The 57,671-nt window shown below is 45.2% G+C and carries 40 protein-coding genes and 1 tRNA gene (1 of these 41 running past the window's edge); 15 read left to right on the forward strand and 26 right to left on the reverse strand.

The annotated features are described in order from the left end of the window. Positions 1 to 493, forward strand: the 3' end of a protein-coding gene (locus KXD93_RS10820; RefSeq protein ID WP_258137110.1) for a winged helix-turn-helix domain-containing protein. The gene continues 701 nt to the left of window position 1, outside the view; 493 of the gene's 1,194 nt are visible here — the last part of the coding sequence; the start codon falls outside the window, past its left edge; it ends in the stop codon at positions 491 to 493. 84 nt (positions 494 to 577) lie between these two features. Here the strand turns inward: KXD93_RS10820 and queD are convergent, their stop codons facing one another. From queD to KXD93_RS10835, 3 genes are all read right to left on the reverse strand, one after another. Next, positions 578 to 934 carry a 6-carboxytetrahydropterin synthase QueD gene (gene queD, locus KXD93_RS10825; RefSeq protein WP_258137111.1) on the reverse strand — a complete coding sequence of 119 codons (357 nt, stop codon included), beginning with the start codon at positions 932 to 934 and terminating at the stop codon, positions 578 to 580. Positions 935 to 1,184: 250 nt separating this feature from the next. Continuing rightward, positions 1,185 to 1,634: an SRPBCC family protein gene (locus tag KXD93_RS10830; RefSeq protein WP_258137112.1), complete on the reverse strand. Its 450-nt coding sequence runs from the start codon at positions 1,632 to 1,634 to the stop codon at positions 1,185 to 1,187. Positions 1,635 to 1,702: 68 nt separating this feature from the next. After that, positions 1,703 to 2,533 carry a helix-turn-helix domain-containing protein gene (locus KXD93_RS10835; protein WP_258137113.1) on the reverse strand — a complete coding sequence of 277 codons (831 nt, stop codon included), beginning with the start codon at positions 2,531 to 2,533 and terminating at the stop codon, positions 1,703 to 1,705. A 334-nt stretch (positions 2,534 to 2,867) separates the two neighbouring features. Here KXD93_RS10835 and KXD93_RS10840 point away from each other — a divergent pair, with 334 nt between their 5' ends. Beyond that, positions 2,868 to 3,536, forward strand: a complete 669-nt coding sequence (locus tag KXD93_RS10840) for an FISUMP domain-containing protein (protein ID WP_258137114.1) — start codon at positions 2,868 to 2,870, stop codon at positions 3,534 to 3,536. 315 nt (positions 3,537 to 3,851) lie between these two features. Further along, positions 3,852 to 4,595, forward strand: a complete 744-nt coding sequence (locus tag KXD93_RS10845; RefSeq protein ID WP_258137115.1) for a hypothetical protein — start codon at positions 3,852 to 3,854, stop codon at positions 4,593 to 4,595. Between the two features lie 390 nt (positions 4,596 to 4,985). Here the strand turns inward: KXD93_RS10845 and KXD93_RS10850 are convergent, their stop codons facing one another. Together KXD93_RS10850 and KXD93_RS10855 are read right to left on the reverse strand one after the other, a co-directional pair. Beyond that, complete coding sequence (locus KXD93_RS10850) at positions 4,986 to 5,519, reverse strand: hypothetical protein (RefSeq protein WP_258137116.1); 534 nt, start codon at positions 5,517 to 5,519, stop codon at positions 4,986 to 4,988. An 11-nt stretch (positions 5,520 to 5,530) separates the two neighbouring features. Further along, positions 5,531 to 9,946, reverse strand: a complete 4,416-nt coding sequence (locus tag KXD93_RS10855) for an FG-GAP-like repeat-containing protein (protein ID WP_258137117.1) — start codon at positions 9,944 to 9,946, stop codon at positions 5,531 to 5,533. A 183-nt stretch (positions 9,947 to 10,129) separates the two neighbouring features. Between KXD93_RS10855 and KXD93_RS10860 the strand changes: the two genes are divergently transcribed. Then, the gene (locus KXD93_RS10860; RefSeq protein WP_258137118.1) at positions 10,130 to 12,400 is read left to right on the forward strand and encodes a glycoside hydrolase family 3 N-terminal domain-containing protein; all 2,271 of its coding nucleotides are present in this window, start codon (positions 10,130 to 10,132) and stop codon (positions 12,398 to 12,400) included. A gap of 429 nt (positions 12,401 to 12,829) precedes the next feature. Here KXD93_RS10860 and KXD93_RS10865 read toward each other — a convergent pair whose 3' ends face one another. The 7 genes from KXD93_RS10865 to KXD93_RS10895 form a co-directional block, all read right to left on the reverse strand. Next, complete coding sequence (locus KXD93_RS10865; protein WP_258137119.1) at positions 12,830 to 13,225, reverse strand: hypothetical protein; 396 nt, start codon at positions 13,223 to 13,225, stop codon at positions 12,830 to 12,832. 111 nt (positions 13,226 to 13,336) lie between these two features. Then, complete coding sequence (locus tag KXD93_RS10870; protein WP_258137120.1) at positions 13,337 to 21,898, reverse strand: RHS repeat domain-containing protein; 8,562 nt, start codon at positions 21,896 to 21,898, stop codon at positions 13,337 to 13,339. A gap of 4 nt (positions 21,899 to 21,902) precedes the next feature. Continuing rightward, positions 21,903 to 22,679, reverse strand: coding sequence for a hypothetical protein (locus tag KXD93_RS10875; protein ID WP_258137121.1), 777 nt, complete (start codon positions 22,677 to 22,679; stop codon positions 21,903 to 21,905). Between the two features lie 7 nt (positions 22,680 to 22,686). Further along, positions 22,687 to 29,481, reverse strand: a complete 6,795-nt coding sequence (locus KXD93_RS10880) for a hypothetical protein (RefSeq protein ID WP_258137122.1) — start codon at positions 29,479 to 29,481, stop codon at positions 22,687 to 22,689. Between the two features lie 14 nt (positions 29,482 to 29,495). Beyond that, positions 29,496 to 29,900: a hypothetical protein gene (locus KXD93_RS10885; RefSeq protein WP_258137123.1), complete on the reverse strand. Its 405-nt coding sequence runs from the start codon at positions 29,898 to 29,900 to the stop codon at positions 29,496 to 29,498. After that, complete coding sequence (locus KXD93_RS10890) at positions 29,881 to 30,966, reverse strand: DUF928 domain-containing protein (RefSeq protein ID WP_258137124.1); 1,086 nt, start codon at positions 30,964 to 30,966, stop codon at positions 29,881 to 29,883. Before KXD93_RS10890 ends, KXD93_RS10885 begins: the two co-directional genes overlap by 20 nt. A gap of 1 nt (position 30,967) precedes the next feature. Then, positions 30,968 to 33,883 (reverse strand): hypothetical protein, encoded by a 2,916-nt coding sequence (locus KXD93_RS10895; RefSeq protein WP_258137125.1) that lies wholly within the window; start codon positions 33,881 to 33,883, stop codon positions 30,968 to 30,970. A 378-nt stretch (positions 33,884 to 34,261) separates the two neighbouring features. On the opposite strand from KXD93_RS10895, the gene KXD93_RS10900 reads away from it, so the two are divergent. After that, the gene (locus tag KXD93_RS10900; RefSeq protein WP_258137126.1) at positions 34,262 to 37,837 is read left to right on the forward strand and encodes a PKD domain-containing protein; all 3,576 of its coding nucleotides are present in this window, start codon (positions 34,262 to 34,264) and stop codon (positions 37,835 to 37,837) included. Between the two features lie 69 nt (positions 37,838 to 37,906). On the opposite strand, the gene KXD93_RS10905 is transcribed toward KXD93_RS10900, so the two are convergent. Both KXD93_RS10905 and KXD93_RS10910 read right to left on the reverse strand, forming a co-directional pair. Further along, entirely contained in the window at positions 37,907 to 38,968 is a 1,062-nt protein-coding gene (locus KXD93_RS10905; protein WP_258137127.1) for a site-specific integrase, read from the reverse strand. 295 nt (positions 38,969 to 39,263) lie between these two features. Then, positions 39,264 to 39,336: transfer RNA gene (locus KXD93_RS10910), tRNA-Phe, on the reverse strand. Positions 39,337 to 39,647: 311 nt separating this feature from the next. Here KXD93_RS10910 and KXD93_RS10915 point away from each other — a divergent pair. The 3 genes from KXD93_RS10915 to KXD93_RS10925 are packed head-to-tail and all read left to right on the forward strand — an operon-like array spanning position 39,648 to position 42,222. Further along, a complete protein-coding gene (locus tag KXD93_RS10915; protein ID WP_258137128.1) occupies positions 39,648 to 40,958 on the forward strand; it encodes a 4Fe-4S dicluster domain-containing protein in 1,311 nt (436 codons plus the stop codon). A gap of 12 nt (positions 40,959 to 40,970) precedes the next feature. Further along, positions 40,971 to 41,411, forward strand: coding sequence for a DUF2750 domain-containing protein (locus KXD93_RS10920; RefSeq protein WP_258137129.1), 441 nt, complete (start codon positions 40,971 to 40,973; stop codon positions 41,409 to 41,411). Positions 41,412 to 41,433: 22 nt separating this feature from the next. Then, positions 41,434 to 42,222 carry a (Fe-S)-binding protein gene (locus KXD93_RS10925; protein ID WP_258137130.1) on the forward strand — a complete coding sequence of 263 codons (789 nt, stop codon included), beginning with the start codon at positions 41,434 to 41,436 and terminating at the stop codon, positions 42,220 to 42,222. A 143-nt stretch (positions 42,223 to 42,365) separates the two neighbouring features. Here KXD93_RS10925 and KXD93_RS10930 read toward each other — a convergent pair whose 3' ends face one another. Further along, positions 42,366 to 42,848: a hypothetical protein gene (locus KXD93_RS10930; protein ID WP_258137131.1), complete on the reverse strand. Its 483-nt coding sequence runs from the start codon at positions 42,846 to 42,848 to the stop codon at positions 42,366 to 42,368. A gap of 46 nt (positions 42,849 to 42,894) precedes the next feature. On the opposite strand from KXD93_RS10930, the gene KXD93_RS10935 reads away from it, so the two are divergent. Next, positions 42,895 to 43,377: an ABC transporter ATPase gene (locus KXD93_RS10935; protein WP_258137132.1), complete on the forward strand. Its 483-nt coding sequence runs from the start codon at positions 42,895 to 42,897 to the stop codon at positions 43,375 to 43,377. Between the two features lie 29 nt (positions 43,378 to 43,406). Here the strand turns inward: KXD93_RS10935 and KXD93_RS10940 are convergent, their stop codons facing one another. From KXD93_RS10940 to KXD93_RS10955, 4 genes are read right to left on the reverse strand one after another with little or no spacing between them, the layout of a single operon-like run. After that, positions 43,407 to 44,159, reverse strand: coding sequence for a LytR/AlgR family response regulator transcription factor (locus KXD93_RS10940; RefSeq protein WP_258137133.1), 753 nt, complete (start codon positions 44,157 to 44,159; stop codon positions 43,407 to 43,409). Next, a complete protein-coding gene (locus tag KXD93_RS10945; RefSeq protein WP_258137134.1) occupies positions 44,149 to 45,219 on the reverse strand; it encodes a sensor histidine kinase in 1,071 nt (356 codons plus the stop codon). Before KXD93_RS10945 ends, KXD93_RS10940 begins: the two co-directional genes overlap by 11 nt. Before the next feature lie 55 nt (positions 45,220 to 45,274). Next, a complete protein-coding gene (locus KXD93_RS10950; protein ID WP_258137135.1) occupies positions 45,275 to 45,916 on the reverse strand; it encodes a tetratricopeptide repeat protein in 642 nt (213 codons plus the stop codon). Positions 45,917 to 45,943: 27 nt separating this feature from the next. Further along, a complete protein-coding gene (locus KXD93_RS10955; protein WP_258137136.1) occupies positions 45,944 to 48,088 on the reverse strand; it encodes a TonB-dependent receptor in 2,145 nt (714 codons plus the stop codon). A 246-nt stretch (positions 48,089 to 48,334) separates the two neighbouring features. On the opposite strand from KXD93_RS10955, the gene KXD93_RS10960 reads away from it, so the two are divergent. Further along, positions 48,335 to 48,622, forward strand: a complete 288-nt coding sequence (locus KXD93_RS10960; protein WP_258137137.1) for a YciI family protein — start codon at positions 48,335 to 48,337, stop codon at positions 48,620 to 48,622. An 84-nt stretch (positions 48,623 to 48,706) separates the two neighbouring features. Here the strand turns inward: KXD93_RS10960 and KXD93_RS10965 are convergent, their stop codons facing one another. Next, positions 48,707 to 49,795, reverse strand: coding sequence for an alpha/beta hydrolase (locus tag KXD93_RS10965; protein WP_258137138.1), 1,089 nt, complete (start codon positions 49,793 to 49,795; stop codon positions 48,707 to 48,709). A gap of 129 nt (positions 49,796 to 49,924) precedes the next feature. On the opposite strand from KXD93_RS10965, the gene KXD93_RS10970 reads away from it, so the two are divergent. After that, on the forward strand, positions 49,925 to 50,536 hold the full coding sequence (locus KXD93_RS10970) for a YdeI/OmpD-associated family protein (protein ID WP_258137139.1): 612 nt from the start codon (positions 49,925 to 49,927) through the stop codon (positions 50,534 to 50,536). 108 nt (positions 50,537 to 50,644) lie between these two features. Beyond that, a complete protein-coding gene (locus KXD93_RS10975; protein WP_258137140.1) occupies positions 50,645 to 51,070 on the forward strand; it encodes a hypothetical protein in 426 nt (141 codons plus the stop codon). Between the two features lie 334 nt (positions 51,071 to 51,404). Here the strand turns inward: KXD93_RS10975 and mtgA are convergent, their stop codons facing one another. The 4 genes from mtgA to rpsF all read right to left on the reverse strand — a co-directional run bounded on the left by mtgA (position 51,405) and on the right by rpsF (position 53,575). Further along, positions 51,405 to 52,166, reverse strand: a complete 762-nt coding sequence (mtgA, locus tag KXD93_RS10980; RefSeq protein ID WP_258137141.1) for a monofunctional biosynthetic peptidoglycan transglycosylase — start codon at positions 52,164 to 52,166, stop codon at positions 51,405 to 51,407. 323 nt (positions 52,167 to 52,489) lie between these two features. Beyond that, the gene (gene rplI, locus KXD93_RS10985) at positions 52,490 to 52,933 is read right to left on the reverse strand and encodes a 50S ribosomal protein L9 (protein ID WP_073402088.1); all 444 of its coding nucleotides are present in this window, start codon (positions 52,931 to 52,933) and stop codon (positions 52,490 to 52,492) included. A gap of 16 nt (positions 52,934 to 52,949) precedes the next feature. Then, on the reverse strand, positions 52,950 to 53,213 hold the full coding sequence (rpsR, locus tag KXD93_RS10990; protein ID WP_252788076.1) for a 30S ribosomal protein S18: 264 nt from the start codon (positions 53,211 to 53,213) through the stop codon (positions 52,950 to 52,952). Next, positions 53,213 to 53,575: a 30S ribosomal protein S6 gene (gene rpsF / locus KXD93_RS10995; protein WP_258137142.1), complete on the reverse strand. Its 363-nt coding sequence runs from the start codon at positions 53,573 to 53,575 to the stop codon at positions 53,213 to 53,215. The genes rpsR and rpsF overlap by 1 nt, the downstream gene beginning before the upstream one ends. A gap of 178 nt (positions 53,576 to 53,753) precedes the next feature. Between rpsF and KXD93_RS11000 the strand changes: the two genes are divergently transcribed. Together KXD93_RS11000 and KXD93_RS11005 are read left to right on the forward strand one after the other, a co-directional pair. Then, complete coding sequence (locus KXD93_RS11000; RefSeq protein WP_258137143.1) at positions 53,754 to 53,981, forward strand: hypothetical protein; 228 nt, start codon at positions 53,754 to 53,756, stop codon at positions 53,979 to 53,981. A 161-nt stretch (positions 53,982 to 54,142) separates the two neighbouring features. Next, on the forward strand, positions 54,143 to 54,427 hold the full coding sequence (locus KXD93_RS11005; RefSeq protein ID WP_258137144.1) for a helix-turn-helix domain-containing protein: 285 nt from the start codon (positions 54,143 to 54,145) through the stop codon (positions 54,425 to 54,427). Here the strand turns inward: KXD93_RS11005 and KXD93_RS11010 are convergent. After that, complete coding sequence (locus KXD93_RS11010; RefSeq protein WP_258137145.1) at positions 54,422 to 55,258, reverse strand: aminotransferase class IV; 837 nt, start codon at positions 55,256 to 55,258, stop codon at positions 54,422 to 54,424. The genes KXD93_RS11005 and KXD93_RS11010 overlap by 6 nt on opposite strands. 183 nt (positions 55,259 to 55,441) lie before the next feature. After that, positions 55,442 to 56,473, reverse strand: a complete 1,032-nt coding sequence (locus KXD93_RS11015; RefSeq protein ID WP_258137146.1) for an RluA family pseudouridine synthase — start codon at positions 56,471 to 56,473, stop codon at positions 55,442 to 55,444. Between the two features lie 77 nt (positions 56,474 to 56,550). Between KXD93_RS11015 and KXD93_RS11020 the strand changes: the two genes are divergently transcribed. Then, entirely contained in the window at positions 56,551 to 57,618 is a 1,068-nt protein-coding gene (locus KXD93_RS11020; RefSeq protein ID WP_258137147.1) for a DUF6588 family protein, read from the forward strand. The last annotated feature ends 53 nt before the right edge of the window (positions 57,619 to 57,671 follow it).

The following is a 57,671-nucleotide window of genomic DNA, read 5'->3' on the forward strand; positions in this document are numbered from 1 at the left end:
AGTAAAAAGGGAGCTTGAAAAAATGGTAACGGCCGGCGAAGTGCTGACGGCTGTAATAGATGGCGTAAAAGCTTCACCGTTTTATATGCTGCATGATCAAAAAACAGACATCGAATTGTCTGGAGAGGCGTTTATTCTTTCTCCGTTTGATATCCTGAACGTCTTCCGGCACCGGTTACGGGATTTTTTCGATTTCGACTACCAGGTGGAATGTTTTGTACCTGCGGCTAAACGGAAATATGGTTATTTTTCGCTGCCTGTATTGGTAGGTGACACATTCGTTGCCCGGATGGACGCCAAGGCTGATAGGAAGCAAAAGCTGCTGATTGTCCATAACCTGCATTTTGAAGCCATAGAACTTACTGAAACGACGATAGAAAAGATAGTAGACGCGTTAAAGGCCTTTATCCAATTTAACCAATGCCGGGATATTATATTTAAGCGATCGAACCATGAGGCTTATCTGAATGCCATTACGACTGAATTTCAATAAAATCCTTTTTTGTTGACAATAGACGTTACCTCCGAAATGTCGTTTTTAAAGCACTTTATAAAAATTCGGCACCTTTGCTTATAGTCAATCACCTTCATAGATCACCCCGGAGGTCGGTGTTTCCTTCAACTCTATTTTTTTAAGGCCGGGCATTGCGTGCTTAAAATGCAGCCATAGCCAGCGTGCCACGTTTTCCGCCGTCGGGTTTTCTAATCCGGGAATATCGTTTAGCAGCGAATGATCAAGCCTATCCAGCACCGGCTTACATATTGCCTTCACATCGCCAAAGTCTATTACCCAACCCGCTTCTTCTAAAACCGGACCCGAAATAAATACGGTAAGATAATAGGTATGACCATGCATTGCCCGGCACTTGTGCCCCTCTGGTACGTTTGGTAAAAAATGCGCGGCGTCGAAGGTAAACTGCTTGTAAATATCCATTTTATTGCGTTATGCTAAATTCATGTAAAGTCATGAATGTCGGCAAAAATGCATTAACCGGTTTATTCAAAAAATGTCCTTGCTCACCTGTGTGCATTATTTTTAATAAACTTCGCTTTTAATCGATATTGAAGAGTAGGGGCAAATATTATTAAACTATAGAAAACGCCCATTTTCTTTCAAGAACAGGCGTATTGACTTCCTGGTGCTAATACACAAATGTCTAACCACTTTATCGCTGATGTGATTGTTAAATAGTCGGCTTACGGAAAACGCCTTGTCCTGTAGTAAAATACGAAAATAAGCTTGTTTTGATCCAATGGGTCCAACCGGGAGCACAGTCCTTGTAACACTCAACTTCAGGCGTAAGCCCTTCATGTGTAAAATTCAGATCTGTTATCCCATTGTTCTCGGTGAGATCAAAAATTAATTTGGTGTTAGCCCATTCCTTTTTGTCCGAATACCAGGGCATATTGCAATCGGTAATTAACCAAACAACTCTTTTACCGGGAATTAATTCCGCTACGGTAAAGTCAAAGAAAGAGTCTCCTCCCATCTTTACTATAAATTGATCATTTTGCTTTTCGGAGCTACCGCTAAAGGCTATCCCCCACCACCCGGGCACATTGCTGATCCTTTTGATCGCCTCGGCGGCGCTGATTTCCGCAGAAATACAGCTGGTGAAATTTTCCTTTTCCATTTTTGATTGATTTAATTTCTAAACAAAGGTCGGGCGACAGTGGGATTAAGTATTGTACAAATCGGAAGTCAAAACGTATAATGCTTGGTAGCAAGTTCGTTCGTGCTGTTTTGAAGATCAGTCGGGGTAGAACCGGTGAACCTTTTGAATGCCCTGATGAAATGGGATTGATCGTGGTAATAATGGTAAATGTGTTCCTTTAGGCTTTGATTGTTGATGCCGGCAGCGTATGCCTGGTAAAACTGTTTGAACCGGACTATCTCGGAAAGATTTTTGGGTCCGGTACCCATGTGTTCCAAAAATTTCACATGAAGCCATCGCGAACTGTAGCCGGTTTCCTTTTCAAGCTGTGCCACGCTTATGAGACCCCGGGAGGCAGATATGCGATTGATGCAATAATCGTATATTAGATCGGGCGCAGCTTTTTTCAGCCTTTTGATGAGAAAATTCTGCAGGAGCTGCAATTTCAACATCACGGAGTTTACTTCAGCAAGTTGCGATTGAAGTTCTTCTGCATAGTTGCCGATCAGGTCGGTAAGCTCTATAATTTGATTTTTGACCTCAGCGAACGATAAATGGAAAAACCGATACGCTCCGAGTGGGTTGAATTCAACGATTATCGTACCCGTCTGCACGTCTTCATACGAATCAAGGACGACAGGCGAATCGATCAGGCCCGTTAAACTTAGTTTATTTTCAGCTTGAATAAAGGTCTTGTCCCCAATGCCGGCCACTATCCCGTTGCGATAGGTAAGCGTTAATTTAAAATTTGCATTTGGGACGATCAGTTTTCTATCCGCGGCCGGAAGACGGCCCCCGCTTTCGAACACACACATTTTCTCGATGTACGGGCGTAGCAAAGGATGCGGCGTAACCGGAATGAATCGAAAATCTGTCATTTTGTTTCTCCCAACCAGGTATTAACGTTGTTTAAAGATATGGGTTAGAAATATCTTTTCCCAATTTTTATTGCTAGGCGGGTTATGACATTGGGCCTATTGGGAAATCGAGATTTCTGTGGTATCAGCTGGGATCCAACCAGCGACACAAGGATTTTCAGACGCTTAGCCTATGTTTATATGAGGCTTATATTCAAGTACTTATAAGTATATTTTATTTCACTTTAAAACATTTGTAAAACAACCTAATTAGTTGGCTCTTTTATAACTTACGCTTGCTTATTCTTAGATTACTCCATATCTTGTGCCACAATCACCTAACCCTGATTAATCAATGAGAAAACTATTTTACTTATCTGCTATTCTTTTCATTACGCTTGTTTCATGCTCAAAGAAGAATGAAACAAAACCCCAGCCGGCTCTAGTTACCATTAATGGAAAAGTTTACAGCACCGTAGTTATAGGTAATCAAACCTGGACCGCGGAAAACTATGACGGGCCAGGCGGAACAGCAAGCCCAAGAAATGACGAAGCAACTATCGGTAAATTTTATTTGTTAGCAGAATTAAAGTCAATTACTTTGCCTGCGGGATGGCGCATACCTACGCAAGCCGATTTTGTCGCTTTAATTAAATCACAGGGAATTATCACGGTGCATAATAATGGTGTAACTGGATTAGATACGCTGGGAACTCGTCATTTGAGGTCACAAAATAGCTGGGGAATCCCAGGCGATAATAAGTCAGGCTTTAACGCCCAGCCAGCCGGTTATTATAATGCTACTTATGCAAATGAATTTCCTTTCCTTAACGAATTTGCCTACTTTTGGAGCTCTACACCAGGAACGAACACAGTAGAGCCACCCAGCCAGTGTGTTTTTTATTTAATCGGCCTTCATACTTCAGCAGCGGCAGGTTTTACTCCTGTAGAAAGCGCTAATGTTGATCCAACCTATAGCGTGTTAAATATGGGTTACAGTCTCCGCTTTGTAAAAGATAATTAAGCTTCATAAGCTACGCAAACCTTACCCTCGTTCGGTTGCTTAAGTCGGGTTAAGGCTAGCTCTGCTTATGCCTGGCGCTAGCACAGGACCTTTCACACACGGGAAATTAGGCGTTCGTGACTTCTAAGTGCCAACATAACATCACACCAGGCTTCGTTCGGTTATAGTCAGCTTGCAGCAAACTAAACACTCACTGCTTATTTGCCTGCCTTTTTAAAAGGGAGCATTTTTAATTGACTTAAATTGAAAATGGTTCAAAGAAAGATGAAAGGTTTTAATTGATTTATATTCGTACTATATCAGCTAAACCAATTTATGAAAATTATCCCGTCGATTCTGTTTATAGTAATCTTTCAATTACGGTGCTTAGGCCAAACACCTAAGTTATTTGAGGTAAAGGAGATTATTGCAACTGATACACTTAACAAAAAAAACGCTAGTAATTTCCGCCGAGAAAATCTGAATTTTTTTGAAGATGATAAATATATTGTAAGAAAAACCTGTAGCGGGGAATGGGGCGGAACAGTATGGTTTAAAAATAAAAAGACAGGTGTTGAACGTTCTTGCGTTGCGAGTTGCCCGGTTATAATAAATAAGTTAGATGGCAAATATTTTGTTACAACCACACTTAACCATATGGTTGGATTTTCACAAGTCCTTGAAATAAATGATCCTGAATTATTAACTGTTTTTAAACTTCCTAAACCTCGTGCAGTAATTGGGAAAAGGATAATCAGGGCTGTTGGCGACGATGAGGCCCAATCGGCCAAAGGATCTAAAGTACTTTTAGATACAATGAAAGTATCTATGTTGTTAAGTTTTCCTTTAAACGGACAATTATATCATCTGTTTACGGATTACAAGAAAACCTACCTTGGTAAACTACAAGGTACAAAACTGGTAACAATTGATACTGTGTCGCAAGATAGCCTTTGGAGTTATGATACCGATGTAATTAAAACCGGCGACGGCCATTTTATTACCTTTTTTAAAAACGAAAAGGTGGAAGGATACTTGGATGTATTTGGCAATAGTGTGAACGTAATAAGATATCGATAAGCAAATAGCGGTAAACAAAAAGCTCTCAGAACTTAGTCCGAGAGCTTTTTAAAAGCTTTTTTTGAAAAAGTTGACCCATGTGGTCCTTTTGTGGTATCAGCTGTACCAGAACCTTGCTTATTGCAACCTGATTTACTGTATATTATCTAAAGTCTGTCCAAAAGGTATCCTTTTTGGTATAACATTTAATATATACAATTATATGTCATTTTAATATCGCAAACCTGCATTACAAATATATGAATTATCATTTAAATCGATATCTATAAGTGGTAATTTTGAGTCTTTATCTCAACAAGTCAGCATTTTCTTTAAATTTGGATAGGTAAGAATTATATCTTCTATTTATTTGAAATGACGTCGTGTTATTAATCGGTAATTTACTCCATGCTAATTTTTGACCAGAGCGGCCGATCGCCGGAATTTAAGTGAGCGCTCATCCGACACCTCAAGATCGAAAGTGCCGCCGTTCACATGGATACTAATCAACCCAATGTCCCCTGAGAGCAGCGCGTTAAATTTATCTTCGGGCAAGAAATAGGTTAAAGTGATCGAGTTTCCATTTGCGAACCTACCGGGCCTGGATTCAACATTCTGCATCGTTTTCAATGCGACATAGGTGCTGTCTTTAAACACCAGCTGTAAGGAATCCTGTGGCGTTACGGTAAATGGTGTTACTTTGTCGGTTTGAAAATAAAGGGTTAGAACGTGGTGTTTCCGCAGTCTTGAAAAGGTGTAAAAAAGCTGCAAGTTTCCGGAGCCAGAGAGACTTGGCTTGCCAAACAGTTGTTCGGAGGCAGTGGTCACAGCCGTGTCTTTCGCAGCGGAATCAATCACGGTTACTTCGATTTTCTGTGCAAAGAGCAGCGCAGGAGCGGTAACCAGCAATAACAAGGGCAACAAAAAAAATTGATATAATTTCATTTAAATCTGGTTTATGGATAAGTAAAAGGCACGGAAGACGGATAAGTTAATTTAACGGGAACCTTCGAATTGAGCTGATACAAATTCAGGGCAGATGAACTCATAAACAAAATCACTTGTGTTACGCTGCCCAGTGCAGGATTGATATGACCAAGGTTTACCGGTCCGCTGGAAAGGGATCCCGGATTGACGTCAACCAAACCGCCGTTGAAATAATTTGACCCACCGGTTTGAAACACGCCGGCACCGACAAACATAAAGACCGTAGCATTATAATAATCATGCACATGACCGTTTACCATGATGTTACCGCTGGAAATATCCAGTGTCGGCTGCCAGTTTTCTGTCAGTAATGGCGGACTTCCGGTACCCACTCTTATCGTGTCAGCCAATGCCGCCGTGAAGTTCCAGTGGTCCTTTACAGAAACATTGAAAGTATACACGCCTGTCGCCGTCGGGGTTCCATGAATATTTCCTAAAGTATCCAGCGTTAGTCCGGTAGGCAATGTCCCGGATGCCAGCGTGACCTTGTATTTTGCATAACCATTCGCACCATTGACGGTAAAGTTGTACGCGGAATCTTTTTTTGCGTTAATCGTTCTTAAAGGTGCAACAATTATCGGCGGGGCGGGCTTGACAAGCAGATTATAAACACGCGTGACATTTGCGCCGGCGGCGTCGGCCACTTTCACCGTTATCGGGTAAGTACTTGCAGTTGTTGCTGTACCGGTGATCACGCCATCAGGATTGAGGGTTAAGCCCGGCATAATGCCTGAGACCAGCGAAAAAACATAAGGTGGTGTACCGCTCTGGGCCGTGATGATCGAGATTCCGGGTACGCCCTTAATAAATGGCCGTATGGTATAATTCACCTGGTCCCGGTTAAAAAAACTTAAAGGAGAGGTCGCCTGAACGCCTCCAAGCAAGGTACTCCGCTGCTTAATACCCAATGCGTAAATTGTATTGCCCTGGTCTGTCGGGTGTATGCCGTCTGATACGGTAGCTGCATCCTTTCCGCTGAACAAAGTTTCAAAATCAACGTATTCAGTGTAATTGTGACTGGTACCCAACGCCCGCTGCACGTCCCGAAAATCACCTGCTGTAGGGCCGGTGCCGGAAAGCAGGTCATCCGTATACGTCTCTGTATTGGCCCCTTCAAAAAACTCAGGTCCGGTCGACTGTATATAAAACTTTCCTCCGGTGCGCAGCACTTTCAGACGCTCGATCAAAGTTTTGTATTCGGTGTAAAAATTCGTCAGCGGCGTATTGAAGCCATAGTCATTGACCCCGATCTGAAACCAGTATTTATCAGTTTTGAAAGCAGCGAGCTTTTGCGCAAAAGCTTCCAGTAAAGTAGGCGTCTGCGTATCCGTGTGCAGGATCCGGCCGGCATAGCCTTCAGAATAAATATCACCGGTAAAGCCAAAAGTCGAGTCCCGCAGCGTCTTCATCATCCAGACATTATTTTGTGCATTACTGCTAATATTAAATCCAGATAAGATGGAATCGTGGATATAAGTAATGCTGTTTGGTGCGACCGTTGTTGAAGGTACAATCGTTGTGGAAGATGCTGGAAAATACACCGCACGTAAAAAGGTCCCTCCGCGCCTGGTTGCGGGCGGCGTAGGGAGGTATGTTCCCTGTCCGGGCATCATGATCTCAACGGTCTTCATACCAGCTGGCAATACGTCGCTAACGAACTGGATTACCTTTGCGATATCCGACCCTTCCACCTGATAATAGTTATAAAGTTTGCCATTGATAAATATGGCAGGGCCGGATATGTGTGACGGGGTATGCCCGCCATAGGCAATGAATTGTGCAGAAGGGATAATCCCATCGTATGGCGTAGAAGAGCCTATTGCGCCTTCCTGCACCATCGTATTTGCGTAAGCCAGGTAGGTATCATTCAATGGCGAAAGTAGGTTATTGGCGTCTGTGATCCTCTGGACCAACAACGCAAGGTTGGTGGCAGAGGCAGGAGCTGTCACCGTATACACCCCAGGTTTACCCGGAATGACCGTCAGTAGCTTGGCGGTATCCAGCGGCGTACCGTTATTATAAAAAACATAGGATGGGCTTGTGGTCAAAAGACCGGAAATCGTGTAAGTTTTACCTGGGATAACACGTACTGCGCTGTCGATGCTATTATTACCGGATTGTATTCCGAATCCATGGGGCACCCAATCTGAATTGTTTAAAGATTGATAGGCCGGGAAAAGGTTCACAACGCGTTTGTCATAAAAATCCCGGACATACTCGATCAGGATTTGTGTGGCATCAGTCTGGAAGCGCATCCGGGCATAGGCGGAATGCTGCAAATACTTCTTTCGGGCTGCATTATAAGCATCACTAAAACCATACCAGCCGGTTTCCGTATTACCGATCAGCGAGGTTGCGTCCGCACGGTAACGGTTGAAATAACCTGTCATACCTCCTTGTTGTAAGGTAAGGCACATATTTTTCTTGAATTGCGCGCTCCCGCTGGCGGTAGACACGCCACCTGTACCACCGTTAAATATGACGGCGAAAACATATTCGGTCTGACCAGTCAAAGCTGGAATATTCCAGCCGTAATCGGTAAAAGCCGCCGTCATAGTAAACATCTTTCTGGCTTGGATCGACATGTTGGAGGTAGCAATCAACAGCACCTCGATGGTTCCAGTCCCCTGCGCGGAAAAGGTTAAAGTACCCCTAACAGGCACTGAAGGGATCTGGGACCCCATCGTTCCGAAATAAACGAAACGGCCGGCATTAACCGTCGTTGCGGAGATCGTCGTGCCATTATCACCAGCCAGCGTATATGTCAGGCCGGGAACGACAGGAGGCTCCTGCTTCCATTCATTATCCATGATATCGGCACTGATAAAGCTGCCGGTACTGATGGCTGCGGTCGATGCGGGATAAGCCGGCCCCGGTACGGCAGTTGCGTTATAGTTGTGCAGCACAGATACCGTATTGTCGATGTCATTGGCCGTTACCAAATCTGGCTTGCCATCCATATCGACGTCTCCTATGGTCAGTGAATAAGGGGTATTCCCCGTCTGGAAATCAATTTTCGGGGCAAGCGTTGAACTGGTGATACCCGTAATAGTTGCCGTATTCCTAAAAACAGAAATGGTCTTACCGTTATAATCAGCCGCAACCAGGTCGGGGACTCCATCCCCATCTATATCTCCTGCTGCAAGAGACACTGGCTGGCTGCCCGTGGAAATATTGACTCCGGCAGCAAAGGAGCCGGCAACGATGCTGCCAGGTGCCGTCATTAAATTCCTTTTAAGTGTGATGTAGTTGGCACCGGAAACAGGATCGAAATTCGCAATTACCAAGTCCGGATAGGCGTCGATGTCTACGTTGACCGAGAACACCGCAGTTGGCTCATAGGTAACCGGGATATCTATTTTTGCTGCCAGGGAAGTACTGATAAACGCTCCCGGCGTAGAACTGTTTTTAAAAATGGAGATCGTTTTGCTGCCAAAATTTGATACTAGGATATCCGACTTGCCGTCCTGATCGATGTCGGCAACGCTGATAGAATTCGGCGCGGTACCAACCATGAAGTCAACGTTTGCTGCGAAATTCGTCGTCCCGCCACTGGTGATATTCCGCAGTACGGATAGGCTGCCTGCCGCAAAATTGGCAGTGAGCACATCTGGCAAACCGTCCTTATCGACGTCCGCAATAGCGACGAAACGGGATGTACCGCCGATTGCGTAGTCTGTTTTACTGGAGAAAGAAGGAGTTTTTGCAACCGTATTGGTATTCAGCAGAATAGATACTACGTTTTGCCCCTGGTAGACGACCGCAAGATCGGGCTTGCCATCCCCGTTAAAATCCCCGACTGCTAATGCCGTGGGATTGCTATTGGTTGCAAAATCAGTCTTCACAAAGGATGAGGAGGTTATACTGCTGCCGGTCGCACGATTGGAAAGCACCGACAGCGAACTTCCGGTGGCATTGATCACGATCACATCCGGCGCATTATCGTCATCGACGTCAGCAATGACGGCCGATGTAGGATTTTTCCCGGCTCCAAAATCCAGGTTGGGGTCGATATCACTTGATCCAATACTTTGGTGCGAAGTAAATGTGGTAACAAAAGGGATGCTCGAAGCGCCCGTAAGATGGTTGGCCAGATTGGTGACGGTTACCGGCTGGTATCCTGAACCCGCGGGTACGGTTACCGTTAGCTGAGTGGTCCCGGTAATGGCTGATACAGTCGCCTTGACTGGTCCAAATCTTACCAGGTTATTCGCCAGCGTAGCATTAAAACTGGAACCGGTAATCGTAATACTTGTTCCAACCGGTCCTTTATTCAGGGACAAAGCGCTGATGACAGGTATTTGGGCAAACAGCTTTGTGGTAGTTATAAAAACAAGCAATAGGGCAAAGAATAAAAATTGCCGGTAAAATCTTTCAAACTGCATTTTTAGGATGGCCTATTAGTTCGTGATAAGTTTAGTTGCTTAAATTTCGGAAATTTAAGTTCTATAAATATAGAAAATGAAAATTTAAATATTGGTATAGTTATAATTTTTTTCTTTTGAAAAGAAATCAGATATTGCATAACCGGACAACCCATCACACCTGATCGTAAAAGCGCTGCAGCAATGAGATTTTTCCTTAAACTTTTATTCTTCTTCTTTTTGTATTATCCATCCAGAAATGTGTTTGCACAAATCCAGAACCAATCGGCGGAAGCTTCACGTCTATTAAAAGGCCTGTCCCTGGAAGAAAAATTACAATTAGTGATTGGCATTGGGGGGCAGGCAATTCCCGTAAAAACACCGGGCGCTGCAGGAGCGACTGCAGCTATCCCGCGGTTAGGCATTGAATCGATGGTCTTAGCCGACGGCTCCTCTGGTCTAAGGATCAACCCGATGAGGAATAATGACAGTACACACACCCATTACACTACGCAATTTCCTACCGGTACGCTTATGGCGTCCTCATGGGATACGGAGCTGCTGCACCAGGTCGGTGAAGCGCTGGGCGATGAGGCGAAAAAAAACGGCGTGGATATCTTACTTGCGCCTTCCATAAATATTCAGCGCAATCCGCTGGGCGGCAGGAATTATGAATATTACAGCGAGGACCCTTTGCTTACTGGCATGCTTGCAGCAGCTATGATTCGCGGCATTCAATCCAATGGGGTGGGTGCATCTCTCAAACATTTTGCAGCCAACAACCAGGAAACCAACCGCCATACCATCAATGAACTGATCTCGGAACGCGCCCTCCGGGAAATTTATCTTAAAGATTTCGAACTAGCTGTTAAAGAATCCTCCCCATGGACCGTTATGTCGTCTTATAACAAGATCAACAATACCTATGCGCCGGAAAGCTTTGATTTGCTGACCCGGATTTTGCGCCAGGAATGGGGATTTAAAGGGATGGTCCTGACAGACTGGAACGGGGGCAACGACATCATCGCACAGCAAAACGCGGGCAACGACTTGCTGATGCCCGGTAAACGCGGCCAATTTGAAACATTGTTAAACGCAGTAAAGTCCGGCAAGCTAAGTCTAAAGCAACTGGATGAAAACGTATTACATATTTTAACAGTTTATCTAAAGACACCGTCGGGCCAAAGATTCAAGGCAACGGTGCCACCGGATTTGGACCGGCACGCCGCACTGGCTCGGACAACAGCAGGTGACGGTATGGTACTTTTGAAAAATAACGACCACGTATTGCCTTTACGGACAAGGCAGACAATCGCGTTATTTGGCCGCTCGGCTTACCGTGCAACAACGGATTTTACCACTAAGGCTTTTGCATATCAAAAATACGAGAGCAACCTGTTACAGGGTTTGATTGACGACGGGTTTAGCTGCGATCCGGCGATGGTGGAAATTTACCATGCTTATTTAAAAAGCGAAGAGAAAGATGCGGAACGTCCAGGGGTGGATATGCATCAGGCCAACGCGATAAAAGAACCAAATATCGGTGATATCGACATCGAGTCAGCGGCCGACCGTGCGGATGTAGCCATCATTTCTATCGGCCGGACCTCGAATAAGGGCACAGATCGTAAACTGGACAATGACTTTAACTTATCAGCCGGCGAAACAACTTTAATAGCAAACATCAGCAAAGCTTTTCACCGTCGGAACAAAAAAGTGGTCGTCGTCCTGAATATTTGCGGAGTGATCGAAACAGCCAGCTGGCGCGATCAGGCCGATGCCATATTATTGGCCTGGCAGCCGGGTCTAGAAGGAGGCAATGCAACGGCAGATCTGCTATTAGCAAAAATAAATCCATCCGGCAAACTGACGGTCACCTTTCCCCTATCTTATGCCGATGTACCTTCCGCAGCAAACTTCCCGGGCGCAAACTTGTCAGACGCCCTAACAGTCAGGTACCAGGAAGGAATATATGTGGGATACCGTTATTATACCAGCTTTAATATACCGGTAGCTTATCCATTTGGTTATGGTTTATCTTATACTCAATTCAACTATACCGGCCTTTCCGTCCAAACATTATCTACAGGAGACATCAAAATAAGTGTGTCCGTAAAGAATACCGGCAGCCTTCCAGGCAGGGAAGTGGTTGAATTATACACCAGATCGCCAGACAAAAGCATGGATAAACCGGCCCGTGAACTTAAAGGTTTTTTAAAGACTAAACTTTTAGTCCCTGGCGCATCGGTGAAATGTATGTTTACGCTTTCACCGTTAGAACTCGCGTCTTTTGATACGGCATCGGAAGGCTGGTTAACAGAGCCCGGAATTTATTCCATTATGATTGGTGATGCAGCTTCGGCCAAAATAAACGGACAGTTCAGCATCAATAAAGCATATCGGTCAGGAAAAAAAGGCAATTTGCTCGCACCTGCTCAGTCACCGACAGATATAAAACCGCCCGCCCGAAATTGAACGCCAACGTCGACACCTGCCGTAGCTATTCATTATGGATCAGCGAACCAGGCTTAAAGTTGTTAAGCCTGGCAAAAGGGAATTCCAAAATCCCTGTACCTGCAAAAACTTGACTTTTTGCAGAATAAAATAATTTCAAAGGTTACACCTCTGTTTGCAATCACTACTGGTAGCTATAAATTTTATTTTTATTGTAGAGGATTTCTGGCTAAGTCGATTCAATTAATCATTTGCAGTTGCAGTCCTTTTTAAATAATCTTTGCCCCTTGATTCCAGAAATAATAATTATAATAATTCAATTTCCTTCTTCTATATTTATAGATTGATTTCATCTGTTGCCCATTTTATACTTGCTGTAATTGGGAAATAGGGCTTTCATCAACACTAATGAACTTGATCGCTATCGCATTTTGACGGTTAAAATAAAATTCAATAAAGTTTAGGGTTTTGATAAATAATTGAATCTGCGAAGTGATGCATCTTTCCATATAACTCGGCAGGTTTCAACACTTCTTTAAAAAATCTAGTTTTGATACGTTGAATTTCGTGCTCCCCTAAAAGCACCCCGTCATTAATTAAAGTGTCTGAAAGGTTCTTGTTGTATATCGTTTCGATCAAACACGGATCATTTGTAAAATTAATCATAAACCATTCATCGGGTTTATTTTTTAAGTGAATGATACGTTCTTGATCTTTTAGTTTTTCGCCAGATAAAAATATATAGTTTACAGAATCCGGAATTACCAAATCTTTATTAATTACACTATCCACGTAAATCGTCAAAATACGGCTACTTAAGCGGCTTTCTTTAAAGTCAATAAACAAGTAACTATAGTTATTTACCTGGTAACAACTTACTAACACAAATAAACAAATCAGTCTGGCAATTTTCTTTATGATTATCATACCTTAAAATAAAAAAGGTTGGTAAGTGAATTAATTATTAAATTCTTGAATGGGTAGACGTACGCTTTTGGGAGTATAATTATGATCTGAATCGCTGGTCCACATTCCGGCCTTTCTAATGTAATCTCCATCCTTATCTTTATCCAAATATAACTTTAAAAATAAATTATAATTAAATAATACATCGCCATTGGAACCACCTGTTTTCGTTCCATCGTAATTGGTAATCATAAAGTCCGAAATGCTTTTTATTTTATTCATGACGATCATTGCGAATAACACTGCTCCATTCCCAGCCGCTTCAACTTCCGCTTTGGTTACTTTAGCAGTACCTAATGGGTCTCGATCACCTACTTTATATTTTCTTAAAAAACTTATCCATGTGCTTAATGCTCTTTGATCAACTGGCGTAGTACCCCAATCGTTCATCAAAGAGCTTTTACCAACAGCCAATAACTTATCATAGCCCATATCATGTATTTTTCCGCCTTGATCGACCGCATCTATTGCTGGAATATGTAAATTATTGTTAGGATTTCTCAAATCTGTTTCAATAGAACCGTATTTGTCAACCTTTAAAACAGGAGATGACCCATAAAAGTTCCCATAGTCCGTTGTAAATAAACCCATTAAAGTGACATTTCTTGACACGAAGTGCCCATATGTATACGTTCCATCCGTGCCATTTGAATTTTTAAAATGCACAGTTATATCATACATTACCCCTGGTCCTCTTGGTCCGGCAACATTGCTTTGCGTTGGGTCATATTGAGTATAATTATAGGTTGTAGCAGAATTACCCTTAGCAGGAAAAGTATTGATATGTACTGTGCCATATTCTTTTCCATCAATATCAATACCATCGATTGGTCTATTACTTGCAAACTGATAGGGCGTAAGCATCGGATAAGAAGAAGCAATCGGGTCCGTTGATAAGAATCTGCCTACCCTTGGATCGTATATCCTCTTGCCATAGTCTTGTTCATTGCCCGTCCCTTTTACCTCATTGTCGTTTTCTTTACCATTAAAACCATACTTATAAATACTTCCGGCAGCAGTAAATTGTCTAACGGGTTGCAGCATTCCGAAAGGATAATAATCCTGAGCGGTGGTGACATCTGGCAGTAAGATCGGTGCGGTATTAGTTGCGGGTTGAAGCCTTTTATCGCTGACGGTTGTAAGTACATTTCCTAAATGATTGTTCAATTCATAATACTTCCTTCCGGCGTTTCCATATTCAGCATTCGGATCGGAGGTGTTACCGGTGCCTACGTTGAGGTTAGGCGTCCACATGCCCAAGCGGCTGCTTCCATAAAGATCCTGTTCTTTCCAAGTTATGGTGCTTCCACTGTTATCATAAACAGCAATTGGGTTTCCTTGTGCATCTCGCACATACCAGGTCGTACTGGCGCCAAGTGTTTTACTAACTCGGTGACCTGCGGCATCATACGTATAAGTGAGGTTTCCAGACGACTTATAGATTGTTTGGATTTTTCCGTAAACGTTCCAGTCAATATTAGTAATCCCGGCAGTAACATCATTGGTTAGGTTGCCAATCTTATCATAGCCGTAATTATTAGGAGATTGCGAAACCAGGTCATTCGCGTAGTTACTGGTGGTTACTGTGTCTTTTATGAACTGCAATTGGTTATTGATCAACCAGCCATTGCCGTTCCGGTTATACTGATAAGCAAGCCTGTCCATTTGCAATGAGCTGCCCGTTCCTTTTCGGATATAACTCAAAATATTTCCGTTGCCATCATAAACCGCATTTTCACCGTAATCTGTGATCATGCTCGTTTTATCCCAGGAAGTTCCGCTAACCGGCGTATGCTGGCGCATCACTTTTAAACGGCTTAACTGGTCGTAGTGATAGGTGTAACCCACCGGGCTGCCTGCGTTAAACTGTGCTATAGAAACCACACTATTGCTTATATTTCCGTTGTACAAACTCTGCCCGGTGATATCGCCGGCAGAAGCTGTGTAGTTGAGACTGAAAGCTGTCGACCCAGTTGGAACGATCGGCAGATAATCGCCGGTATAATAGCCCAGTGAATAAGCGAATGCATCTTTGGCGATGGTGCTATTTGTGCCGCTGAACCCATCCTGACCAACATCAGTTGTCAGTCCGGTACTTTGGTTGTTGACACCTTTAAGCCAGCCTTGCAAGGTATAGACATAATCCAGACCCTGCACTTTCCCGTTAACGTCTCCCAATTCCATTCGTTTTAGAGGACCGTGCAGGTAATAATCGTAGTGGGCGTCCATGCGCCGGTTTTCGGGAAGCAGGTCGCTTGCATTGTAGGCCCGGATAAGCGCCATCGTGCCGCTCCAGGCCTCTGTCAGCCGGTTGTCAGCGTCATATACATATTTGTAAAAGAACTGATCGGTTTTACCTGTTTGATAACGTACAAAATTGACTTTGCCACCAATTAGGTCGTACTCATAATCCAGCTGTTTGATACCCAATCCGTTGATCTGCTGCCACAGCGTTGCCACGTTCCCATCCAAGTCATAACTGTAATAACTGGCCTGCTGTATTGGCCCGGCCTGTGTATCACTGTAAGTACTGGCCACGACTCTTTTTCGGAGATTGTTTTGCAACAAGGCTTGTTGTAAACCTGCGATCCCTGAAGTATTAATCGTGTCGTAATAGGTATGTGTGATCTGGCTGTTAGTACCAGAACTGTAGAAGCCTTGCACCAAAGAGTCGTAAAGATAATCAGGGATACTCAAGCCAGAGTTAGCGGTATTTTTCTGCCCCACTTCTTTGATCCGACCCAATAGATCATAAGACGTATAGCTGAAATTAGCAGCTGCCAATTGTTTGTCATTCTGTGAAACGACCAACCTGCTCAATAAATCATACCAATAGTTATTAGTTCCGCCATCCGGCGTATTCTGCTGGCTGATCTGGTTGGTAGCGTTATAGGTATAACTTGTAGCGAGCGTATGGTTAGGATAAATGCCACTGAGGTTTGTTTCTTTACTGCTGTTTACGCCCACGGTGGTCTCACTACCCGCCGAAGGAATATTAAAACGATACCAATTTGTACCGTAATCGGTATTGAATGGCATAAAGCAACTGTTGCTGGCGTTAATGGCGATTTCATTTGGATTAAGCAGGCGATTGTATAACCGCAAATGCTTGATGGTGCTGGTGTTGGGAGGGTAAATTGCTGGCGGCCCGTTGGTAATTACCGGCACTTTATTACCGTTAACGTATACGCTCAGTTCGCCGGTCAGAAAATTTGTCGTCTGCACAACAACATGAGTCCAGCTCTGTAGCGGTGGTATTTGAGATAGCCCGACCGTTACCCGGTTTTGGTTCACAAAGCTTCCGAATGAAGGCGAGCTGTAGATGTCTACGCTAAGCGCAGTACCATTAATGCCCAATTGAACACGGTATTGCCCGTCGGGGGTCACCTGTGCGAACTGGTTACCCGAATTTGTGGTATTATAAAACCAGAATTCCATAGCCCCATTGGCACCGGTACTCAAAAGCGTACCTATAGCGGTGAAGGCCGTGGTGGCTTGGCTCGTTATGGGGCCGGTGTAAGCGGTGCCGCAGGAACCTGCGTCTGCGCCGTCACGGATCTGTTGCACCAGGGCAATCTGCGCATCACTCAACAGATGCACACCTTCAGGGGGAATGGTGCGCACCAGGTTGTCGGCCTGGTCATAATAATATAGAGTGTAATGGTAATTTTGAACCTGTGCTGTATTATTTACATTGGCCTGAGCTGCTGCACAGGTACTGATATAATTGGTTCTAAAAAGTTCTTTTTGCGCTGCGATATAAGCTGCGTAATCTCTTTTGCCATTGGCTGCCTGTACACCGATCTGATCTTCGATCGGGCCAAAAGGATCGGTGGTCAGCGGTTGATATGGAACTACATTGCAGAGCAGTCCTGTCGGAGTAGCATCATATTTAAGCCATGCGGAATAGCTTAACGCGAATCCAAACTGCTGGTTCATAAAATTGGTCAGGATGACACTGTAATGTGGGGAGCTGCTCGTCAGTGTAGGAAAGGCAGTTGTCAATGCTGATTTTGCGGTCGAATAATCGCTGGCCGATATGCAACCTTTGGCACCGGTTTGCATAAATACCGGAAGCGTAACATCCTGTGTAAGTATATAGTTACAGGCTGCGGAAGCATTTTGAAGTGCGGTGAGGTCGCTTTGACTTAGTGTCATTGCACTGCCGAAAGTAGCAACCAGGTACTGGTAAAAAGTGCCTGAGTAATGAGAGGCCACATAGCGGTTATTCAATGCTGTTACCGTATCGGATATAGCTTTGGTGCTGTTAGAAATGCTTTGTGGTGCTACCTGAGCAGGCGCGGAATAAGCGGGCGGTCCATCCAGTAGCCAGGGATTTAATTGGTCGGTGAAAGCAGAAATCAATAAACTACTTTTAATCACATCACCAAAATTGAGTGCTGGTGAATCTTGATTTGCCTGGCCTGGTTTGAGCGTGCTGGCACCGTACGGATGACTGAGATCGCCATTATGCTCACAAAATTTAATCAGGTTTGCTTTTAGTGCAACAATTTTGTCGGGGGTGATGGTGGGGGTGTACGCGGCAATTCCGGGTACGAGCAGGGCCATCCAGCGATCGGCATTCCCTTCACAACTGTTAACAATCCCATTCATCGCCAGGGTACGACTCTGTTGATTAATTGCAGTAGAGTCCGATCCGTATGTATTAGTAGTGGTAACGGCATCAAAACGGGAAGTTTTGTAATTATAAGCCTCGGCGCAGCCATTATTAGCCAGCAGCGGTAATTTACAGGCGGATACAGTGCCGTAAACATCCATTAATGCCTTATTATTTTGCAGGTTGATGAAGGCCGTTCCGGTATAGCTGTTGGAATCTATATTCATCACGAAGCTGCTTGGACCATCAATACGCAACTGAATTTGTGCGCTCATGGTCTTCCGTCGGCACACAATAACGTTCGGTTTAACCTTTACGGTAACGAGTAAGCCGGTATTTCCGCTTACAGCATCGAAATAATTATTGTTAACTGCGCTGATGTAAAAATCGGTTGGCCCGTAATTACAGTTGAAACTGGTCAAAGACAAGCGTTGTATGCTCGTGACTGGGGTGGTTGGTGTAACCGGCACGTACACTGCAGGCGCCGATCCGGAACAATTTACTGCCTTGATCTGGATATCTGTCAACGGCAGGCTTTTCGGAATACACAAAAACATTTTGCTAATGCCCGAAGCAAATGTCACACTGGCTGGCAAGCCGGCCGGAGCATCGGCAGGATAATAAAAATAAACGTAGGTGGCTAGCCCTATTTTACCGGCGTTACTTACAGTCACAGACTGCTTCGTCGTGTCACTGGTACAAGTCCCAGCCAGCGCCAGGTCACTTTCAGTTGTCGCACTGATGGAAAAATCATTAATAGTGGCACAAGTAGCGGCTGGTGCGGCAGCAGTATAAGCCGTACCGATCGTACAATTATTGGCGCAGGTGGTGGCGTTCCTCAGTTGGGTATAATAGTTTTCTTTCAGTTGCAGGTAGTAATTTTTATAAGCTGTCCAGTCTCTGTCAGCAACCCGGCAGGAAACAGCCGAACAGTTATCCCAGCAATTATTGGTCGGCGTATCTGAACTTTTGCAGTTCCCCGCACAATAGAGTGAAAAATCTATGTATTGTGTCAAGCTTTTTACGGATTGCGCTGAGCCCAAGATCCGGCTGCTGTAACTGTTCAGGTCTGCCAACATGTTAGCTCTGTTGGGTACGCCGGCGCCTGTACCGTTGAAAAATGGGTCGGCAGCCAGCAGCCAAGCGCCGTTGCTGTAGTCATAATGTAGGCCGACGGGCGCACCCGGTAGTGCTGGAATATCTGTCGCTTTCAATGCGATCTGCCGCACGTGCTCATCCCAATCCTTATAACTGCTATTTTGAATGCAAAATTGCAGCTTGCAGTATTCCGGGTGAAATTGCAGGAAATAAGTCGCCCAGGATGGCGACCAGTACTTAACCACATCGATCAAAGTTGCACCAGCATCATTCGGATAGAATGTGGAACCGTCGCTCCGGGTAATGCCGTTCTGCAGATAAACAGCGTCAGTAGCCGGAAGCACCGGGAACGCCACCCGCCAGTTGTTAGCAATCACATTGATATTTCCTTCAATGGTAGCGTCGTTGCTGTCGAAAAGCGCATATTGTCCGCCAGGGGAAACATCCTGCTGCATCAGCGTCTGGATGTCATTGCAGGGGGATAAATTACAGGTCGCATGCGCCACGGTCGACAGGCTGTCGTACTTGGCGCTCACCCAGGCATTATAATTTACCGAATCCGTATGGCTGAGTTTGCTCAGGTCGACGTCGAGCGCACCGAGCTTCGTGCTGAACATTTGGGTAAATGCCGTCTTCGTTCCCAATGTTTGTACTGCAGTGGTACAGTCCGAAAGCACGCCACCAAAGTCAATCCGATTGAGGTAAGGAAACACAAAATTCCATTCTTTTGAGATCAGCCCATAGCCCTGTCCCTGCGTGATGAACTGGTCGAGGTAATTTTCCATTACCGTTTTGCTCAGGGTAAACTCGCAAACGATGTAATATTCACCGACGCTGGTGAAATTCATCGGGATGGACTTCGCGAATGTGGTGTTCAGGTTACAATTGGCAATAGTAGACCCAACTGCAAAAGTGGTGTTGCCGGTATTCACCGGCACCGTTGGCGCGCAGGAGTTGAATACCTTAAAGTTCAGGTCATAATAACAGTTGCTGCAGATCTTCGTTGACCCTGTTGAATACGTATAGATTAGCTGCTGTATATCCAGTTTAAGCGTGTCAGGTCCCGTTGAGGTTACCGGGTAAGTCGTTGTTGCGGCCAGCTTTAGACCGCTGTTGTCAAAAACAAATTGGTTGGGTTTCAGCAGGTGGGTCGTCCTGAACTTTTTCGGTACGACCGATGCCAGTGAATCCATCGTTGCCGGCGCTACGCCGGTCAGGGCGGTCGCAATGGTTTTCCCGCTGGCGTTGAGGTAACTGACACTCATTTGGTTATTCGGGTCAATCACGATGTTTTTCATATAATGTTCGGCGTAGCCGACATCATTCCCAAAGAGCTGATCCAGCTCCCACTGCTCGGGTTTGCCATAGATGTACTTAGTGGTATAGCTTGGCGCATTCAGTCCTGGCTGAAAGGCCTGGCCTACCCCACCCTGCAACTGGATCCTTCCCGTATTATCCGCCATGTATTGGGTAACCGATAAGGGATACCGCTGGGCATCGGGAATGTATTTATTGGTACTCTTTGCAAAATTATTGTCGGTGATAAAGTCATTCTGCGCGGAGTAATATTTACTGGTGCCGGAGCTGGTATTTAGCACTGCCGGCGTGGGTTCGCATCCTGAAGTCACAATATCCGTATAAGAATAGGGCAAGGATGAGCTATTGAGGTTCAGGTTACTGAAATAATGCAGGTAAGGCACATTGACGCCGCCTACCTTTACCGGTGCAGGTAGAATGCTGGCGACCGGCCGGCCGAAAAGATCGAAAACGTTCTCCTGTACTACCGGAACCCGGTCAGAATTATTTACCGTAACGGTTTGCCTGCTGCGGAGCGTCCCGTCGAAATACGAGATCACTTCTTTTTTCTTCCCCTCCTCTGCATAGGCAGCGGAATACTGCCAGTTGAAGTTGCTGACATGCCAATTGCTGCTGATGTTCCAGGCGGAAAATGCGGTAGAAAGGTTATAGAACCAGTCTCCAAGCAGTCGTATACCGGTGGGCGGGTCGTAATGTATCCGCCGGATCCGGGCGATGAGGTAATCATCATTAAAGGTGAGGGCAATGGTATCCGCGTGAGCGTGCGTCGTAATTCGGGAGGCGTTATTTTTGAAAAGCAACGCAGCCTGTGAAGTCAGGGCGGTATTGGTTGAATTGGTGGCCAATGCACTGGCGATCGCTTCATTGGGATCGCCGATACTGATGGTTGTCCACTCTACGTCATATTCTTCATCGCCTGGCGTAAAACCCCAGCTCAGGGGCAGCTGGCGGGTGGTCGCATTGATGCCTGTGCTGCTAAAAGGCAGCGCGGTATGTGGCTGAAAAGTATAAGAGCGGTCAACGGTGATATTCCCGGTCAATTGTACGGCCCCGGTCTGCGGCAGGGCGTCACCCGCATTGACCACAGCTATGTTCGTCACGTAAATCGCGATCTTATAGGCATTGGCAAAATTGTAGGTAGAAACACCTTTATAGGTAAGCCCTTGAGTTTTGTTGTAAGTAACGCTCAGCACAGGTGTATAGCTGACTGCGACTGTTGAGGAAGAAGGGTCGGTAAAGCAATCGATCCGAAGCGTTAATTTACACGAGAAACTTCCTGAGATAAAAGCACCGTCGACTACGCGCAAAGAGACGGCGTCTGTTACCGAATTCACCGTCTGAAGGGCGGTGTTGGAGGAAAAATTCAGGTCCGTGATTGAAAATACGGATGTGGTCGGGCTTGCGGTCATTGCCCCGTTATAAGATCCCGGCCAGGAATCAATCGTGGCCCATGCCCTGTTCGTCATGAACAGGAACAGTGCCATCCCTATTAAAAAGCTTAATTTCTTTTGCCTACCCATAAATTTATTGCGTACGTACCAGTTCGTAATTGTGATAATCAGCTGTAAGTTTCAATTCATCGCCATCTGTGCGAACGACATGTTCCGCCTGGAGGTGTTTGGCGATTTCCGCCCTCCTTACCCAACGTTGAAAGTGCACATCGACAATGCGGTCCATTGCCGGGTTTGCAGGATCGGCCGAATTCGGCAGGCGGGCATAGATTTCCTTTACCTCTCGGCTCAATGTATCATAACTAATTTTATATTCTTTGCAGGAAATATGATGTTCGTTCAGCAGCCTGATTGTCCTGATATTTTTCTTGGTATCGGAACTCAGCAGGTAATGCTCTGAAGCCATCCCGCTTTTAAACATAGCCAGCGACCCTACTCCTTCCGTGCTGATCGTCTTCTGTGCGCTGACCATCACTTTGTGCTGATCATGGGAAATGAATAAATAAATCCCACCCGCATTCAGCATTTCCGTACTGCCATACCGGTAATAGCAGTCTGCCCCGTTCTGGCTGTAAAGGAAGGGGACGTTTCGGTTATTTTGTAAACTATCTGCCCGGTCGGTGACCGTAATTTCGCCGCTATAGGTACAGGGAGTGTGACGCACGTCGAGCGTCCCGGCAATTTTATTGAAGGTGTCCAGTAGCCGTGCATCATATTTCGGTGCCGGTCTAACGGCGTTTTTCAACGGCGTCACCAAATTATGGCTGCTACTATTGTGCTGGTAAGCAATCGTAATCACTGCCGAGAGCAGCAATGCAGTAATCATCAGGAACAATTTTCTATTCATCATGCATTGATTAAGGCGTATTTTTCTTCTGGGATGTCCTGGTTTCCTTCAGGGTCATGATCCCGCGTTCCGTTTCTTTTTTCACACGGATCAGCAAGCCTTCGCTGTCATATTCATAAAAGGTGGCAAAGCCGTTTTCATCCAGTTCGGCCATCAGCCGCATCGATGAGGCATCGTAGCTATAACTCTTCATGTGGGCGTCAAACGGATGGATCCGCATATCGTCAATGATGACGGTCGCCCCGTTCAGTGGTAGCAGGCTGATGCGAACCGGCGCGCCTGCAGGCGGATTACCGGCGGCGCTAAAGGTCATGTACCCTTCAAGCAGCTTCCAGTCTTCTACCAGCGCTTTGCAAATCAGCGGCTTGCTGACCCCGTTCACAAATAGGCCAACGTTAACAGATTTATTGTTCGGCAGCCCGTCCTTTACCCAAACATTGAACAAGTATTTCTTCCCGGGCACTGGTTCAAAACCATTCGGGTAAAGCCCGGTGGTTGTTGCTGGTTTGACATACTGGTTATTGGCATCAAATGCCAGGTACGCCTGCGTTTTCTGGTCTCCGTTATAAGCGATAGTGGCCAGCGTAAGCGAATCAGATGGCAAGGAGACACCATAATTGCCGGTATGAGCAGCCGTGGTTTCCGTCAGGCTGGTGATCAGCTTACCGCTGGAAAGCTGCGTAAATTCCCTTGACGTCGGGCCGTCGAGGTAAGATACGGTGCCCGGGCTGAATTGGCTGTCCTCGAAACTAGAGGCATAAATTTCCCGGTTTTTAGCATTACTGGCAACGGCTCCGGGAAGTTCGCCGTTAAAATCAAACTTCGCTGCGCTGTAACGGAGCAGCGCATCTTTATTTTCCAGTTGCTGGCCATATTTGTCGTACATGGTAACCGTATTGGCGGTTACCCATGACCCGGCGAGGACATTTTCTATCCACGGCGTCTGTCCGGCGCCCGGCGCATACCAGTCCGTGAAGAAATTATTCAGGTAACCGGCACCTTTTACGTTGACTACGCTGTTTGCGGGGTTCAGCAGGTTGTTATAAACGCGCTTTTGCTGAAATACCTTGGTCTGGTATGGCCGCCAGTTCCCCAGGAAGCCGTAGATGTACGGATTGATGGCGGTAGGGGGAGGCTGACAAGGCGGCAGGTAAGGTGTATGCAAGGGATCATTATAGATAATATTATAATAGGACACCCCACCTACACGGACATAGGATTGGGCAGCAGCATTGTGGGCAGCACTTACGGTACTCCAGATCGGATGGATATTAGTGCCGGTCGTACCGGCCGCCTGAATTTCCGCCATCGTATTGTTGTAAATTTCTACGCCGCCGCCAATGGAACTGGTCGCCGTAGGGTTATAACCGGAGTAAGTCAGCTCAACGGATATGGAGTGTTGTCCCTGGGTTAGCACAACCGGGATGATATTCCAGCCGAAATAGGTGACATCGTTATGAGAATTGACACTGATTATATTAGTGCAGTCGATGGTGAAGGACATGTTAATGCTCGAATCAAAGCCGATCCAGTAAGTGCCCGCAGTCGGTGCCGTAAAAGTGGAAAATACACCCATCACATTATTGTTGGTCGGTGCGATCAGCGCGGAACTGATATCAATAATACTATTACGGGTAAGCGCCGCATCAAAATATGAACTGACGACTTGAACACCCGAGGCATGATCAGCCGTGGTGAATGTATGGTTGTTGTACTGACTGTTCATCAACCATGTGCCGGAATTATGACTTTCAATGGCCCCGCCCTGATCGATGGTCAGGTTGTAGGGCGTAGTATTATTAATAAGATGAACGTCAGGCTTTTCCACTGACCATCCCTGGTCATAGGTATTCGCTGATGCATTGATCACCTTTTGACCAGTCAGGTCTGTATTATCCATGGCGAGCCGGTAACCATTACCTGCGGCATTTAGGATTATCGGATTGTTGAGAGAGACGATGGTCGTCAGACCGGCGTCCAGCGTGTTCCGGTAACCGGATCTCACAACTTTAACCATGCCCGGGATATTGACATTATTCTGGATCCGGCCGTAACGGTCTACCAGGCATTTGACGTGCGCAGTTCCGCCTGGACCGAGATGGACGATGTCTCCACCCGGAAATACCGTGTATACCGGACGTCCGGTGGAAAGGTCGATGACTTCATCGATAACCCAGTAATGTACCGCTGTATTGTTAGGATCGATAAGTTCATCCCCGCCGCTGAGGTAAGGATCAAAATTGGACGGAAGTATGCCGGTGGAACTGGTCGTCAAAGCTGAAAGCATCATGCCCAGGTTCTGGTAAGCCGGTCCCATTTTCGTATAAGCCCAGTAAGCTGGAATGTTCAGGGAATAAATATCCTTATTGAATTCATTCTGCGTACGCGTAACGACCGGCTGCCCGGTCTGCCCATCATACGCCAGGTTTTGGGTGCGAATGGTCGACCCGTTATCTTTTTTGACCACGCTGTCGATAATCCCATAGTATTGGCTGACTTTGACGGCACAGGCGGACCTGAATAATTTGTACTCAGAGTTATTCGCGCTCGGCCAGTGGGGAATGGGCAAAGGAATACCAAAAGCCGGAATAATATCTGCACCGACATTGATCGTTTTCCCGTTATTCACGCTCTCCTGTTCCCGGAAATCAGTAAAGAACTCGATGTCACGGCCGATCACTTTATTTTGATCGACGGTACCGTCCGGGTTGACCACATTCACCGTGTTTTTCAACCGCATCGGTGACGTCCCGTTCGGCGTAGCATTATAATAGCTGACAGAAGAGGATACCTCTACGCCCGCCTGGTTGTAAACATGGCTGGCCTTCGGCTTACCATGCATATCATTCAGCTCGATCGCATAACCCTGGGACATGGTCAGTTCATCGATACTGGAAGTCTCGGTAAAACTGTATTTGGCCTTAGGGCGATTCTCGAACTTTTGCATCGGCAACACGGTAACCTGAACCGGAAAATCCTTGGCCGTGTAGCATTCGGTTACCGTATAGCCCGTGCGGATGGATGGGTCGGCCACCAGGGTATTGTCCAGGTCCTTAACGGTGACTTTGCTATAAACTACCGAGGGCGAAGGAAAAAAAGATTCCCCGAAAGGTTCCTCCAGGTCGAAAAGATTGCCGATGGCCCCTTTTATCTTTTGAACATAAAAAACAGGTTGCTTCAGGGGATTTTCATCATTGCCTACGGAGGGCTCGTAACTGGCGACACCACTGCTGATGGATTGCCCATCTTCGATCGTGGTGTAGTCATAAGCCTGGCCGTAGGTCTTGGCTGTTGTCCCTCCCATCTCGTTCCAGTCATCATTGATCACGATCTTGGCGACCCGGACTCCCCCGCCAAGTTTATGCCCGTCGATTTTAGTCAGGCGCACAAAACTCCGGTTCAGCTGAACGTTATCCGCATAAAGGTTAGAAGAACTTGCTGCCTTTTGATAAAAATTCTGGGACAATTCGCTGAGGTTTGCGAAAGCAGAGAAAATAGCCCGAACGGCGTTTTCTATACTCTGGCCGGCCGTTTCACTGCCCACGCGCCGGTCAAAACCGGGGTAAGCATAGCGGGGGTATTCTTCTTTGATCCTTTGCCAGGCGGAAAAAACCATGGGGTTTGCGGATACCCCGCTGTCAGTACGGTCCTGAAGCGTGACATAAGCATAGCCGCCCAATAGTTTAACCTGCTTGACCTGGCTGTAGGCAGGGATAAAATCATAATCCTGGCCCTGGCTGTTACTATTCCCGTTGGCCACCTTTACCCACATTTTTGCATAAATGTAATCCGAACCGTTCAGATAGTTCTTTTTGAACCAGGCTGTAACCTCAGCGTTATCGGCGGTTCCTGTCGGCATCTTGAGTTTGAACCCTTTGGCCCTGGCCAATCCGGCGCCGCCCGTAGCTGGCACGGCCATCGCCGTACCTGTCGCGTCAATCAGGTCGTCGATCTTGGTCATGACCATTGCTCTCTTGTTTTGCACATAAGCATAGTCATCGGACTCATAGGAGACGTCAATCCCGCCTCCCGTGGGCAAGGAGATGTGCTTCAGCTGCCAGAGCGATGCACCCTGGCCCACGCTGGATTTTATTTGCGCATTGCTATTATACAAGTCCTGCACGGTATAGGGAAATTCATCGTTCAACAGGCTGAAGTTACTGTTGTCCAGGGAATCCCGGTAAACGCCCCAACGGTCCGTCGACATGGTATTGTAGCCCACGTTCGTGCGGACAGTCCCGCCTGTCGTGGTGTATCCCGTATTGTAGGTGAATTTATAAGGGAAATACTGACCTTTGGTCGTACCCCCATATTCAAAATGGACCTTGGTCAGCGTTAGTTTCCCGCTGCCGGCCGGTAGAGAATTGGGCGTGTTCGGGCAAAGGCTGTAATCATAATCAAATTTGACCACTTTGATCGGTTTGCTCATATCTGCCTTGGAATAAAGGCGGATCTGTCTCAATCTCTTCTGATGCACCGTATTGTCGACCCCCCCGGAGAAATCCAGCACGCCCAGTCCGTCTGTCCGGTCTTCGGTAATGAAATAGGCGATCTTGGTTTTCGATTCAACTTCGCTGATGTACCATAATTCCTTTTCGCCGTAAATGATGCTCGCCTTGTCGTCATCCGGGTCTGACTGTAAGCCTTTGTTCAGTGTAGCATTTTTGTAAGGAGTGCGCCACCTGAATTTTGGGATCATGGTATAATTGAATTTAATCCCAGTGCCCAGGTCATCCGGCGTAATGCCATCGCCTGTTTTGTCTACGTAATCCGGGGACAGGATCCCGCTCAGTAAAAAGCTGGTCGCGTAGGCCGGCTGGCTGTCTTTATGATAATAATTATCGATCCCTTTGTTCTGGCCGAGCGTGGGTTCCGTGGTACCATAGGCAAACTGGATCTGGTCATGAGTATTGGTGACCATGCTGTAATCTCTCGCCGGCGCAGTCCGGGATCCGATCGCGAAAGAATATTCTACCTTTTTGGTGTTGTAAACCGGTATGCCGTAAACCATGCGCTTCCCATCCGGACCGGTGACTGTCATTTCCGACAGGTGGTGTTTTTGTCGGTACCCCCCCGCGATCCAGCGGGGAATGGCGACAGGGATAGGTTTATGATTGGCCGGTGGAGTGAAATTACTGACATCGTTTATCGGGTAGTTCAGGATCTGGTTATCCAGGCCAGAAATACTGGCCTCCTGGGCGGTAAGATAAGAGATAGAGGTCCGTTGTAGCTGTCGCTGCTGTTTCTGAATTTTGCTAAGGGTGGAATAGCCTGTAAAATTATTTCCCGCGGTTATTCCGTTCACTTGTACTGCCAGTGGGGTAGTGCCGTGCAGCTGGCCGCTCATGTTCGCGTCTTCCAGCGTTTTTTCACCCACCTGTTTGAAATAGGCATGCTGGTAAGCGGGAGTGGCCGTCGACAGGTCCTGGAAATCGCCGCTGGCCAGGTAGGCGTTATCTTTTACCCATTTCCGTGTTGTATTGGTCGTCTTTTGGTTAAACAGCGAAACACCGCCATGGCCATAAGAGCCAAAGCCGGCGTCGAACCCGGCGCTGCTTTCGGTGTTTAGATCTGCCGCCTGGTTATCGAAATAAATCCCGGTCCCGCCACGGTAAAGGCGAAATTCACCGCTTCCCTCCTGGCTGGTATAGGTGAACAGGTCAGGCGTACTGACCGGCAATGCGAGATTAGGCATGTCCGGTATCACGGGGTTATCCTTTTCCCGGATGAAATCCATCAAACCACTGGGCTGGTTTTTTCCCGCCTCCGAGTACAGAAAGCCATAGGCAGGATTGCTGATGCTCCTGGCCTGTACTTCCCGGACAGATTTATAACCACTGCCACCACCTCCGACAAAGATCAGGGCACCCGCAAAACCAACGTTAAAGCTGAAAGATCCGTAGCTGGTTTTATAAGGGATCTGCACATGCGGGGATACTGGTTCGGTGTTGTAACTGATCGTGGAACCACCCAAGCCATAATCAGCACTCCCTTTGACAGTAGAAACGGATTCTCCAAATGGCGAACAGGGATCTGCAGTCACAATGTCTTTGGTGGCAGAAACGCCGTAGCTTCCACTAAGGGACAGGCTTTTCATACCCGATCGCGTATTATAACCGAGAGATGCGCTTAATCCGGCATTTACGGTTGTTGTCTCATCCGTGTGGCTTCTCACGCTAAGGTTCGCATAAGGAGAAAGGTTTACGCCGCTTGCGGTGCTGGATAATACGCCTACGCCCAAACTTGCGGTCATGGCACCGTCGGTACCGCTAGAAACGGAAATTCCGGGATTGACACCTACTTCCGCGCCGATACCTGTATAGTTATCACTGAAAATGCCTAGTGAAAATGTTCCTTCACCTTTAATCGGGGAATACATACCGCCGACTTCCGTTTTTACATTAACGCGGCCACCTACGGTGATTTTGGGTTTGGTATAATGATCCGTTTGAACGGCATCTCCTCTCATATCATCCGGAAGTCCCCTGACCTGGCGATTGATGCTGCCGACATTTAGGCTCCAGCCCAAGCCTACCCAGCTGGCCTCATCATCTATGCCTGTGCCGGACTGGTAATTAAGGTTGATCGGGTAGCCATCTACGTCCAGCAGCGGAATATTATATTTAAAATCACCGGACGTCAAATCCACCATATCTGATACGCTTGCCTGCTGAAATCCACGGACTTCGGGCTGTGAAGGACCGGAGGTCAGCGCCAGCGCGGTCAGCGGCAGACAGATGTTCGTCATCCAGATAAGCAGGAAGAACGCGGCAATTTTACGGGATTTATTCGATTGAAATTTCATGTTTGCCGATTGAATTAATCTTTAATTTTAAAGGTGTATTTTCTGGAATAAAGGTATTTGTCGTCAAAGACCAGGCTGACAGGCCCGGCTGCGTCCCATTGTAATAAATATTCATAGCTGCCTTTGATCCCGTTAGCCACCGGCTGTACAGCAACAGCATATTTCGGCTTACCATTATCGAGTAGGTAAAAACAACTGTCGGCATGGTAAAGCATCTGGTTGCTGACGCGGCCACTGTTGGTGATTCCTTCTTGAACGGGAACAATCTTGCATTTATAAGCTGTGGCGCCTGCGTTGATCCGCACCAATTGCACGATCAGCCTGCTGTCCCTGACCTCCTGTACCTGCCTGGTTTCCGGCCGGCACGCGGCGATCGATACCGCCAGCAAAATCATCAGGTTAATCTTTAGGCTGTTCATAGACAAATCTTAAATTTTTAACGGCACCGTTTGGCAGCCATAGTTTCAGTATATAGTAAACACCGGGCTGAAATGCCCCGTTACCAGAAAGATCAATAATGAGCTTATTGGTACCATTTAATAACTCCAGTTTGGGTAATCCCCCGATACGCTTTCCGTTATTTTCAAGGCTGGAAATGGAATATTTCAGCTTTTGTTTCTGGTAAGGATTGATGATGCTGATCCGGATATCTCCGTTGGCTACGTAATAATTACCCCTCAGGAGATCTTCGATATCCCGGTAACCGGAGTCAGGCTTGATTTTTTTAATACTATCCTGACAATCGACGGTAAATTCCCATATTTCTGAACGAGTCAGTATGGTGTGTTCTTTGTACGCTGTTACCTGCCAGGCATAACGTTTCTTACTTTCCAGTTCTTTAGCGATAGACGGGTAAGGTAACACCGGGGCGATAATAGACGACTGGTTAATCAGCGGCAAATTGTAGTTCAGCGCTTCCGTTGGATTTTGCCCGCTTTTAATTTCGGCAAGCACCAGCTGGTAATTCGCGCCGGGGACGCCCGGCAACAGTGGCTGCCAGGTCAGAAGCGGACGCTTATCGCAAATCTTGTCTTTGTTAACCGGGTCAATCAGTGACAGTTCTGCAAAGGGGGCAAGTAAATAAGGGAAACACTGTTCGTCCGGCGGATTATCGGTATGGGTGTAAGTCAGCGTAAAACAATAATCGTAATCACCTTCAGGAAAAGACCGGCTTGCGGAGGTGATTTGTCCAAGCCGGTTTTTGGAGAATTGAACGGCCGCACCGCTTACTGCCGCTACCGGGATCGGATTGGAACCGGGCAGGATGGAAAACTCCGGGGTCCGGATCACGCAGATCGCACCTCCTTTTCTTTCGGTAACACTGATCACCAGGCTGGCGGTCCTTTTTCCAGAGATGTTCATCAGCCTGCAACTGAACAAGCCATTTATATTCCGGCCATAAATTTCAGGAATAAACTGGAAGCTTACCTGGCTCATTCCACGAATGCTCAAAAAGACAAACAATAGGGTTATATAAATCTTCATATCAGTTACTAAAATGGTATTTAAGGCTCAACTCGGCCCTGCAGGAAGCGTAAAGATCCGGGTATAACGGGGTAATCAAATTTTTTCGAAGATCGATATAGCTGTCGAGGTTAAAATGGGTATTGATAGAATAGGATACGCCCTGATGAACCCCTGCCTGCCGCGCATTACCGGTGTTGCTCAGGTAAGTGACACCAGAGGACATACTTAACTTTTTCATGAGCATGTACTGGTAAGCGACATCAGAATTCAGCAGATCGCCGATCAGCTTATAGGCCGATAATTCCTTATTATAAAAAACGGTGGCTGTGATACTGTTCTGCTTAATCACCACACTCTGGGTATAATTAAGCAATAAAAGGTTGGCAGCCCCGGCAGCAGCGTACGTGTTAGTAAAGGACTGTTCACCTATGCTCAAATGACTGATGCTGTAATAACGGCCGATTTTATAGGTCGAATTACCGTCGAACTGAAATTTTTGAAAAGAATAGACTGGCTGGGACAGGCCATCTACTTTTTTATCAGTACCATTCGCGGTATATTTCAGATCGATATTCAGGTATTTTCCGAATACATAACGGGTATCCAGCTGAAAAAGATAAGTTTTCCAGCGATCACTGGACGTATAACTGATGGGCTGGTTGCTTAAATCACTTCTTAAATTTACCGCCAACTTGTTGTGGTAAAAATATTTTTTTACGTTTCCGCCGAATTTCAGTTGGGCACCGCCGGTTCCGTTGCTGGCCGGGTTTTGATAACCCATTCCTGCATAGTTAAAATAAAGGTTGTCAGATGCATTCAGCTGCTGAAGATCCAGGTGATGCGAAAAACCAAGCGATATCGCCTGGAAAAGATCTGTCGCCGGCGTAGCCTTCAGCCCCCCTTTCTGGTCAAGAATGGCTTCGCTTCCCGGCTGGAAGTTATTACTGTAAACGGTCGTCGACTTGGATACGTCCAGTACTGTGGAGCCGAAGTTGCCCAGGTTTATTGATTTGGACAGGGTCAGGGCTATATTGTTGGCAGAAATTGTCGGGATGGTATATAAGCTATTGGAGATCTCACGGTTAAGTGAACTCATTACCGACACCTTGACGTCCCCGCCTAATCCGCGCTGGAGATCAGCGCTGATGTAAGTCAGGCTCTTCGGCTGGGTGTACACGGAAGCTTGGAAATTCGCGTCTTTGGCGGCGTTAATATCGCTTACCGTACCATATCCTACTGTTACAGGAACGGCACCGCTTTTCAGGGTCAGGTGAGCGCCGCTCATAAAAATATCCTGGTTCTGGACACTGCCTGGTGCCTTATTGCCAAATGAGCCGATCTTCAATGCATCAAGCATGGAAAATGCCGATTGAAAACCATTAGCGGGCCGCTTGACCAGCAGGGAGCGGGTCGCATCGGATACGCCGTCCTGGCCTTCACCGCTTTCCAGGTATTTTTGGACAAGCAGCAGTTTATCCGGGTCATAGCCCTTGCTGTGCAGCTGCGTCTTGATCCCGCTGATCGTGGTGGCAACCGTATTGATCTGCTCGTTATTTCGCGCCTGCGTTTGCGCATTCATATATAAAGGACGTTTTGTACCGCTCTCCGATTTACCGGTTATCCCGTTTGCCATATTCAAGGCATCAAGTTCTTTCGAAAGCTCATCCTGTTGCTCTTTGATCGCTTTTGCAAGGTCCGGCTGCTGCCCTTGTCTTGCGGACAGCATCACTTGCATTGACAGCCGGCTTAATACCTGCCGGGCGGCGGTGTCCCTGCTCTTCGGGTTGCGGTTAACTATTGCGGCAAAATCGATATCGGGAAAACCGGTCAAACCCTGTATTGAAGGGTTGCTGATACCGAAAGTATTAATTGACTGATTGGCGGCACTGTCCAGCTTTTCGTTAATCCGATCCGGATTCAAATAACGAAACCGGATCATTTGGCCCGGGATGGCCAGGTAAGCAGATAAGCTTTGGTTTTTTCCCAGCGCCGACGCTGCCGCCTGTCGTCCACGGATCCTTTGTACAGCGGCAGTATAAGGCGCCTGGCGCAATTTATCTACCTTATATACTTGTGCCACTTCCTCCTGCTTTACTTTCGTATTTATTTCGGATTTCAGCTTTAGACGGATCTCCTCATCACTCATTGACAAGAGCTGGCTTAACGCTTTCGGGTCGTTAAGGTACCTGGAAATGACCGGATTCTCTGAGAATGCAGCAGCGGTCAGTGACTGCTGAGCCGCCAGTCGCTGACTGGCCAGTTGTCCTACTATCATGCTTTTGGCATAACCGGTAAAATTCAGGCCTGCAAAAGCGCTGTTTTTTAAACGGGTGTAACTATCCAGGTCGCTGGTCACCAGTGAACTGAACTGACCCGGGTCAAAATTGAATTTGAAAAGATTGTTGAGACGGCCGCCCGGCAACAGCTGAGAAGAGCAGCCGCTGGAGAAATCGAGATTCAGGGGAACGCCCCAGGCCGTAATATTGCCGTGCACGGAAAATATATTGACCACTTTGGGCGTCACGATCAAAGGGGACGCCAAAGATATTGGCCGGTAAGCCTCACCGTCCGAAACGGTTAGGTTGATCTTAACCGGGCTATTGGCAGGGATATTGAGTTTGTTAGACAAGGCAGATTGAGCACTACTCTTGAGTTTTCTATATTTAGCGACCGGGCTGGCTTCACTCAGCTTTCCGGGTACTGCTATACCTTTGACTGCTCCTTTCAGGAGCGAATCAGGTGCTTGAAGGCCCTGCAATTTGGCAACGCCGGAATTTGCCGCTTTTTTAAGTTTTTGAACCTGGGCAGCAGCAACGGAGTCAACACCTGACTGCACGGTATCCTTACCCACAGTATGCGTGGTTTGCGCCAGCAGTGCCTGCTGTACAAAAAAGAGTGTCAAGAAAAGCAGAAGAGCGGGTAAAAGTTTCTTCATGCTAACAGTTTATTTGGTTCATTTGCGAACATGGCGGTTTAGGTCAAATCAAAGCAGCGTTGCCTGCGCTGGAATGACTTAGCAAACGAATTGAACTTCTGCCTACCGGCGGGGTAAGATCGGTGCAAAACTTTCAAGGAAAAGAAAACGGGCTTTTGTAAAAAGGACTTTTCTTGTGATTCGGTTACTTCTGTGAAAGTAATGTAACTTTATAATAATTACAAAAAATTTATAAAATAAACTTAAAAATAAATCGAGACACAGCGGAAGTAATATTATTTCGTTTTGTTTATTTCGGTTTCAAAATTATTTATATTGCGGAACAGTCCATCCCGTAGCGTAAAAGACTGGCCAAGCCTATCACCGTTCCATAAAAACATGAAATTCGCGCAGCTGATTTTAAACAAATTTCCCGCAAGTCAGGCTGCGATCCTGCTCTTGCTGATCGTTAATTTATTTCCGCTGCGGGCATTTGGGCAAACCCGGTCTAACAGCGGAACGGAATTTTGGGTTGCTTTTCCGACACATGCGGAGGACAACGACCGCAACGGTAACCCGCTTTACGCCAATATGAGCTTGTTTATCACAGGCGGAGCGAATTCTTCAGGAATGATTACCGCCGGTAGTTTCAGCCAAAGTTTCCAGGTGAATGCAAATGGCGTTACCGAGGTACTAGTGCCACGATCCGCGGCGTATATCAGCGAGGAGGAGAGCGGACGCGTGTTGGCTAATCGTGCGATCCATATAACGGTCGACCAGGGCAAACCCCGGGTCGCTTTATACGCGCATATTTATGCAGGGAACAGATCTGCTGCTTCACTAATCCTGCCCCAGGAAACCCTTGGTCAGCAATATTACAGTATGAACTATGCCCAACACGATACGGAAGGCAAGAACTTCATCACCGTCGTTGCTACGGAACCCCAGACCCGCATCCATTTGAAAAAAGGAAATAAGGAACTGGTGACCGGCGGAATTCTTTTAAACAACGTCAACGATGTTTACGAATACCTGTCCCCGGACGACCTGACCGGGGTTTCCGTCAGTGTAGACACCCTCAGTTCTGCTTGCAAGCACTTTGCGGTATTTTCAGGAAGCTCAGGCGTCTATATCAGTCGCCAGGATTGCACGCCTTCTTCGTTGGATCCGCTTTTTCAGCAGCTCAGCCCGGTACCCAGCTGGGGTAAAAATTACGGCTATATTCCGTTTAGTAAAACCAGTCCGTTTTTTACGGACTCCGTGCGGACCGCTGGCCAGTATATCCGGGTGCTGGCCGCAAAAAACGGGACGTTGGTCAATTTAGGTGGTGTCCCTGTCGCTTCTCTAAATGCCGGTGAATTTTATACTACACCAAAACCTTTGGAACAGGCTGCAGGAATTTCAGCAAATAACCCCATTTCGGTTGCCCAATATGCACTGACCCAGAGTTGCAGTAACCTGGGAGCTGCTAAAGGATATAGTGATCCGGATATGGTGATTTTGAACCCTGTCAACTATAGCATCAGCGACATTACCGTATTCTCCTCCCGAAGGGAAAACATCAAGGAGCAATACCTGAATGTCTTGATCAGGACTTCCGCAGCGGGCAGTTTTCGCATCAACGGAAACATTCCTGCTGCACCATTCCTGCCGGTCGGCACCCTGCCGGGTTTCTCGGCGATGCAGCTGAATTTAAACAAAGACTCGACGAACACGTATCACCTGCAGGCCTCGGATGGGTTCAACGCCACAGCCTATGGTTTCGGGAATGTCGAGTCCTATGCCTATTCCGCGGGCACCAACCTGAACGCATCGCAGGCCATCTCCGGTTTGCGCACGGCCACGAACGAGCTGATAGACTCCGCCTGCCTGAATGATGCCTATGAATTTAAACTAACACTGCCATATCAAAGTCCAAGGATATCCTGGCAGATGGACGGGAACGAAACGCCGGCCATTGTCAACAACCCCGTCGCTGTCCGGGTGCTGACCGATGGGATCGAAACCTTTGAATACCATTACCCGCAAACCCCGGCTTATACTATTCCGGGCATCCACCAGATAAAGATCCTGGCGGATCCATCAGATGCTATTGCAGGCTGTTCCAATACCGCACAGGAGATCGATTATAAGTTTAAGGTCATTCCGCTGCCTGGAGTAGCTTTTGAAAAACTGCCGGCCGATTGCGCTGGTAATTTGGAGTTCCGGAATAAAACGGTGTCGCCGGGTAGGGCGATCAGCAGTTGGAGCTGGGACTTCGGCGACCCGGCCAGTGGCGCAGCGAACAGTTCATCCCTGAAAGATCCATCCCATTTATTTTCAAAAGCAGGGCGCTACACGATCACACTTACAGCGACAGCAGCTAACGGCTGCGCCTCAGGTTTTACCGACACGCTATTTATCAGCAAAAAAAAGCCGAAGATAAGTAGTACACCCGGCGGCTGTACAGGAACAAGCCTGCTGTTTATCGACACGGCAAAATATGAGGGTTTTATACCTTTTAAACGAACCTGGTTTTTCGGCGATGGCGACTCCGTCAAGCTAACCGGCAACGCTACCGCGGTTCACCAGTATCAACGTCCCGGCGCTTACCAGATCAGGGTATCGACAGTCAGCCAGGAAGGCTGCAGCAGCGATACGGGTTTTTCCAGCCTGACAATCTACGCAAAACCTGCCGCTGATTTCACGATGCCCGGAATCTGTTTGACGGATGCCGTCGCACAATTCAAGAACGTTTCGGTCGGTGGAGTGTCCTATAATTGGGATTTTGGAGACACTCATGCTACCACATCGAATCTGAACTTCTCCGCTGAAGAAAATCCGGCTCACCAGTATTCGGCAGCAGGTACCTACCGGGTGACGCTAAAAGTCACTTCTGAACAGGGCTGCGATTCCACGGTCACTAAGAATTTTACGGTAAACGGCGTGCTTCCGAAAGCCGTCTTTAAACTGGCGAGCCAGCATATCTGCAGCGGAGCTCCGCTCCTACTCACAAATAATTCCAAAGTGCTCGATTTTGGGAAAGTGATCCGCCTGGAGATTTATTATGATGCGGTGAATCATCCGGAAGATAAAATTACGATTGATTCACCGCGTAGTGATACGATATATATGCATCTTTACCCTTCACTTCTGCAAGGAAGCGACAGCATTAAATACCGGGTAAAAGTTGTGGCCTTTTCCGGCACCGCCTGTGCGGATACGGCGGAACAGGAAATAACTGTACTCCCCTTGCCAAAGACTGCACTGGTGAATTTTGACCCGGTTTGTCTTTCTTCAAAACCTTTTCAACTCTACCAGGGGAGCGAGCTTAGCGGCATAAAGGGTGGGCAGGGATTTTACAGCGGCAACGGGGTGTCCTGGGACGGAAAATTCGACCCCGCAGCTGCCGGCGTTGGAAGCCATAAAATTATTTTTACCTATGTTTCTCCTGCCGGCTGCGCGGATACCGTCAGCAGGCAACTTGTTGTTTTAGAGGCACCGCTGATTGGTGCGAAAGACGAGTATACCATTATTCAGGGCGGATCAATAAAGCTGGACGCAAATGCTTCCGGGACGAATCTCAGCTTTAGCTGGTCACCCGCGACCTGGTTAAGCAACAGCAGGGAGTCGAGTCCGTTAGCCAACCCGGTAGAAACCACCAGTTATACAATCACCGTATCTAATGGTGCGTGTGAAACGGAAAAAAAAATAAAAGTGAATGTGTTAAAACCCATCCGGATCTTTAATACGTTTACACCCAACGGAGACGGGATCAACGATCTCTGGGAGATTCCCGAACTACTCAACTATCCCGGCGCAATAGTTGATATTTTTGACCGGTACGGCCAGATGGTCTTTCACTCTGCCGGCTACGCCCGCCCATGGGATGGTTTTTACAAGGGGCGTAAGCTGCCGGTCGGTACCTATTATTACCTGGTCGATCCAAAAAACGGGTTGAAGCCACTCGCCGGTTTTGTGGCTTTGCTGCGCTGAGCTAATAGCCATTCAGAAAATAGGTAAAAGCTTTATGGGAGCTTTGAAATATAATCTGCGAAAGCTGGATCACCCGGAAATGGATAAAAGGGCTGAATTGCTGGATACCAATTTTACGGATTTGAGTTTCAGGTAGGAATTCATTTTCTGGTTACTCATAACAGGAAAGAGTCTGCCTGTGCTAATCGCACGTTTGTCATCTTTATATTTTGAAAGGATAGCGGCGGCTTGCGATAGCAGGGGGGCGGTGACTTGTGTTTTTGTCTTTTGCCTTAATGTTTTAATCCATTGCCTTTCGTCGACTCCTGTTACTAGTTGAGCAGGAGTAAGATTGAATGCATCTACATAAACAAGGCCTGTGTAGCAGCTAAACACGAAAACATCCCTGACAAAGTCGAGGCGGGATATGGTAAAAACCTTTTTCTCCATTCGTGCTAACTCTGCCTTGGATAAAAACTCGCGTTCTTTGTGTTGTATTTTGATTTTATAATTGATAAACGGGTTCTTATGCAGCCATTCAAGGGCGAGCGCCAGGTTTAACATTTTTTTAAGGCGGATCAGATGGGTCATCGCCCCGGTATTTCCGATCGCCTTTTTGTTGCCTTCAGGTTTATAGTCCCGTAGGAAATTCTCAAAATCGGCAATAAACTTGTAATTCACATCTTTTAATGAAAGGTCCTTCTTTTTATAGTGTTTGCTTACAAAAGCGATTAAATAATGCTGCGAGGTTTCATAATGACTGAGGGTATTATCATTCAATTTGTGTTTTTCCTTTTCGTTATGGTACTCGAAAAGGGCGGAGAGGGTATGCTCTGTTTCTTCGGTTCGGAGAAAAGTAATTTTAATATCTTCGGCGGTAATAATTTTTTTTCTGAGCTGAAGCTCACGATAACATTCGCCGAGTTCTGTTCTAAGCTCTGATAAATAATTGTTTAATGAGCGGGTTTCTTCTTTTGTTCCCTTACCCGTTCCCTTTCGTACATCCCATGACCTTGGCTCCACCCACTCCTTTAAACCGATCAATATACGCTCGGTGTTTACGGTGATACGGGCATAAACCGGTGCCTTTCCATCCTTTAATTTGTCCTGACGGATTAAAAAATGCACGCCAAATGTGTTTGTTGTTTTCATAAAATTCTCTCTGTTTTGTTTAGCATTGATTTTTGGTGTCAAAAGTTCCCTAAAAACTGGTATCAAATGGCTCAAAAACGGCTCAAAATAGTTTATCTTCGATATGGTATAATTAACTGTATAACAGTTATTTATACCACCTTCTGACACCTCGAAATTAAAAAACAAAAACAGGTATCCTTTTAGGTATCATAAACATTGGAAAACTTTGGTGTTTTTTGAATTGTTGAAAAACAAAAAACCCTGTAAATCAGACTGTTTACAGGGTTTTGATATGAGTTGATACTCGTTTTTGTGGTATCAGCTGGGATCGAACCAGCGACACAAGGATTTTCAGTCCTTTGCTCTACCGACTGAGCTATGATACCGACCGTTTAAGGACTGCAAATGTAGCGTTTTTTTTATTTTGAGGTGTTTTTTTTTGAAAAAAGTTGTAACAGATTGGTTTATTGGTTGATAAAGTTGGATTGGGTTGATTGAGTTAAAAGAAAACTGCGCGAACTATCCACCTAATTAACTTATTCCACCCAATCCAACTCAATCCAACTCATTCAACTAAATCAACTTATTCAACCAAATCTAACTTTCAACTAAATCAACTTATTTAACCCAATCAACCAATTCCATTTTGACTTTACAACAAATCATATAACTTTGAAAAAATTACTATGCACGCATAATGATTGCACAAATCCTGTTTATCATCATCCTGGCTGCCGCTGTTTACCTGTTCAGTAAAAACGTGGCTAAAATACGGCGCAACATCCTATTGGGTCGCGCTGCTGACCGTTCTGATAACCCTGCTCTTCGCTGGAAAACAATGGCAAAGATCGCCCTGGGGCAAACCAAGATGGTAAAACGTCCGCTGGCCGCAGTAATGCACTTTTTTATTTATGTAGGCTTTATCATCATCAATTTAGAGGTGCTGGAGATAATGATAGACGGAATTTTCGGTTCACACCGCATCTTTTCGAAACCACTGGGCAGTTTATACGGCTTACTGATTGGCGGCTTCGAAGTATTAGCGGTTTTGGTGCTTACTGCTTGTATAGTTTTCCTAAGCCGGAGAAATATAGCGCGGTTAAAGCGCTTTAGCGGCACCGAGATGACCGAATGGCCAAAATCCGACGCTAACTATATCCTTATCATCGAAATCCTGTTAATGACCGCCTTTTTAACCATGAACGCTGCCGACTATAAACTGCAGTTGTTAAACTTCGGTCATTATATAAAGGCGGGCAGCTTCCCGGTAAGTTCTTTGATAAGCCCACTATTGCCTTCCAGTGCAAACTCGCTCGAACTGATAGAACGCGGTTGCTGGTGGTTCCACATCATTGGCATATTGGCATTTTTGAACTACCTCCCCTACTCCAAGCATTTTCATATCCTGCTGGCATTTCCAAATACTTACTATTCAAACCTACACCCCAAAGGTGAGTTTTCCAATATGGCATCGGTTACCGGCGAGGTAAAGGCGATGCTTGACCCTTCGTTTGTTCCAGAGTCCGCAGGTGAGCCGCAGCGATTTGGTGCAAAAGATGTGACCGACCTTACCTGGAAAAACCTGATGGAAGCTTATACCTGTACCGAATGCGGCAGGTGTACCTCGGTTTGCCCTGCAAACATAACCGGCAAGCTGTTATCGCCCCGAAAAATAATGATGGATACCCGCGACCGGATTACCGAGGTCGGAAAAAACATCGACAAACATGGCAAAGACTACGCGGATGACAAAACTTTGCTTGACAACTATATCACCCGCGAAGAGCTTTGGGCCTGTACTACCTGCAATGCCTGCGTAGAGGCATGCCCGGTTAACATCAACCCGCTTGAAATTATTACCGAAATGCGCCGCTACGTGGTGATGGAAGAATCACAAGCACCGGCAAGTCTTAATAATATGTTTGGTAATATGGAAAACAACGGTGCTCCGTGGAAATACAGCCAGGCCGACAGGTTTAATTGGGCTGATAATGAAGGTGGACAATAACAAGATAAAAAAATGCTACAGGACACAACAACTATAGAATACAAGTACCAATTTTTTATTGAAAGGGTATCTGCCTCCAAAATTGTTTGGGGATTAAAGAACAAACAAGGCTGGGCAAACTCCAATTCCAATGAAGATGAGGAGATAGGCATAATTCCGTTTTGGTCTGACAGGGCTTACGCCAAAGCCTGTGCCTGCAACGAATGGAAGGGATACCTACCTACAGAAATTCCGCTGCCGCAGTTCCTTGAAAGCTGGTGCGTTGGCATGGCCGAAGAGGATACCTTAGCTGGCGTTAACTGGGATGCGAATATGTTCGGAAAGGAAAGCGGCGCATTAGATTTAGCCCTCGACATTCTTAACCAATTAAACACCATTAATTCGGCCATTACGTTTTTAAATTATAAGAGTATAAACGAGTTTATAACAGAGATCAGTGAACCAATTGATTAGGTTACAAACAAAAGCTTAAACAATGAACCAAAATATTCCTACCATGGCCGAAATGGCTGCTGAAGGCAAGCAACCCGAGATTTTGTTTTGGGTTGGGTGCGCAGGCAGTTTTGATGAACGGGCGCAAAGGATAACGAGAGATATCTGCAAGATCCTGAACCATGTCGGCATTAGCTTTGCGGTGTTGGGTACTGAAGAAGGTTGTACCGGAGATCCGGCTAAGCGCGCAGGGAATGAGTTTCTGTTCCAGATGCAGGCCATGGCTAATATCCAGGTGCTGGATGCTTATCAGATAAAAAAGATAGTAACCGGTTGTCCGCATTGTTTCAATACCATTAAAAACGAATACCCGGGCCTGGGGGGCAATTATGAAGTGATCCACCATTCGCAGCTTATCCAGCAACTGATTGACGAGGGTAAGCTGAAGGCAGAAGGCGGCGAAAGCTTTAAAGGTAAAAAAATAACCTACCATGACCCCTGTTATTTAGGCCGGGGCAATGGTGTTTACGAAGCTCCGCGTAAGGCATTGGAAATTTTAGATGCCGACCTGGTTGAAATGAAACGGTGCAAAAGCAATGGCCTGTGCTGTGGTGCCGGCGGCGGACAAATGTTTAAGGAGCCCGAAAAAGGAAATAAGGACATCAACATCGAGCGGATGGCTGATATTTTAGAAAGCAAAGCCACGGTAGTTGCAGCGGCCTGCCCCTTTTGTATGACCATGCTGCGCGATGGGGTTAAGCACGAGAATAAAGAACAGGAGATCCAGGTATTAGATATTGCGGAGATAACGGTTAGGGCGAATGGCTTGTAGAAGGACAGATATGAGTGTTAACCCCCTGTTTTTATAAATATCTGGCTATTAATTATTTAAATCAATATTTATCGAAATTATGTTAACCCTGTTAACCCCCTTTCCGCAATCAGACTAGTCAGACTCACTTTAAGGCAAAAAGCTTATAACCCTTTCGCCTTAAAATAGTCAAAAGCTTGCCTCAGGCTATCCAGGCGTTCAGGTTCCATATTTTTTACGGGGATATTGAGCACGGTGGTCATACTGTCTACATCGCCTTTGCGGTCGTTTTTAGTTTGGCAGATAATATCGTCGGCCATGGTCTTTAGTTCCAGTATTCCCTTAGCAGTGCTGCCACTGTAATCCATATCCTTTAAATTATGCAGGTTAAAGGAATAAAACTCCTCTTTCTCTTTGGGGTAGATCTTGCGCAGACGAATGAACGCATCAGCAGTCACCGTAAACTCAAACTTCTTTAATTTAGAATCGGTTGACGCGTCGTACGACTGCATCAGGCACTTGTAGGTCCATAACTGCCAGTCTTCCGTACTTGCGCCGGGCTTAAAGCAATAGCTTATCAGGCCGGCCAGTAACATTGCCACTAACAGGATATTTTTCTTTGTTCCGTACATATCTGATTTAAACATGACAACAAAATTAAATCCGAAGTTAATAAATTGCATAGCTTTGTGCATGCAATTTTCAGAAAATTCAAGAGTTTGGGTTTACCAGGCCAATAGGAAACTAACTGATAACGAAGTAGGCGAGATAAAAGTATTGCTGGATAACTTCACCACCGGCTGGACGGCCCACAACAACCAGCTAAAAGCTACTGCCGAAGTAAGATACAACCGTTTTTTAATTTTGATAGTGGATGAGAGTCAGGCAGGCGCCAGCGGCTGTTCCATCGATAAGTCGGTTCATTTTATGCAGCAGATAGAATCGCATTTTAAGATCAACCTGTTCGACCGCTTTAACCTGGCCTACCGTGAGGGCAATGAAGTATTATCTGCTCCCCGCCATGAATTTGAAGAAAAACTAAAACAACGCGACATCAATACCAATACCATCGTATTTAACAATATGGTGCAAAACTTAAGTGAGCTCAACAGCAAATGGGAAGTGCCGTTTAAGGATAGCTGGCATATACAATTGTTTGGGAACCTGGTAGCATAAAAAGTTCATAGCTGAATTTGGCGTGTCGGCTATAGCCCTAACCTGGTTTTAAGGTCTTCGCCGTATGAACGCCCCGAACTAATCCTTGATCCGGCTGTATTACTCATCACAAACACAAAAGCGCCATTAAAACCCTTTCTTATTTCTTTTATATGATCTGTGTTTATAATGGCCCCTCTGTGAATACGAATAAACTGTTCCGGAAGTTTCTCTTCCAATGCCGATAATGTGTATTCGGTAAGATGCTTTTTACCGTCGGCAGTATGCAGAAAAACGTATTTATCTTCCGCTTCAATATAAACAATATCGGCAAGTTTAATCAGCAATATTTTATCACCTATTTTAACGGTAAGAGTTTTGCTGACGGTTTTTATTTGCAGCTGCCGCATTAATTCCTGCAATGGCAACGGGGCCGGTGCAGCACTAAACTGGTGTAATTTTTTTATAGTTTTTTCAAGGCGCTCCTTTTCCACCGGCTTCAACAGGTAATCTATCGATCCTTCTTCAAAAGCTTTTATGGCATACTGGTCATAGGCGGTGGTGAATACTACCCTTGGCGGCTGCGCCAGTCTTGCCAACATTTCAAACCCGTTTAAAACGGGCATTTCTATATCCAGGAAAACCAGGTCGGGCTTTAGCCGGGTAATTAGCTGCAACCCTTCGGCGCCGTTTTCGGCTTCGTCAATTATATCAAATTCGTCGTAGACCTTTAACAGGCGCTTTAAACGTTGGCGCGCCAGCTCCTCGTCATCAATAATTATCGTTTTCCAGTTAGCGCTCATTTTTATAGGGTATTATAATCTTTATACTTTTTTCGGGCAGGTTGTTGATTTTTATCTCGTATCCTTCGCCATAAAGCAACTCCAGCTTATCATAAGTGCTTTGCAGCCCGTAGCCGATATTCAGCTCATCCGGGAAGGGTATGCCATTATCGGCGACGCTTACTATAAGATTCTTCTCATCGCCTGTTATATCTACGTCAAGGCGCCCATCTGCTATAGCGTCTTTTAAGCCATGTTTAAGGGCATTTTCAACCAATGGCTGCACCAGGAACCGGGGGAGCAACATTTCCTCTATACCAGGCGCAACCTTCAAGCTAAACTGAATCCGCTTGCCAAAACGTATTTTTTCAATATCCAGGTAGGTATTTAATATTTCGATTTCCTCCTTGACCGTAGCAAAACTTTCCTGCATGGAGTTGATGCTGTACCTGAAAAGTTTTGAAAGTTTCAGCGTCATATCTTCGGCTTTATCCGGATCCTCGTGTATCAGGCTGGCAATAGAATTAAGTGCATTATACAAAAAGTGCGGGTTTATTTTTGATTGCAGTGTTTGCAGCTCCGCCTGGGTTTTAAGCTGGTTTACTTTTGCAAGGTCAAGCTCTTTTGCTTTTAGTAGCGATTGCATATTCATTTTTTGTGCCTGGTACAACAGCAGTATCGAACTGACTACAATTACTACAAAGGCATTAAATGTATAGTCGGTCAAGCTATCTTTAAAACAAAAACGCTTGTTAAATGCCCACCAAATAACCAGGTGTGAAAGTTCGGTCCCAATAAACATACCCACAAGGCAGCAGCAATAAAAGCCGGCAACAAACTTCCAAAAACTTGTTGTTTTCGGCCTTAAAAAGTGTTCGTAAATAAATACGCTGTTGGTAATGCTAAGTGTTATCGTGCAGCTATACAGAATATTGATAAAGGCATTCTGCCATAAAAAGCCGCGGACATCATATACACCATGAATAACAGTTAAAATAGCCCCCACGCTTAGCCCGATACCCCCGTATTTCAGGTTGGCCCACATTAAATTCCCCTCTTTAAAACCTATTTCCTTATCCATCGTCTTCGCTAAATAAACATGGCATAAATTACAAATTTTAGTTCAGCTATCGGCCTTAATTACATTGCTGCAATAATGCCTGGCAACGGCGTGCACCCCATGCTGGCTCAAACCCCGATGCCTTTTGGTTTTTATATTTATCGGCAGCGGTTGTTAAAATATCTTTAGCTTTTGCCTTACCGCCGCCAAATGCTTCGGGGGTATAAAATGTATTCTGCCCTTTTACCAGGTAGGCACGCGGATTTTCGGGGTCAATAGCCAGGGCTTTTTCAAGCAGTGCATTTGCTTTTGGTATCATGGTCATAGCGCGCTGCTGCGAAAATACCGACATCTTCATAAAAGTGATGTAGCCTTCCAAAACCAACACTTCGCTGTTTGCGGGTTTTAAGGCATCCGCTTTTTCGGCATAGCTCATGGCTTTATCATACAAGGCGTCTTTGGTATCACTGTCCTGCTTACCCAGTATAGCAGCATGCAGGTTACAAAATCCGGCATAATATTGCGGCAGCCATTGTTTTGTTTCGGAAGCGGCAATCCGTTCAAAAAAGTTTGCGACGGCTGCAAATTGTTCTGATGTGCTGGCGCTATCAATTAGGGCCATACCTTTTTGCATGGCGGCGGTGTACTTGTCACTGTTTTGTGCCTTTACCGAAAATGTGATGATTAAAAGAACGATGCATAATTTTAACGTTTTCATGTTGTTTGATTTTATGATGAATAATTTTTAATGATTAAATGTATTATCGCCTATAGTTACTAGTAGCCCAAACAGGTAATTGCGTTTGGCAGCAGGATAGATGGGCTCGCGGATGCTGCCATTGGACGGGTAGTTATAGCCATAGACATTATTAAAGCCAGGGATGTTATTTACCGACACATACACCACGGCGAACTGTTTAAAAAGCCTGGTGAGGTAGCTGAGGTTCATGCTCAGGTTATTGTAGGCTTTCGTTTTGTCCGACAAAAAATCAGGATTGTTCGGGTTATAGTAGGTGCGGCCGCTCGAAAATGCATAAGCGGTACTTAGCTCCGATTTAATTGCCGGGATATATTGCTTGTAAACCACGTTGAGCGTGTGTTTAGCCGCAAACGGCGGTGTCGCCTGAATAGGATAATTGCGAAAATCGCGCTTGGTATCCAGGTATGAATAAGAGATATAGTAGTCCCCGCCCGGGATGCTTTGTTTGTCGCGCCAAAAAACATCTATCCCTTTTGCATAGCCATCGCCGCCGTTAAACAGGTTGCTATAGTTATTTACCGCATAAGTTTTCGGGAATCCATCATAATCGTATTTGGTAAGATCAGCATATTGTTTATAAAAAGCCTCAACGCGGAAGGTAAGTCCACTGGTTAAATACTGGTAATTCAGCAGGTAATGTGTAGCTTTTTCGTAACCCAATTGGTGACTTTGCAGCAGGTAGGTATCATCTGGGTTTTGATAAAAAATGCCGTATGCCATTGATACCTGGCTGTGGGTGCCGGTTTTAACGGCCAGCGATGTGCGCGGGGCAAGGTTCCAATCTCCCAGATACGATGAATGCTCGGCCCTGCCGCCTAAACGCATCACGATATTATCGCTTAAAAAAATCTCGCCTTCGGTAAAGGCTGCCTGCAAATTATCATTGAATGAGCGGCTTTGGTCGTTCCAGCCTTCCAGGGCACCGTTTTGGTAGGCTTCGGCACCAGCCCGTAGTAATGAGCGCTGGCCCAGGTAACGTGTTAGTGTAAAACGCCCCTGCAACAAGTGATCATTTTTCCGAAAGTTATTTGAATCGAGCCTGCCGCTTTCGTGGGTATTACTGTATGAAGCGCCGGCCTGGATCCGCCAGTCGGCGTTTAAATAATCCTGGTACGTTAAATTAGTGTAGTTGTTTTTGTTATGATCAATAACGTGGATAAAGCCTGCTGAATCGGGATTATCGGCAAAAAGCGAAACATCATTATTACTGTATTGCGAAAATACTTTCAGCATACTGCTTTTCGTGGGTTTCCATTTGTATTGAATATTGCCGGTTTTTTCAATGGGTGCCTTGTCCCAGTTTATGTTTTGTTTAAAAACTGAGTAGCTAGGCGACAGGTTGTAATAAACGCCACCCACGGTAAGCGAACTATTTTCAAACCTTTCGGTATGCGCAGCGCCGAAGCCTACGGTAAGTACTGAAAACTCCGTGGATGTTTTTTCGGCCAGGTCTTTAGTTTCCAATAACAGGGCTGATGACAAGGCCTGCCCGTATTGTGCAGAGTAGCCGCCTGATGAAAATGTTGTGCCCTTGAAGAGGAAAGGCGAAAACCTGCTCCGTGACGAGATATCGGGCAACTGGCTGCTAAACGGACTTTTCACCAGCATACCGTCAAAATAAGTGCGCGTTTCAGCGGCCGAGCCGCCACGTACAAACAGGCCGTTTTCACTAAAGGCCTGGCTGGTACCGGGTAAGGTTTGCAGGGCGGCAACAATATCGGCAACGGCACCCGCAGTAGTGGCAATATCAATGGACGACAGCACCGCGCCTTTTTTGGCATCTCCGGTTTCGATAGTGCCTGCGGTAATTGTTACAGCATTTAACTCGCTTACAGCTTCTTTAATGATTAAGCTGAGGTTTAAAGGTTTTCCGTCGAGGATTATGGCTATACTGTCAGGCTTAAAGCCGATAGTTACGTAATGAAGCATATGCGTACCTGTTTCGGCTGTAGTGAAAGCAAAGCGCCCGGCAGTATCTGTGGATGCACCGTCGTAAGTATTAACAAGGGTGATGTTTACGCCCGGTATCGTTTTTCCATTTGAAGTTTTAATTACGCCGGAAACCCGGGTTTGTGCGAAAGGTGAAAAGCTGCTGATGATTAGGACAATTAGGTAAATATATTTTTTCATATTCCGTTCCTGGTTGACATATCAAAAATGCCGTGAAACAGTGCTGAAACTAAGAGAATGCAGACGAGTGGTTGATTTTGTGTGATGAACGGTGTGAATAGCCGATAGCGTATCCCAATTTGAAAATGCAGGAGAGTCATTTAACTTTGTACAATACAATTTTTGAAGGGCTACCGGCCCTGAAGAAAAGCCGCAGCAAGAGCGAAGTGTATACAAATATTTTAACTATCAATAAATAAACATAATATGTTCATCATCAATCTCACCTATATCGTTCCCCTCGAAGAACTTGACCAGCACATGGCGGCGCATGTTAAATACCTGCATAAATATTACGATAAAAATATTTTTGTAGCATCTGGCAGGAAGGTGCCGCGCACCGGCGGGATCATATTAGCCCTGGCTGAAAGCAAAGCAATTGTTGAAGAAATAATTAAAGAAGATCCTTTCTATAAATATGAGCTGGCAGAATTCGATATTACCGAATTTTTAACCTCCCAATATCATCCCGATCTAAAAAATTTGCTGGGTTAGATTTTTATAATTGGCAGGTAAAGGATTTACGTTTTAAAAACTAAATCTGAAATCAACTAATCTCCGGTCTCTAACCTCTGATCACTAATTAACCCTATCCAACCTGTCCGGCTTTTCACCTGGTGAGCCTGCGAGTATGTACATTTTACCATTCTCTTCTTTAAAAGAGATATCTGTTTTCTCATTCTCGTACATAAAAAAGCCATCTTTTGTGTAAGGTACTAGCTGTGTTGGCAACTCATCTCCTTCTTTAAAGTAAAGGTTATTATCAGCTATATAAAATTTAAACTTCAATTCAGGCTTACCGGCAAGGGTGTAATTGCCTGTATATTTTTCCAATTCATTAACCGGTACGGTAATTGGCCGGTGCTTTTTACAATAGGCAAAAGCAATAGCATTTTGCATTACCTGGGCCAGCGCGGCCCCGTGTGCCGCATTGGGCGTAATAGCTGTTGCTATGTCGAGGTGTTTACAATTTTGCTTTAACATGTATGCTTTAAACAGCTCAATGTTATTCGCAGTCAGATGCTCATACGAGCCCACGCCTAAAAAAACTCTGCTGTTAAGGTCTTTATGATCGGTAAAATATTTTTGTGCGGCAGGGATAAGCTCTCTCCCACTGTTGCCTGGTGCGCCGATAAAGATCATATCAAATAGATCTGGATGCCCAAATAATACCGAAGTAGTAAACATACCACCATAGGAATAACCGTATAACGCCTTATTATCTGTTACCCGGTATTTGCTTTGTACAAACGGGATCACTTCCTTTTCAATAAACGCTAAAAAATTGGGGCCGCCTGTTGCCGGGTTTAAATCCCTTGAGCGCATGTTTGTGCGGGTGCCATAACCAATGCCAACAATGAGGGGTTCGGTGGTCTCATAATCCTGCCTGAGCATATTAAAACAATTCATGGCAACGGTCATGTTCCAGTCGCCATCCGTCATGTATAACACCGGGTATTTAGTTTTGCTGGTATCATATCCTGGCGGGAAGTGAACGTAGATGGTATAGTCCTCATTAATAGTTTTCGAGTGATAATCCCATAAGACAATCTCATTTTCAATCATTTTTACCGGCGCTTCACTTTTAACCTGGCCATAAACTACCTGCAGACTAATGAATATTAAAATTGATACGCTATAAAAGAATTTAATGCTATTTTTTTTCATAAGGAAAAGAGTTTAAGTATTTTACACAAGACAATTATAAGCAATCATAAGTTACAGAAAATCCGGTTTATCAAGCAAAAATTTTTATGATCTGGTGGCAAATTAGCAATTTGTAGTTATTTTTATTCTATGAAACAATATGATAGCCGGGTAGATGCGTACATCGCCAAAGCCGCCCCATTTGCCAAACCCATTCTTGAGCATATACGCGAAGTTGTACATGAAGCCTCGCCGTTAATAACTGAAACCGTTAAATGGGGAATGCCTTTCTTTGATTATAAAGGCCCGGTTTGTATGATGGCCTCCTTTAAACAACATCTTGGTTTCGGTTTTTGGAAAGCATCAAGGTTAAATGATCCTAATGGTTTTTTAAGGGGGAGTGATGAAGAAGCTGCTGCCGGTAGTTTTGGCCGTATTGAAAAAATGGAAGACCTTCCGCCCTCCGAAGTGCTGGCCGGTTTTGTACGGCAGATGATTGCCATAAACGAATCAGGCATTAAAGAGCCTAAAAAACCTGCAGTCCCAAAAGCTGAAATTGCCATGCCTGCAGATTTTAGCGACTTGTTGAGCGGCAGCCCGAAAGCACTCGAAAACTTCTTCAACTTCAGCCCGTCGAAAAAGAGGGAATACCTGGAATGGTTTATTGAAGCCAAAAGCGACGCCACCCGGCAAAAGCGCATGGAACAAGCGCTGGAATGGATCAGCGAGGGAAAATCAAGAAACTGGAAATATCAGAAGTGAGCGGGCAGTTTGTTAGTCTAAAACTTATTAAAATTTATTAAAAAGTTTTTTTTATTTTAATAGCAAATAATTATATTAGCCTTAATTAACCCTTAAACAATAAAAAATATGAAAAAACTCATTTTACTATGCAGTATTATGTTAATGTGCTGCATTGCCGTTAAAGCGCAAACGCTTACAGCAAATGTTAAAGCCACCAATGATGCAACAACCGATGTGAAAGCACCTGTTAAAGCAGCCACTGCTACTAACCCAACCGTATCTGTAGCTTTACAAAACAATACTGGTTGTTGTACCTATCAAATACAGTTTGTTGCATTAGATTCTGGTGGAACTAATGCTTCTTATAACTTCTCGTCAGCACAAAATGTAAACATAGTAGAAGGCCATTATAACGTAGGTATGCGTGGTCCGGGTGGAACGCTGCACTTTTCTTATTCAACATGCGCAACATCAGGAAGTGCTACCGGGCCATATGTACTGTTTTCAAACGTGTACATTTGTGCAAACGGCACTTTTTCTGTAAACCCATAATGCTATCGCGTTACTGCCGGAGCGAATAATATTAATAACACGTCCCCGCAAGTTTCTTTGCGGGGACGTGTTATTAATGCAATAGCCAAACCCGCCACGCCTGCCGACTTTAACCAACTACACAGTGATAATAGGCAGGCGCTTGAAAATTCCGTAAATTTTACTCCGGCAAAAAAAAGGGAATGCCTTGAATAGTTTACCGAAGAAAAATCTGATTCCACTCCCCAAAAACGAATGGATCAGCGAGCGAAAAATCAGAGATGGTGAGTGGTTGATTAAGTTTCTCGATCGAAAGTCTTCGCTATGATCTATGAACCATCAACTATGAACTAAACTAAAACTCCAACGGCCCCAGCCTCCGCATATTCTTCATGATCAAATATTGCCTGTGCCTTAAATACCTTGTAGGGTTAGTTGCCGACCATTTAAGCGGACTCGGAAATATAACTGCTATAGCGGCTGCTTCGTGATTAGTTAATTGTGATGCCGGGATATGGAAATAAGCCTGTGAGGCTGCTTCCACCCCATAGATTCCATCTCCCATTTCAATAACGTTCAGGTACACTTCCATAATGCGTTTTTTGCTCCAGAAAAGCTCCATCAGCATGGTAAACCAGGCTTCGAAACCTTTTCGGATTATGGATCTACCCGGCCACAGGAATACATTTTTTGCCGTTTGCTGCGATATGGTACTACCGCCGATCAACTTTTTGCTGTTAGCATTTTTCTTTATTGCTTTTTCTATCGCCTGAAAATCAAAGCCATGGTTTTCCAAAAATGTTTGATCCTCGGCGGCAACAGCGGCACGCATCATTGAGGGCGAGATCTCATCAAAATTTTTCCATTGTTTGTCAATCTTCCATTCCTTCCCGGCAGCCTTGCGCTCAAAACCGCGCTGAATCATCAGCCAGGTAACCGGTGGATTAACAAACCGGAACAGGATCACGAAGAACAAACTCCCGCCTATAAATGCTATAAAAATGATCTTTACAATGCGGAGGATCAGCTTTAACCACCCGCTCCTGAAGATACCTTTTGACCGTCCGCTCGCCGATTTATTATTTGAAGCAGTCTTATTGCTGCGCGTAGTTTTCATCGCTTAAAAATAGAATTTTGATTTCAGATTTCGGATGTTTTTATGGTGATTTCACCGATTTGAGAATGATCAAAAAACATCGTCATTGCGAGGAACGAAGCAACCTCTACATAGGACAGTCAGGAACCTTTATCGTGGCTACATAAATGTGGCATTAAGGTCACCACAAAGCTTGTGTTTCGTTTGATTAGCATGTGCAGAGTTTGCTTCGCTCCTCGCAATGACGTGACTGTTAGATTTTTGCAAACAAAAAAAGGTGTCAAGCTTTCACTTAACACCTTTATATTTTCTCAAATCCGAAATCGAAATTCCGAAATCCGAAATTACTCTGCTACTACTTCAAAAGGAACCTGAACTTTAACCTCCTTGTGCAGGTTAACGTTAGCAATGTACTCGCCAACAAATTTTGGTTCTGTTTCAAAAGTAATACGGCGGCGGTCGACTTCAAAGCCTTCCTTCTTCAGCGCATCAGCAACCTGGATGGTATTGATGGCACCAAATATTTTACCGGTTTCGCCAGCTTTAGCGCCGATAGTAAGCTTAACGCCTTCTAAACGGGCAGCAATAGCATCAGCATCCTTACGAATCTTGTCTTGTTTAAACTGAGCCTGTTTAAGGTTTTCAGCTAAAACTTTACGGGCACTTACAGTAGCCTGTATAGCATAACCCTTAGGGATAAGGTAGTTACGGCCATAACCTGGCTTTACCTTCACTACATCATCTTTATCACCCAGGTGTTTTACGTCTTGTTTTAAAATAACTTCCATTTCTTTTACCTCCTGATTATTTTAATGAGTCTGTAACATAAGGTAATAAACCGATGTGGCGTGCACGCTTAACAGCCTGTGCCACTTTACGCTGAAACTTTAATGAAGTTCCGGTTAAGCGACGTGGTAATACTTTACCCTGATCGTTAATGAACTTTAATAAAAAGTTAGCGTCTTTGTAATCGATATACTTAATTCCGTTCTTTTTGAAACGGCAGTATTTTTTACGTGTGTCCTCTACTTTAGGAGCAGTTACGTATTTAATTTGTTCGTTTGCCATTAGTGTGCTGCCTCCTCTGTTTTAGGTTTTTTGTTGAAAGCACCACTGCGTTTCTTGTCGTTATAAGCAACTGCATGCTTATCTAAGGCAATGGTCAAAAAGCGTAATACGCGCTCATCACGACGCAGTTCCACTTCCAGTTTGTTAATTAAATCACCCGGAGCCTTAAATTCAGTTAAGTGATAGTACCCTGTAGTCTTCTTTTGAATAGGGTACGCTAATTTTCTCAAACCCCAATTATCCTCCTGGACAATTTCGGCTCCGTTATCAGTTAAAACTTTGCTGTATTTGGCAATTGCCTCTGCAGCTACTTCTACTGACAACAACGGGGTTAGAACGATCACAATTTCGTACTGTTGCATTGTTATACTTTGATTTTAAATAATTTACCCGCTATTACGGGGCTGCAAATGTACACATTATTTCACATTTATTACACTAAATTTCACATTCATTGTACTATTTCAAAAAATCAATAAAAGGACCGGTATTTGTTATATTTCAGCAAGTTATATTGGAGATAATAATTATCATTGAGCCATGATACAACCAGGATTAGAAAAAGAAGAAATCATCCATGCCATTGATGAGGACGATACTTATGCCCAACTTTCGCCGGGCGATGACGATGATACCGACTGGGAAGACGATGACGATGAGATTTTTGATGACCTTGCCGATGATGAAAATAACCTGCACGATATTATTGTTGAAGAAGATATTGACGACGAGGAGGATGACGATCACCTGCCGGATGATGATTTTTAACGGCTTTTGAAGCTATCAGCAATCCTCTTATAATTTTTATTTGTCGATGTCTGACTATTAACGCATTAGTTAATTTAAACTATCGCATTAGTTAATTGCATTTAAAAAAAACCGTATAGGTTTTTACTTCGTTTATAGAGGTTTATAAACGAATGTTTTTTATGAGGTCGATAAGCGATTTAAAAACCAAAGCAATAGTTTCCAACATTAGGAAAATCAGAGAATTTAGAAATTACACGCAGGATTATCTTGCCGCAAAATTAGATATTTCCCAAAATGCATACAGCAAAATCGAACTGGGCTACAGTAACATTACGTTGAACAGGTTGATTGAGATTTCAGAGATCCTGGAAGTTGACCTTGTGGACATGATTAGTTTGGACGGTGATGGCATCATCAGGCTAAAACTATCAGATACCCTATTAAAACAGAGCGGCGGCTTATAATTTATTCAGTTCATCCACCAGTATTTTACTTAGCTCGTTAAAATACCGCCTCACCCCAAAGCCAATTACACTTTGTATGCCACGCCCGGCATTGGTTAAAAAAACCTCATCGGCCGCGTACAAAATATCCGGGCTGATCTGCGCTTCAGTAACCGGGATATTATTGTTTTTGGCGATATCAATTACCACCTGCCGCATCACACCCTCTACACAGCCCTCGCTTAAAGCGGGAGTATACAAATGCTTTTGATACCAGATAAATATGTTCGAGCTGCTTGCCTCGCATAAATTGCCCGCCTGGTTCAGCAAAAAAACATCATCCAGCTTGTTTTGATTTTTGTAGATGCCTGCCATTACATATATTAATGAGTTACAGGTTTTTATGTTCGACAGGTAATTGGTGGGCTTGGGCAGTTCCGTAAACAGGTCCATGATTAATCCTTTGTCATTTAAAAAATAACGTGGCTCATCCATAGGCACTATCTCCAAACAGTAGCCCATCTTGTTATGCGACGGTGTGTAAAGTCCATCTGCATCCCTATAAACGGTAAGGCGCAGCCTGCCATGTTTTATCTTATTGCGACGGGCAAGGTCAGCCGTTTTTTCCTTTAAAAACCAAATATCCATCTGCGAGTAACCGTCAATTTTAAGCAACTTCATACCGCGTTGCAAACGGTCGGCATGCAGCTCAGGGAACTTAAGCTGCCCCTTCATCAGGCGCATACTCTCGAACAGACCATCGCCATATTTAAATGCGCGGTTACCTATCCCAAGCAGTTTGGTATCAGCCGGAAGTATTTCGCCATTAAAATTGATGAATATTGGGAGCATGGTTGGAGATTAGAGATTAGAGACCAGAGGTTAGAGATTAGTTATCATTTTTTTAAATCTACAGCTGTAGATGTTTTTTTATAAATTTCATGAACGTATTATTAATATTAAAATTGAGCTTCGATGCTAACTATTAAGATTTTACCCTAATCACTGATTAACTGATCTCTATTCTCTAATTAACTAATCTCTAGCATCCACATACTTTCTCCACTTTTGCAACGCAGCGTCGAAATCAGCAGGCAGCGGCGCTTCAAAGTGCAATTGCTTTTTTATTGTCGGATGTAAAAAACCCAATGATTTTGCATGCAACGCCTGCCTTGGTAGTAACTCAAAGCAATTTTCGACAAATTGTTTGTATTTACTAAAAACAGTTCCTTTTAAAATTTTATCACCGCCGTATGTGGCATCGCTAAATAAAGGGTGGCCAATGTGTTTCATATGCGCGCGAATCTGATGCGTCCGCCCGGTTTCCAGCTGGCATTCAATCAGGGTAACATAGTCCATCCGCTCCAGCACTTTATAGTGTGTTACCGACCATTTCCCTTTTTCCGGATCGTCATAAATAGACATTACTCTTCTATCGTTCACACTTCGCCCAATATAACCGGTTACAGTACCATCTTCAGGCAGATCACCCCAAACCAGGGCAATGTACTTACGGGCAATGGTATGGTCAAAAAATTGTTTCGCCAGCCAGGTCATGGAACGTTCGTTTTTACTGATCAGTAGCAAGCCTGAGGTATCCTTATCTATCCGGTGTACCAACCCCGGCCGGCCATCGTTACCCGGTAAAGTAGGCAGTTGTTGAAAATGGTACACCAAAGCATTAACCAGCGTGCCTGTATAATTGTTATATCCGGGGTGCACAACCATACCCGCCGGCTTGTTAACCACCAGCACATCGTCATCCTCATAAACAATATTGATCGGTATATTTTCGGGATAAACCTCCGTGTCGCGCGGCGGATGAGGCAGTACAACCGAAATAACATCAAGCGGTTTTACGCGGTAACTCGATTTAATTTCCTTATCATTAACCAGCACATTGCCCAGCTCGATAGCATTTTGGATGCGATTACGCGATGCATTCTCAACGCGGTGCATCAAAAACTTATCAATTCGCAACAGCGACTGGCCCTTATCAACAACTATGCGTAAGTGTTCATAAAGGTCCTGCTCTTCCTGCTCAATAAAACCGGTATCTTCAGTCATTGTGGGCAAAAGTAGTCGTTTTTTCAGATATTGATTAATTCTAAAATATGTATCATTGTGTAAACGTTAACATAACCATGAGAAAGCGCTACATATTTCTGTACATAATAACCTTAATTGGTTTGGCGTCAGCGGCAAATGCGCAGGATGCATTTTCGGGACTGATCAAATCCAGCCCTGCTGATGCCACAAAATTATTTAACGCGTATGCCTTGCCTTTATTCAAGGGGCTGGGAGTTGATCAGAACAGTGGGTGGAACAATACCGCGAAAACCAAAAAAACATTACGGTTTGACATTAGGGTTACTGCGTCTGCTGCTTTTGTATCTTCTGCTGATAAAACCTTTGATGTAACAAAAATTGGCTTGTCGGACCATGTTCGCCCCGCCGATGCCAGCCAAACCATTACCCCAACTTTTGGCGGCAGGAAAAATATAGATGGCCCGCTTTTAAATATTTATGATGATAATGGCCACAAGGTAAGCAGTTTTAATATGCCGGCCGGCGTTATTTCGTTTATCCCCGCTCCGCAGATCCAGGCAACCGTCGGATTGATTCAAAACACGGACATAACCTTACGCGCCATTCCAAAAGTTACTGTCGGCAACGATTATGGAAGTATTTCAATGATAGGTTTTGGCCTAAAGCATGATATTATGCAGGACATTGCCGGTAAAACCGCGGATGCATTAATTCCATTTGACCTGGCAATTGCCATTGGTTATAGCCATTTAAAGCTTGATAAAACTTTATCGGTAACCCCCGAAAATGGTGCACAACCAAAGGACAGCCAGCAAAGTACCGATTTCAGCAACCAGCATATTGATGGAAGCTTTAACAGCTTTATGGCACAGGTAATCGTATCGAAAAAACTATTGGCGTTTACACCCTTTTTAGCTGTAGGCTATAATACTACCCACGCCAGCGTTACAGCGGTTGGTAATTACCCGGTAACCACGGGCGGCACGCTTATAAGTAATACCTACACAACTTTTACCAACCCTGTGTCAATAAGCGAGGGCGTTATTAACGGTGCCCGTGCTGATGTGGGCTTCCAGTTAAACCTGGGAGTTTTCCGCTTTTATACATCTTATAGTATTGCGCAATATTCATCTGTTAACGCAGGCATTGGTTTCGGAATTTAGGACGATCCAGCATATAATATAAGGATGGATACAAAAGCCAACCCTATATAATA

Source organism: Mucilaginibacter phenanthrenivorans (assembly GCF_024721155.1).
In the GTDB taxonomy this organism is placed as follows: domain Bacteria; phylum Bacteroidota; class Bacteroidia; order Sphingobacteriales; family Sphingobacteriaceae; genus Mucilaginibacter; species Mucilaginibacter phenanthrenivorans.

Coding starts and splice junctions, on each gene's coding strand:
- KXD93_RS11000 (WP_258137143.1), top strand. CDS start 53,754: ATGATACAACCAGGATTAGAAAAAGAAGAAATCATCCATGCCATTGAT.
- KXD93_RS10975 (WP_258137140.1), top strand. CDS start 50,645: ATGAAAAAACTCATTTTACTATGCAGTATTATGTTAATGTGCTGCATT.
- KXD93_RS10870 (WP_258137120.1), bottom strand. CDS start 21,898: ATGGGTAGGCAAAAGAAATTAAGCTTTTTAATAGGGATGGCACTGTTC.
- KXD93_RS10840 (WP_258137114.1), top strand. CDS start 2,868: ATGAGAAAACTATTTTACTTATCTGCTATTCTTTTCATTACGCTTGTT.
- KXD93_RS10900 (WP_258137126.1), top strand. CDS start 34,262: ATGAAATTCGCGCAGCTGATTTTAAACAAATTTCCCGCAAGTCAGGCT.
- KXD93_RS10955 (WP_258137136.1), bottom strand. CDS start 48,088: ATGAAAAAATATATTTACCTAATTGTCCTAATCATCAGCAGCTTTTCA.
- KXD93_RS10895 (WP_258137125.1), bottom strand. CDS start 33,883: ATGAAGAAACTTTTACCCGCTCTTCTGCTTTTCTTGACACTCTTTTTT.
- KXD93_RS11010 (WP_258137145.1), bottom strand. CDS start 55,258: ATGCTCCCAATATTCATCAATTTTAATGGCGAAATACTTCCGGCTGAT.
- KXD93_RS10920 (WP_258137129.1), top strand. CDS start 40,971: ATGCTACAGGACACAACAACTATAGAATACAAGTACCAATTTTTTATT.
- KXD93_RS10875 (WP_258137121.1), bottom strand. CDS start 22,679: ATGATGAATAGAAAATTGTTCCTGATGATTACTGCATTGCTGCTCTCG.
- rpsF (WP_258137142.1), bottom strand. CDS start 53,575: ATGCAACAGTACGAAATTGTGATCGTTCTAACCCCGTTGTTGTCAGTA.
- mtgA (WP_258137141.1), bottom strand. CDS start 52,166: ATGAAAACTACGCGCAGCAATAAGACTGCTTCAAATAATAAATCGGCG.
- KXD93_RS10855 (WP_258137117.1), bottom strand. CDS start 9,946: ATGCAGTTTGAAAGATTTTACCGGCAATTTTTATTCTTTGCCCTATTG.
- KXD93_RS10850 (WP_258137116.1), bottom strand. CDS start 5,519: ATGAAATTATATCAATTTTTTTTGTTGCCCTTGTTATTGCTGGTTACC.
- KXD93_RS11005 (WP_258137144.1), top strand. CDS start 54,143: ATGAGGTCGATAAGCGATTTAAAAACCAAAGCAATAGTTTCCAACATT.
- KXD93_RS10930 (WP_258137131.1), bottom strand. CDS start 42,848: ATGTTTAAATCAGATATGTACGGAACAAAGAAAAATATCCTGTTAGTG.
- rpsR (WP_252788076.1), bottom strand. CDS start 53,213: ATGGCAAACGAACAAATTAAATACGTAACTGCTCCTAAAGTAGAGGAC.
- queD (WP_258137111.1), bottom strand. CDS start 934: ATGGATATTTACAAGCAGTTTACCTTCGACGCCGCGCATTTTTTACCA.
- KXD93_RS10880 (WP_258137122.1), bottom strand. CDS start 29,481: ATGAAATTTCAATCGAATAAATCCCGTAAAATTGCCGCGTTCTTCCTG.
- KXD93_RS10970 (WP_258137139.1), top strand. CDS start 49,925: ATGAAACAATATGATAGCCGGGTAGATGCGTACATCGCCAAAGCCGCC.
- KXD93_RS10950 (WP_258137135.1), bottom strand. CDS start 45,916: ATGAAAACGTTAAAATTATGCATCGTTCTTTTAATCATCACATTTTCG.
- KXD93_RS10835 (WP_258137113.1), bottom strand. CDS start 2,533: ATGACAGATTTTCGATTCATTCCGGTTACGCCGCATCCTTTGCTACGC.
- KXD93_RS10965 (WP_258137138.1), bottom strand. CDS start 49,795: ATGAAAAAAAATAGCATTAAATTCTTTTATAGCGTATCAATTTTAATA.
- KXD93_RS10885 (WP_258137123.1), bottom strand. CDS start 29,900: ATGAACAGCCTAAAGATTAACCTGATGATTTTGCTGGCGGTATCGATC.
- KXD93_RS10860 (WP_258137118.1), top strand. CDS start 10,130: ATGAGATTTTTCCTTAAACTTTTATTCTTCTTCTTTTTGTATTATCCA.
- KXD93_RS10905 (WP_258137127.1), bottom strand. CDS start 38,968: ATGAAAACAACAAACACATTTGGCGTGCATTTTTTAATCCGTCAGGAC.
- KXD93_RS10830 (WP_258137112.1), bottom strand. CDS start 1,634: ATGGAAAAGGAAAATTTCACCAGCTGTATTTCTGCGGAAATCAGCGCC.
- KXD93_RS10845 (WP_258137115.1), top strand. CDS start 3,852: ATGAAAATTATCCCGTCGATTCTGTTTATAGTAATCTTTCAATTACGG.
- KXD93_RS10925 (WP_258137130.1), top strand. CDS start 41,434: ATGAACCAAAATATTCCTACCATGGCCGAAATGGCTGCTGAAGGCAAG.
- KXD93_RS10940 (WP_258137133.1), bottom strand. CDS start 44,159: ATGAGCGCTAACTGGAAAACGATAATTATTGATGACGAGGAGCTGGCG.
- rplI (WP_073402088.1), bottom strand. CDS start 52,933: ATGGAAGTTATTTTAAAACAAGACGTAAAACACCTGGGTGATAAAGAT.
- KXD93_RS10945 (WP_258137134.1), bottom strand. CDS start 45,219: ATGGATAAGGAAATAGGTTTTAAAGAGGGGAATTTAATGTGGGCCAAC.
- KXD93_RS10960 (WP_258137137.1), top strand. CDS start 48,335: ATGTTCATCATCAATCTCACCTATATCGTTCCCCTCGAAGAACTTGAC.
- KXD93_RS10915 (WP_258137128.1), top strand. CDS start 39,648: ATGATTGCACAAATCCTGTTTATCATCATCCTGGCTGCCGCTGTTTAC.
- KXD93_RS10890 (WP_258137124.1), bottom strand. CDS start 30,966: ATGAAGATTTATATAACCCTATTGTTTGTCTTTTTGAGCATTCGTGGA.
- KXD93_RS11020 (WP_258137147.1), top strand. CDS start 56,551: ATGAGAAAGCGCTACATATTTCTGTACATAATAACCTTAATTGGTTTG.
- KXD93_RS11015 (WP_258137146.1), bottom strand. CDS start 56,473: ATGACTGAAGATACCGGTTTTATTGAGCAGGAAGAGCAGGACCTTTAT.
- KXD93_RS10935 (WP_258137132.1), top strand. CDS start 42,895: ATGCAATTTTCAGAAAATTCAAGAGTTTGGGTTTACCAGGCCAATAGG.